The sequence below is a fragment of the Brevibacillus thermoruber 423 genome (assembly GCF_000454065.1).
Lineage (GTDB): Bacteria > Bacillota > Bacilli > Brevibacillales > Brevibacillaceae > Brevibacillus > Brevibacillus thermoruber.
The window spans coordinates 57,672-114,173 of sequence record NZ_KE695655.1; the positions used below are offsets into that span (position 1 = coordinate 57,672).

Sequence of the window (56,502 nt, forward strand, 5' to 3'; positions counted from 1 at the left end):
CACTTGTCGGGTGGCGGGGGGTATTTCGAGAAGCAGCAGCTCCAGCGACATGTCGTCAATATGGCCGATAGCCCCCTTTTCGGGGAAGCGCTCCAGCACCTGCAGTGTCTGCATGGCCTCCTTGAACGACAGTTCCAGATCGTAGACGTCTTCATAGCCGCGCCCCATTGCGATCAGAAGGTGGTCGCGGAGGCCGGCGGGGGCTGCGTTCAGCAGTTTGTGGGCGGCTTCGTGCAAATACGGCTTGATCTGCTCCCTGCTGCGGAGGCCGCTCAAGTCGGTGACGACGATCCAGCAGTTCCGTTTTGTCACGGAGACGCAGACCTGATCGGAATGGCGGAAGCAGGCGGCAACCTTGCGGGGGAAGCGGCGGTCGGCATGCCATTCCTCCCAGTCCTCCGCGCCGGTCGCCTGGATGATCACGACCGAGCGGGGACGGGACAAATCCAGACCGAGCAGGGCACCGCGGGACATCACCACGTCGCGCGAAGGGTCCAGCGTCCCGGAAATCATCTCCTGCACCAGAAAATTGACCGAGCGCTCCGCCAGTTCCATCTGCTCCGTCAGATACGCCTGCTGCAGCATCATTTCCGTCATCATCTTGACTGCTTTGCCGAACGGAACCACTTCCTGCGGAGCGCCGGATATGCCGATCACGCCGACAATCTGCTGCTGAAAGCGGATGGGCATGTTGATGCCGGGCTTCGTTCCCGTCCATTTTTGGCAATCTTCTTCGCCGAGGAGCATTTCCTCCCCGGTGGCAATCACCTGGCGGGCCGCCTGGTGAAAGCTCTGGATGCGTGCAGGATCGCTGGAACTGATAATGACGCCGTCCTTATCCATGACATTGATGTTCAGGTTGGTCACTTCCATTGTGCGTTTGACAATCCGGTCGGCGAGGGATTGAGTCAACTTCATTACCGCAGGCTCCTTCCGCTGGACATAGAGTATGGGTCTATTCATTGTATCGGGTAAACATTCCCACATCTTTGAAATCGTAATGATTACGTTTTATCTTGACGAGCCGTTCGTCCTTGGGGTAGGATAAAAATCAAATCGTATTGATTACGATTTATAAACGTACAAGGGAGCTGCAAGGCATGGCTGATCAAGGAAAGCCGGACAAACGAATACCGGTGACGGTCCTCAGCGGATACCTGGGAGCGGGCAAGACGACGCTGCTCAACCACGTGCTGAACAATCGCGAGGGTATGCGCGTCGCCGTCATCGTCAACGACCTCAGCGAGGTGAACGTGGACGGAACGCTGGTTGCCCAGGGGGGCGGCGTCTCCCGGGTGGAGGAAAAAGTGGTGGAGATGTCCAACGGCTGCATCTGCTGCACGCTGCGGGAGGATTTGCTGACGGAAGTGGAGCGGCTCGCCCGGGAAGGCAGGTACGACTATATCCTGATCGAATCCACCGGCATCGGCGAGCCGGTCCCGATCGCCCAGACGTTTACATATGTGGACGAAGAAAACGGGATCGACCTTTCCGCCGTGTGCCGGCTGGACACGATGGTGACCGTGGTGGACGCCTGCCGGTTCTGGCACGACTTTTCCTCGGGGGAGAGTCTGCTGGAACGGGGCCAGGCAACCGGCGAGGACGACCAGCGCGACGTCGTGGAACTGTTGATCAACCAGATCGAGTTTTGCGACGTGATGATCCTCAACAAGTGCGACCTGGTGGAGGAGGCGGAGCTGGAGAAGCTGGAAGCCGTCCTGCGCAAACTGCAGCCGCACGCCAAGCTGATCCGGAGCAGCCGCGGCCGGGTCAATCCCCGGGAGATCCTGCACACCGGCCTGTTCGACCTGGAAAAAGCGAGCCAATCGGCCGGCTGGCTGCAGGAACTGCAGAAGGGAGAGCATACGCCGGAGACGGACGAATACGGCATCTCCTCCTTTGTCTACCGACGCCGCCGCCCGTTTCACGCGGAGCGCTTTGCGAACTGGCTGGAACAGTGGCCGGAACAGGTGGTGCGGGCCAAGGGCTTTTTCTGGCTGGCGACGCGAAACGATCTGGCGATGTCGGTAAGCCAGGCGGGCCCGTCGATCGAAGTGGGCGCGGTCGGGTATTGGGCAGCCGCCCTGCCGGAAGCGGAACAGCAGATGCTCCGGGCGGAAGACCCTGACTGGGCCGCCACGTGGGACCCGCGGCATGGCGACCGGTTGACCGAACTGGTCTTCATCGGGATCGGCATGGATCAGGCCGCCATCGAGCGCGGGCTGGACGCCTGCCTGCTGACGGACGAGGAGTACGAAGCAGACTGGAGTGCTCTGTCGGACCCGCTGCCGACGGCGGATACGGTTGTCGAGACGATCATGTGAGCAAAAGGAGGAAAAACCAATGCGCGTAACGGTGACGCTGCAGTGCACGGAGACGGGAGATCGCAACTACATCACGACGAAAAACAAGAAAAACACCCCGGAGCGGCTGGAACTGATGAAGTATTCGCCGCGGCTGAAGCGGCGGACGCTGCACCGGGAAACGAAGTAGGACGAACCACGTCATCGACTGTCAAAAAAAAAACGGCCGGGACCGCTGTCCCGGCAGCCGGCGGCGGATTACGCTTCCTGTTTCAACACGGGGCGTTCCGCCTCTTTCTTTTGTTGGGCGAAAAACAGCTTCATCAGCGGCGGCGTCACCAGTGTCGTCACCAGAACGACGACGACGACGGCGGCAAACATGTCCTCGGTCAGCAGCCGGGTATCCAGTCCGATGGAGGCGATGATCAGCGCCACTTCCCCGCGGGACACCATCGCCGCGCCGATGCCCAGGGAGCTGCTCCAGGTGAAACCGGACAGCTTCGCACCGAGCGCGCCGCCGACCAGTTTGGTCAGGATCGCCAGGATGCTGAGGCCCACAATCAGGCCGAGATGTTCGCCAATGCCCGCAAACGACGCCGTGACCCCGATGGAGGTGAAGAACACCGGCACAAACACGGAATAGCTGAGTGTTTCCACCTTTTCACACACCTCGTGCTTGTACGGGGTCAGGCTGATGGCCACTCCGGCTATATAGGAGCCGATGATGGCGGCTACTCCCGCATAGTCGGCCAGGTAGGCGAACGTAAAACAGATGATCAGTCCGGCGGATACGACGGACTCGGTCACCTGCAGCGGAGCAAACCGCTTCAGCACCCAGGGCACCACTTTCCAGGAGAGCAGCAGGGCGACGGCGAAGAACACCGCTTTTTTCACGATCACCATGCCGAGATTGACATCACCGCCGGCAAAGCTCATCACAAAAGCCAGGGCGAGGATGACCAGCACGTCGTCGATGACCGCCGCGCCCAGGATGGTTGCCCCTTCTTTTGACTTCAGCCTGCCCAGCTCTTTGAGCGCCTGCACGGAAATGCTGACGCTGGTGGCGGAAAGCAGCAGGCCGAGAAAGACCGCTTCCATCGGAGACATGCCGATGGCGGTGCCCGCCAGATACCCCAGCGTCAACGGCGCCAGGATGCCGGCCACGCCGACAAACGTGGAGGCTTTTCCCGTCCGCTTGAACTCGTCGAGATCGGTTTCCAGTCCCGCGATGAACATCAGCAGAATGACGCCAATCTCGCTGATTTCCTTGAGGATTTCCGTATCGTTTACCAACCCCAGCACCGTAGGCCCGAGCACGATGCCGATCAGCAGCTTGCCCAGCACGGAGGGCTGCCCCAATCGGACGCTGATGTCCCCCGCAATCTTGGAAGCGAGCAGAATCACCGCCAGTTGAAAGACAATCATGGACCACTCCCCCTTTGATCTGATGTGAAGGATGAGAATGAAAAAGGAGCCTGCCCCTCGGTTTCCCCTGCCTTCTTAAAAAAGGCAATAGGAAACCTATGGTGACAGGCTCCTCCATTCATCCTACATATTCACGTTTACGCATATCCATCATAACCGATTTTTCCTGAAAAGTCAATAAAGAATGACTGCGGCCTGTTCTGACTCGGCAGCCGGACGGGCAGCCTGTCCCGCAGGGGAAGAACATCCCCCGTTGATGCCGCGGCCCTCCTGTCTTTTGTGTGCGGCTTTCCCGAAACGCTTCGTACCGAACAAAAGGAGTGAACCCCCATGAATGGACCAATGCCAATGACGAGAGAAGAGCGGGCGCGCCTGGCGCACGAGATCGCCGAACGGGCGCTGTCCGTCCACGGAGAGAACATCAAGGCGATCGGCATCTACGGCTCAGCGGCACGGGAAACGGATGGCCCGTTTTCCGATCTGGAGATGTTCTGCGTTCTGCGCTCTTCGGGTCAGGACGATGACTGCGAATGGGCCGTCGGGGCGTGGAAAGCGGAGGTGAACTTCCTGAGCGAGGACGTGATGCTGCGGGACGCGGCGTTCGTCGATGGCCTGTGGCCGCTCACGCACGGAAAGTATTTCGTCGTGCGGAGCCTTTATGATCCGGAAGCGTTTTTCGCCGAACTGCGCAGCGTGGCGGAATCGCCTGGCAGGGATGATTTTCGCCGTGCGGTTTGCGGCGTGATCACAGGCGAACTGTACGAATTGGCCGGCAAGTGGAGAAATGTCAGGGTCCAGGGGCCCTGCACGTTTTTGCCGACGCTGGCAATCGAAACGGCCACGTACGGCGCCATGCTTGTCGGCCCGCATCACCGCCGGTGCTTTTCCACCAGGGCGCTCGTCCTGCCCGAAGCGCGGGAGATGTCTGACCGCCCCGCCGGTTTCGACGCGCTGTGCCGGTTGGTGATGGCCGGGGATTTATCGAAGCCCGACGCGATCCTGTGCGCCTGCGAAAGCTTCTGGGACGGGGTCATCGAGTGGGCCGTCCGAAACGGGTATGACTGCATGGAGAACAGGCGGATTCCCTTCTGAATCGCGGGAATGATCGAAACATTTGCTTCCCCCCGGCGTATAACAGGGTAGCGTGATGGACAGGAGGGAAGAGCGTGTTTTTCGATGCGAGTTATCCCGGCATGCTGGGAGAACCCTGGTGGTTTACGCTGGCGCCCGGCTTGATCTTTGGGGTGATCATTGTGGTAATGGGGACGGCTCTGGTCAGAGGCGTGGGCACGTGGATGTCCAACAACACCGCGCCGATCCGCAGCGTTCCGGCCAGGGTGTTGGGGAAGCGGACGAATACGTGGGGAGGCGCCGGGGATTCAAGCGTTCATACTTCGTATTACGTGGCGTTTGAACTGGACAGCGGGGAACGGCTGGAGTTTCGCGTAAACGGGCCGGAGTACGGGCTGATTGCCCAAAACGAAGACGGCATCCTCACGTATCAGGGCACGCGGTTCAAAGGGTTTCAGCCCCAGTCCCGTCCGAAGGCGAACCCCCGTCTCGGGCGGTCGGACGGCATGCCGCTGGGGAAAATCTCCAAGGAGAGCGCGGAGCACTACGTCTGGGGGGAGCGTTGTGACGGCTGGCATCTGGTCAAGGGGAGCGACCTGAGCGTCATCCACGAACGGATGCCGGCGGGAACGGCGGAAGTCCGTCATTACCACGAGCGGTCGCGGCAGTTTTTCTTTGTGCTGTCCGGGACAGCGGTGCTGGAAGTGGACGGCGTCTCGTGGGAGCTGCATCCCCACGAAGGCATGGAAGTGCCGCCGGGCGTGCCGCACCAGATGAAAAATGAAAGCGGGGCGGAGACGGAATTTCTCGTCATCTCCCAGCCGACGTCGCGAGGAGACCGCGTGCAGGCGGATTGACTGCGTGCGGAACATGGGAACCGGCCGGCATCGATCACGCGTGCCGCCAGCGCACGGAAGACCTGCACCCGGTTACCGCGACAGCAAGAAAAACCCTGGCCGATTGCCGTTCGGCCAGGGTTTTGTCATGCACGCTGCGGTTGTCACTTCCACGGCAGGTACTCGGACATCTGCGCAAACGCGTCCGCCAGCGCGTGGAGGCTCTCCGCGGTCTGATAGGCAAACAGCGGCAGACTGAAGCAAACCAACAGAGCTTCTCCGATGTACTTGGCGATCATGCCCCGTCACGCTCCTTTTTCCATTCTGATTCTTCTGATCAGAGCGAAAAGCGGAGTGCGGAAGCATCCGAGTCGCCGTCTTCGCGCCGTACGCGCCGATGCAGCCGGATGCGCTGCGGCTGCCTTGCCGCCATCGGATACGTCTCGACCAAGCAAGGATTAATGGAAGGTTCGTAGCTGTCGTCTTGGCGCCAGCCAATGGTCACGGTCTGCGGGCCCTGCAAACGCCGTATGTACAGGACGGACGGGAAGCATCCCGCAAACAGGGCAAGCAAGGCGAAGAAATCATCCAGCGAAAGCAGCAAAAGCGCGTCTTCCATCGGCGATTTCCCCCCTTTCTTGACGTCTGCAAGAACCTGGGTTCTTGGTATCCCTCATTGTAAACCCGTTGGGCGGAAGAGGGCAATCGGTAATATTTTGCGGAGAGCGTTCCCGGTACCAAGCTGGAGTAAAGGCTCAGGCCGCACGCGATCGATGTCCCCATTGCCATGGGGATGATCGGTCGGTTCAGAAATGATCGGCTGTTGGGATGGACGTGCCTATTTCAGCCGGCCGATCGACAGGCTCAGCCGGTAGTTGCCGTACGCCAGGATGGCGTCCAACAGCGCGTTGAGGGCCGTCTGATCGGGGACGCGGACGAGCAGTGAATAACAGCCTTCCCCGCTGACGCGATGGGCTTCGACGATCTCGGGACGCCTGCTGACGAAGCGTTCGAACCGTCCGTGATCCGTCGTTTTCATCAGGATCGTGACGATTGCGGTGAGGGAGGGGCCCAGTTTGGCGGGATCGACAACGGCCGTATATCCGCGAATGACGCCCATGTCCTCCATTCGCCGAATGCGATTGCCCACGGCCTGGCCGGTCAGATGCACCTGTTCGCCGATTTCTTTCCACGACAAGCGGGCGTTTTCGCGCAGCAGGGCGAGGATGCGCAGGTCGGTTTGATCCAGCATGAGGCAGACTCCTTTCAACCTGAAAGAGCAGAAGGATGAATCCTTTCACAGCGTCAACGATTACCCGATTATAATGGACTCACCTGTATCCATTATAAAGGCAAAGGAGCGAACCTGTATGGAAATCCAGCTTGTCCGACATGCCACGCTGCGCGTGACATACGCCAACCGGACGCTGCTTGTCGATCCGATGCTGAGCCGGGCGGGCGAACTCCCGGCCACTCCCGACACGCCCAACCAGCGGCCCAATCCGCTCGTGGATCTGCCCGTGACGGCGGAGCGCGTGATTGCCGGGATCGATGCCGTCCTGGTGACACACACCCATCGCGATCATTTTGACCAAGCGGCCGCCGAGGCGCTGCCCAAGGAGATCCCGGTTTTTTGCCAGCCGCAGGATCGGGATCGGCTGGCGGCATGCGGATTTTCGAACGTCACCCCGGTGGCGGATGAGAGAGTCTGGAAAGGGATGCGCCTCGTGCGGACGGGCGGCCGGCACGGCACCGGGGACATCGGTGCGAAGATGGGGCCTGTCTCCGGGTTTGTGCTGCGGGCGGAGGGGGAACCGTGCCTCTACCTGGCCGGCGACACGATCTGGTGCGAAGAGGTGGAGCGGGCCGCCGCCGTCCATCGGCCGGAAGTGGCGGTGGTATTTGCCGGAGCCGCCCAATTTGTAACCGGCGATCCCATCACCATGACCGCCGAGGACGTCGTTCGCCTGGCCGCCGCCTGCCCGTCCGCCCGGATCGTCGTCGCCCATATGGAAGCGTGGAACCACTGTCTGCTGAGCCGCGCCGAACTGCGCGCGCATCTGCGGGAACGAAAGCTGGACGACCGGGTGCTGGTGCCGGAAGACGGCGAAGCGATACGGTTTTGACAAAACACTCCCTTGAAGAGGGGAGTGTTTCGTTTTGGCTGACGGTTTTTTGGAGGGGACAGAACTTTTTGGAAGAAAAAGAAAAAATATCTAAAATTACTAATTGATTTAAATTTTAGAATTGTTTATAATTGAGTCAGCAGTAAACCAAATTTATCCATTTAAAGGAGGTATTGGCATGAAGGGGCGCAGGAAGAAGTTGTTGGGAGGCATGGTGCTGTCAGCAGCATTGGTACTGTCCGCGTTTTCTGGAGGTGCAGGGGCTGTTGATGAGAGCAAGAGCACAAGTTCGGACAAGCTTCGGGTGCTGATTCAGCCGGAGAAGAGCGTCAAGTCGCTGAAAGCCAGCCTGAAGCAGCAGCTTGGAGAGCGGCACGACTTTGACGACCTGGGCTTTACCACCGAAGTGACGGAAGAAGAGCTGAAGCAGTTGACGGCGGACAAGTCCTTGAAAGTCACGCTGGTCAACACGCTGTCGATTGCCGAGTTCGAGGAGGAGGAGGGGCGCATCGAGGCATTGGCGACTCCTTCCGATCGAACGCCTTGGGGGATCGAAGCGATTTATCGGAATCCGTCGATCCAATCCACCAGCGGCGGCAAGGGGATTCGCGTAGCCGTCCTGGATACCGGCACCTATACCGCGCATCCTGATCTGTCCGCCAATGTGGAGCAGTGCTACAACTTCACCACGAGTTCGCCTGTCGTGAACGGTTGCGCGGACGGCAACGGACATGGGACCCACGTAGCCGGCACCATCCTCGCCAACGGAGGAGGCGGCAGCGGGATTTGGGGCGTCGCTCCGGAAGCCAAGCTGTGGTCGTATAAAGTGCTGAGCGACGGAGGCAGCGGGTATGCGGATGACATCGCCTACGCGATCCGCTACGCCGCTGATCAGGGCGCCAGCAACGGGGTAAAAGTGGTGATTTCCATGTCGCTCGGCTCCTCCGTCAAGGATTCGTTGATTTCCAATGCCGTGACCTATGCCCAACAGCGAGGAGCGCTCGTGGTAGCGGCTGCCGGCAATTCCGGCCCTTCGGCCAATACGATCGGCTATCCGGGAGCGTTGAAGGACGCAGTAGCGGTCGCCGCTCTGGAAAATGTACAGCAAAACGGAACGTACCGTGTGGCTGACTTCTCCTCCCGGGGGAACCCGGCAACGGCCGGCGATTACGTGATTCAGGAGCGGGACGTGGAAGTATCCGCACCAGGACGGGCGGTCGAATCGACGTGGAACAACGGCGGGTACAATTCCATCAGCGGCACGTCCATGGCGACGCCGCATATCTCCGGGTTGGCAGCCAAAATCTGGGCATCGCATCCGACATGGAGCAATAACGATGTCCGCACCGAGCTGCAAAACCGCGCGAAAGCGAATGACATCCTGGGAGGCATCAGCGCTGCGGGAGGCGATGATATCGCTTCCGGCTTCGGATTCCCGACCGTCCAAGCGGGCGACCAATAAGTGGAGGAAAACATCTGCCTGATCTGATGCGGCGAAAGCCTGCACAGCATGGATCAACAGGCAGGGAGACCCCCGGCACAGCGCCAGTCCGTGCCGGGGGTTTTTTTGTTCAGCGGCCGATGTGTTCCGTGTTCCGAAACGGCTGATGCCGCGCTCTGCAGCGCCCGACAACGGGCGTTTTTTGTTTGGGGGCAATTCCACCATTTGACATTGGGGGCGCTGACGTAATAAAATGTTTTTACGTGAAGGAATCCTTTTCTGAGGTGTTCAATGTGGAACAGGAAGTGTTGGAAACATACGTGGTCGAGACGCCGGAGCAGGCGATGGCCCTGCTCAACCCGCTTCGCGCGGAAATCCTGAGCCGGCTTGCCGAGCCTGCCTCCGCCGCCGAGGTGGCCCGCGGCATCAACGAAATCCCGCAGCGGGTCAACTACCATCTCAAGGCGCTGGAAAAAGTGGGCCTGGTGCGCCGGGTCGGCACCCGCCAGGTCCGCAATCTGGTCGAAGTGCTGTACCAGGCGATCGCGCGGACGTACGTCCTGTCGGAGACGCTGAACTGGCCGAAGGAAACGGTTCAGCGCATCAAGGACCAGGGCTCCTTGTCGCACCTGGTCACCATGGCGGAGCGGATCAAGCGGGACGCGCTGCTCTTGATGGAGCGGTCCGACCGGGATGAAGAGATTCCCAGCGCCACGCTGGACACCAGCATCCGGCTGGCCAGCCCGGAACAGCGGAGCGCCTTTGTCCGCGAATACGTGGAACTGGTCAACCGGCTGGTGGAGAAGTACCAGTCAGCGGACGGGGACGACAGCTACCAGGTGGTGCTGGCCGTCTACCCGCACCTTTCGCAAGGAGGAGAAGAAGCATGAGACCGCAGGAAAAACCGCAATCTGTCGTCGTGTGGGAAACGGGCGCCGGACGGAACGGCAGTGTCGTTTCCCTGCCCGCGTACAAAGCGGGGGAGGCAGGCAGGACCCGGGAGGCCACGGTCACCCGATGGACGGTGGGACCGGAAGAACGGCCGGCCACCGTGACCGTCGTCTCATCCGGCTTCGGCGGGGAAAAAGCAGCCGCGCCGCAAGCCGTCCACATGCGTTTGGCGGCATAGGGGAGGCTTGCCCGGTCCGCCTGGGGAAAACGCATCTGCCGTCTGTCGCCGCAGCCCATTGCGATCCATTCAAGTCCGTAAAGGAGGCATTCTGATGAATCTCGTACCGGTTGTCGTGGAACAGACGAGTTACGGAGAGAGATCGTATGACATTTACTCCCGTCTTTTGAAGGACCGGATCATTTTTCTCGGCAGCGCCATTGACGATCAAGTGGCGAACGCCGTCGTCGCCCAGATGCTGTTTCTCGCCGCGGAGGACCCGGACAAGGACATCCACCTCTACATCAACTCTCCGGGCGGTTCGATCACGGCCGGGATGGCCATCTTCGACACGATGCAGTTCATCAAGCCGGACGTTTCTACCATCTGCATCGGTCTGGCCGCTTCCATGGGCGCTCTGCTGCTGGTGGCCGGAGCCCCGGGCAAACGCTACGCCCTGCCTAACGCGGAGGTGATGATTCACCAGCCGTGGGGCGGCAGCCAGGGGCAGGCGAGCGACATCAAGATCCAGGCGGAGCGCATTTTGCAGCACCGCCGCATGCTGTACCGCATCATCGCCGAACGCACCGGACAGCCGCTGGAAAAAATCGAGCGCGACGCCGACCGCGACTTTTTCCTGTCTGCCGAAGAGGCCAAGGCGTACGGCCTGATCGACAAGGTCATCGAACGGCTGTAACGGAGGGGGAACCGGAATGAACGTGCTGGTGTTGGGCGGAACGCGGTTTATCGGTCCGCATGTGGTGCGGCAGTTGGTCGCGGCGGGACACGAGACGGCACTGTTTAACCGCGGCCAGTCCCGGCCGGACATTTCCCTGCCGCAGGGGGTCCGGATCATCCGGGGCGACAGGAGGTGGCTGGCTGACTACCGCGAATCGTTTCGGTCCTTTGCCCCCGATGTGGTGATCGACCTGTTTCCGTACACGGAAGCGGAAGCGCAGGCGGTCATGACGGTCTTTGACGGCATCGCCGGCCGGCTGGTGGCCGTCAGCAGTTGTGACGTGTACCGGGCGTTTGGACGGGTCAGCCGGCTGGAGGACGGCCCGCGGAAGCGATACGCCGGACCGTCGCCTGGGAATCGGTCCATCCCCCGGCCGACGTGCCGCCGGGCATGTTTGTATACGCGGCAGAAGATGAGCTGCTGGCCAGGATGGGGATGCGGTAGAAACATGGAGAGCCTGCCATCTGCGCGGCACAGGTTATGTCCTGATCCAGGCCTGCCCGCATGGCTGATCGGCGCAGTCATGCGGGGAGCGAAGCCATCCCTCGCAGCCTTCCCCCGTGCGTGACGGTACGGGGGTTTTTGTCCGTCACAGGTTTGCGGGAACGGAATCGCGGGAAATAGACGTGGTGAAATGATTCGACATGATTCAACATGGGGTGACGTTGTGAGAATCAGGACAAAATTTGTGCTGGCTTTTGGATTGCTGCTGGCGATCATGATCGGCTCGGAATCGTACAGCTATGTTCAGGAGGGGCGCATCAAGGCGGCCTACGCCAAAATGCTGGGCGACGCGGAACTGTTGACGCATCTGCGGGAGATCCAGTTCGTCCTGACCGGACGAAACAACGACGAACGCGGCTACCTGTTGAGCCAGGACAATACATTTGCGGAGGAGATGCGGGAAAGGGCGCAGAAGCTGGACGCGCTTTTCGCGCAGGCAAAGGAGATGGCGGGCAGCAGCGAAGAGCTGCGCCGGCTGTTGGACCGCATGGAAGCGCTGTTCCGGACGTACCAGCGGGAAAGCGACAAGGTGATGGAAGCGATCCGCTCCGGACAGCGGGAGGAGGCGGTTCGGCTGCACTTTGGCGAGGAACGGCAGGCGCGCAAGGAACTGGACCGCGTCGTCGAAGAACTGGTGACGCTGGTGCAGCAGGAGAAAGAGCAGGATGAGGTCCTGCTTGCCCGGCAGGCGCGGACGGCGGAGTCGGTACGGCTGTTCGTGGCGATGACGGCCGTGCTGCTTGCCGTGCTGATCGGCGGGTACCTGGTCCGCTCCATCGTGATCCCGCTCAACCGGGTAAACGCTCAGTTGAGGGCCATCGCGGAGGGAGAGGGCGATCTTACCCGCGAGCTGACCGTTGCGTCCAGGGACGAGATCGGCATGCTGGGGCAGTCGTTTAACCGGATGCTGCGCAATCTGCGGGAGATCATCCTCCAGGTGCGCAGCCACGCCGAACAGGTGGCGGCTTCGGCGGAAGAGTTGAACGCCAGCTCCGAACAAACCAGCCAGGCCGCGAAGCAAATCGCCGAGACGGTTCAGGGAGTGGTGCTGGGAACGGACAAGCAGGTGCAGGGCGTGGAAGAAGGCTCACGCGAGGTGCAGGAGATGGCTGCCGGCATCAGACAGATTTCCAGCCGCGCGGAGCGTGTGACGGCAGCGGCCGTCGATACGTCTGAACTGGCCACCAACGGCAACCGCACCATCCAGGAGGCTGTTGCCCGCATGAACGGGATGAGCGAAACCATCGACCATTTGTCCCGCCTGGTGCGAGGGCTGGGAGAGCGCTCCCGGCAGATCGGTCAGATCGTCGACGCGATCACGGACATCGCCGGCCAAACCAACCTGTTGGCCCTGAATGCGGCGATCGAAGCGGCGCGGGCAGGAGAACACGGACGAGGGTTTGCGGTTGTGGCCGATGAGGTGAGGAAACTGGCGGAACAGGCGTCCGCATCGGCCGGACAAATCACGCAGCTCGTCGGGACGATCCAAAGCGAGATCGAAGAGGCGGTTGTCTCCATGCAGCGGGGAACGGAAGAAGTCGCGGCCGGCATGGCCGGCGTGTCGGAAGCGGGAGAAGCGTTCGCCCGCATACGCGCGGCTGTTCTTGACGTGACGGGACAAATCCAGGAGGTTTCGGCGGCTTCCCGTTCGCTGACCGCCAGTACGGAGAAGGTGGCGCAGGCGATGCGGGAAATCGCCGGCGTCACCGAAACGACCGCCGCCCGGACCCTGGACGTGTCGGCGGCGACCGAGGAGCAGTTGGCGTCCATGGAGGAGATTCACGCTTCGGCCGCTTCGCTGGCCGGTCTGGCGGAGGAACTGGAGAAGCTGATGGGCCGGTTCAAGGTATAGCGCTGCGTCAGAAAGCCGCAGGCGTGGCGGCTCTGGGCGCAGCCGAAAAAAACGGGCATCCTGGATGCCGGGAAGCCACAGGAGGGCATGCGATGAAACTGTTTCGATTTGAGCAAGGCGTCGGACGGACGATTGACCGTTACGGGTCGGTCCATGCCGCGATTTCCCGGATCGTGCGTACGCCGGGAGCGGTGTCGATCGGCTGTATCCATCTGGGGCCGGGCGGTGTGCTCGGTTATCATCCGGCCGTCGTCCACCAGCTCTTTCTCGTCGTCCAGGGCGAGGGCTGGGTGCGCGGCGAAGAGGAGAGCCGCACGCCCATCCGCGCCGGCCAGGCAGCCTTTTGGACGGCGGGAGAAGGGCACGAGTCGGGCAGCGACAGCGGCATGGTCGCCATTGTCATCGAAGGAGAAGGGCTGGACCCGGACGCGTTTATGACCGCCATATAGCATTGTTTTCGGCCGCCCTGCGGCCTGAATCAGAGGGGTGTCGCAAGGGGGCGCTCCAGCCGCACTTCCACTTTGCTTCCCTTTACTTCCACGTACCCGTTCGGGAGGAGAATCCGGCGGTTCACTTTTTGCCTGATCAGCTCCTGGATGGACGAGACCGCTTGGGCGGACGGGGCGAACGCATTCACGGCCTCATAGACGGTCTGCACGCTTTGGGGGTAGCCGATTTCGGCCGACAGAAACACGGTCGCGCGCTGCTCCTCGAATTGAACATACCCCGAGACCGCCTTGTCCTTGGAAAAGAGAATGCGGTTATCCCTGTAATCCAGGTCAAAATCGGAAGCGAGCATGAATTGCTGGAAGGGAGACGGAGTGAGACGCAGCAGTGTCTGCACGTCATCTCCGCCCCCGAGCAAGAGCGTCCCGATCAGCAGCGCCTTTCCGCTGATCAGGCCGGCGAAATACCGTTTTCGCAGCGCCTTTTTCGCTTTTTTGAACAAGGCGCGGGCGGAGAAGACGATCAAGCCGACTGCGATCAACAGCAGGACCATGGATGTAGTGTCTTGTGGCAGAAACATGAACGACCTCTCCCTGTTTTTTGATTCAGCAAAACATACGTTCCTATTTTACCGGGTTTGCGATGCCATTGGAATACCGTCATGCGCGGCATGCGAAATGAAAAAAGGGACCGCCCCTTCGTCCCGCGGGAGAAAGGGCTGTCCCTTTTTGCTTGTTGACGTGGAGGGGAGGGATCTTGGCTACTCCTGCCCCTTCAGCGTGACTTTTACCTTCACCGTTTCCTGCTCGTCCGGATTGTCCTTGGAGGTTATCGTGACGTAAAGCGTGACCGTTTCGCTGCCCGTTTCCGGAAGGGCGACGAGAACGCCGTTGTCATCGATCAGCTCCGGCTTGGAGCTTTTGGTGACCGCGTAGGAGACGTCCTCGGATTCGGTCGGCAGCGCCAGGACCGCTTCGCCGATCGTCTCCGTGTTGGCGACGTCCGCTTGGAACGCGTCAGCCGTCTCTTTCAGGCTGCTGCGCGCCTGTTTCTTCGCGGTCTCGTCGGTCGCCGCTTCTTTTACCCGCAGGGCTTTCCACAGCTCGTAGGTGTCCGCCACTTCCCCGGTTTCCGGATCGATGACGTAGGCGACGAGGCGCAGCTTGTACTTGCCCGGCGGCAGCAGCTTCGGTACCAGCGAACCGGTGACGTACGTGCCGTCGATGTTGGAGATCGTAAACGGCCCCGGCGCAAACGGCTCGAAGTCGTTAAAGCGGACAGCCATCGTGCCGATGTACGTGTCGTCCAGGCTCCACGCCTCCAGTTCGATGAGGTTGACCCCGGTCGCCTGGAGTATCGCCTCTACGGTGATGGTGTCATCCTTGCCATCCCCGTCGGGAGAGAGGGTTGCGCTGGAGAGCTTCATGTCGGCCAGACCGAAGTGGGTGTCCTCCGGCTTGTCGCCGACGTGGACGACGAACGGCAGATGCAGGTCCGGGTACTTCTCGTCCCTGCTCTTCAGAAGCACTTCCCCTTCGTACACGCCTTCTTTGGCGTCGCTATCGGGAGCGAGGCTGAGCGTAAACCTCGTCCGTTTCTTCGCTTTGGCGGAAATCGTATCGCTGGACAGCTTCACCTTGATGTCGCGGACGTCGGGCGTCTCTTTCGGATGCCACGGGTCGGTGGTGACGGCCTCGTGCATGATCACTTCCGCATCGTAGGTGACGTCCGTTTTCGACGTGTTTTTCAACTGCAGGGTCTTGCTGACCGGGGCGCTGCCCGCCTTCAACAGGCCAAAGCTGGTGTTGGCGCCGTAATTGGTGATCGTCTCCGGCTCGTAGTCTTCGTTGAGGATGGTCACCTGCTCCACGGTTTGCAGCACGGCCGGGGTCTTCATCGCGGCCAGACCGTTTACGCGTCCGGCGCCTTGGGAGTAGACGTCATACAGGGTGTCTTCCTCGTCGTAGAGGCGTTCCGCCGTGTTGGCGAGCGCCGCTTTGACGTCAAACGGGGTCCACTCCGGATGGGCCTGCTTCAACAGCAGCGCCAGGCCGGCCACGTGCGGCGTCGCCATGCTGGTGCCGTTGAAGCGGGCGTACGCCTTGTTGTACTGCGCGTCCTCAATCAGCTTGCCCCAGGCGGGAACGCTGGAGAGGATGGAGACGCCGGGAGCGGAGACGTCCGGCTTGATGGCGTAGTTGTCGCCCAGGACCGGACCGCGCGAGCTGAATCCGGCCATTTTGTCGCCGGGATCATTGGTGGTCGGGTAGTCGCCGGAGAAGGTGAACGTCAGGGACGAGGCCTTGGCCGGGTCGCTCAGCAGTTCCTTGGCCAGCGCTCGTCCTTCCACCCCCCTCATGTCAAAGGTGGGAATCCCCTCCATTTGATCGCCCAGGATGGTGGCGATGTAATCGCCGCGCTCTTCCGGCGGGAGATCCAGGTCGGCCTGTCCGTCGCCGTCCTTGTCGTTGCCGTTGAAGATGACGATGGCGGCTGCGCCGGCCTTCTTGGCGTTGAGAATCTTGTCCGTAAACGCAAGCGTGCCGCGGGAGACAAGCGCCACCTTGCCCTTTACGTTCACGTTGGCAAAGTCCTGCGCGGAACCCAGGTTGGCGTACACGACCGGCAGCGGATCGGTGCCGATCAGTTCCCGGAAGTTGGCCTGATTGATCTGCCATGCCATCACGTGGAAGTTGTAGGTTTGGCCCAGGGACGAAGTGGCCGAGGCGTCGTACAGCACGCTCGGCGATGTCACCGCGCCTACCGTGATGGGCAGTTTGGCCCCGGCCGGCGAACCGGCCGTATAGTAGTATCGCCCCGGCTCGTCCTGCGCCGCGTTGCCGTTGGCGATAACCGTGATCACGCCTGCCCGCATGGCGTTGTTGACCGCGATCGAGTCGGGGGAGTCGGCGTTCTTTTCGATGTTGGAGCCGAGCGACAGGTTGATGACGTCCATGCCGTCTCTCACCGCTTTTTCGATGCCGTCGATCACCTGCGCGGAACTGCCGCCGTCACGGCCCAATACGCGGTACACGTAGAGGTCGGCGGCGTAGGCAATCCCTTTTACCTGGACGTCGGACCGCTTGTTCTTGGCCCGTCCGACGATGGTGCCGGAGACGTGCGTGCCGTGGGAAGACCCTTCGTATCCCGTTCCCCTGCGGTCGTCATCCGGGGAGATGGGCGCTTCTTCGTACGGGTCCTTGTCGTTGTCGAACGAGTCGTAGCCGCCTTTGTAGGCATCCTTCAGGTCAGGGTGCAGGTAGTCGACGCCGGTGTCGATCACCCCGACCTTCAATCCTCTGCCGTCCAGCCCTGCGTTCCACATGTCGAGGACGCCGATCTGCTTCAGCGGGGCGATGTCGTACTTGTACGAGCCGCTTTGGGCCGGTTCCACATCAGGGACGGAGTAGGTGCTGTTTTCGTAGACAGCCTGGACCTGCGGCAGTTCGGCCAGCTTGGGAATGTCGTTGGCCGGCAGGGTCAGCTCCATGCCGTTGAACACGAGGGAAAACTGGCGCTCCACGTCAAGGTCGATGTTCTTTTTCCGCGCTTCTTTCAGGAAAGAGGACTGCTCCCGGGCGACCCGGCTCTCCTGCGGGCTGGTCGAGCGGGAGCCGCGGCGGTATTCCTGCGATACGGCCGCCGGTTCCGATTTGAACTGGACGATGACGCTCACCTTTTTGTCGGATTCCGTGTTGAGACGGGGAGAGATTTTGGCGGCCCCGGTCCCCTCGGTGACGACCGCGTTGGTGACGCTGTTCAGCTTGGACAGCTCCTGTCTGCTCAGCTTCTCCGAGGCGTAGGCGTTGTACGGCAGGGACGTGAGCAACAGGACAGTTGCGAGAGAGAGCGAGGCAACGGTTTTTCTCGTGTTTTTCACACTTTCTCCTCCTACCAGAAAAATAAACATTCATAAAATCGCTAATGGTTTTCGGTATTGTGGAAGAGATTCCCTTGTTAAAAAAATTATTTTTTTTCGTCATGTTTCGATAAAAATTCCCCTGTTTTTACAGGGGGACAGAGACAAAAAAACATCCCCCTTCCGCGGGGGAAGGAGGATTCGGCGTCCAATCCGTTATTGCATCGGCACGGCCGGCATCAATTCCTGGAACAAATCCTGGTGCTTCATCATGAAGGACTGCGCGGCGTCGGCCACTTCCTGCTGGATGGCCATGATTTCTTCGTCGGTCACCGTCGCGATGTTGACGGCATTGTCCGGGGTCATGGCCGGAATGCTGAGCGGTTTGCCAAACGCTTCCTTCACTTTTACGTTCAGGCTGATGCCCTTCGGCATGTCGGGCGCCGCCTTGTCGAAATTCACCTTGATCGTGCCTTCGGAATCGCGTTCGCTGTCGGTTTTTGTCATCGACGTGGTGATGCGGCCGGAGAGGGCAATGTCGTCTGGCTGATCCGCGCTCTTCAGGTTCAGCTTGAAGTCGTAGCTGCCCGTTTCCTTTTTGTCCTGCTTGCTGGTTTCGAACGTGGTGGACAGATCCAGCTTTACTTCCGGTTCGGCGTTGAACAGGAAGCCGATGGTGCCGGTCGTTTTGTCGCTGTGCGTGGTGCCTTTGTAGCGGAACGTCATCTCGCCTTTTTGGCCGTCGTCGTCGACAAACAGGGAGTAGCGGCGGTACGTGTCGGCTCCGTTGGCAAAGGCGACGCTGTGCCAGAAGTTTTGCTCTTCCTTGCCCTGTTCGCCGGTGATCACCAGCTTGCGGGAGAGGATTTCGTCGTCGCTGTTGATGAGCACCACCATTTTGAGCTGGTCGTTCGTGCTCGCGGTCTTTTTCCATTCGGCCAGCATGTCGTCAAACACCTTGACGTATTCTTTCTTGAACTCCTCTTTGGACAGTTCCTGCACGTCCGGATACCCGCTGTCTTTCAGCAGCACGGCGACGTTGTGGTAGCGGCCGTAGATCAGGTCGAACAGCTTGTCGTCCGCCTTAGCCTTTTCCGCTATTTTCGTCAGGAGCGCTTTTCCTTCCTCATCGGTGAAGGTGACGGTCACCTCGCGGGCGCTCGTCTGGTAGCCTTCCTCGGAGAAGGAGGCGTTCTTGTTGATCGTCACCTGGCTGTCTTTCAGGCTTTCCGCGTACAGGAGCGCATACGGCCTGAGCACGCTGGCCACTTCATCGCGGGAGACTTTCAGCGCCTCGTACAAGTCGCGGGACGTGATCAGGCGCTTGGGCAGCTCTTCGCCATATCGCGCCTTGATCGTGTCGCGGTCTTTCAGGTCCACATAACCGTATTTGGGGTAAAAGTCCGGGAGCCGGAAGCCCATTTTGGTGTCATCGAAGACATATTCCAGCGTAAGGAGCTTGCGGTCTTTCAGATGCACCTCCACACCGCCGGACTGCTGCCGCTTGGATTCGTCCGCGTTGGACTGGATCACCAGTTTGGCGCTCTTCAAGAGGTCCAGGATTTTTTCGGCCTGCGGGTCGGCGGGGGTGCCGTCGACGGCGATTTGACTCAGTTCGGTCGTGGAGTGAACCGGTTTTTCCAGGTACGGTTTGATGTACTCTTCGTATTCGTTAAAAGATTGGGAAAAGTCGTCGGACAACTGGGCAAAGTTGTTGGCCTCCGCCTCCAGATAGACCGTTTTGGCGCTTTTGAACAAATCCAGCTTGGCGTACGCTGCGCCCAGTCCGCCCAGCACCGCGATCCCGGCCGCCCCGATCACGAGCAGCGTCTTGTTGAAGCGTTTGCGCGGCGGGTTCACGTTTGTCGTGGTTTCCATAATGTTCCTCCTCGCATGGTTTCTCTTCTCTATATGGGGGGCGCTGTGGAAAGGATTTTTGCACCCGACTTCGTATTGTACCACAAGGAAGCGGAAATGATGCCCGTGCGTTTGAGAAAAATTTTTAAAACAAGGAAAATCATCCAGGGAAGATGAGGAGGAACAACCATGTTTCGGCTTGAACAGTTGGCGTACCTGGTGGCGACCGCCGAAAAGGGGAGCCTCAACAAAGCGGCCAAGGCGCTGTACCTCTCGCAGCCGGCGCTGTCGAAACAGTTGGCCTTGCTGGAAAAGCAGCTCGGCTGTCGGTTGTTCCACCGGAAGCGGACGGGGATCGAGCTGACCGAGGCGGGCCGCTACCTGTACGAGCGGGCCAGTCTGATTCTGGAGCAGGTGGAGGAGACGGTGGCGGGGATCAAACGCTTCAGCGAGCAGCAGCGGCTGCGCATCGGCGCGCTGCCCAGCGTGGCCAACCACTACCTGCCCGAGCGGGTGGCGGCGTACACCGCCGGGGAAGCCGGGAAGGTTGCGCTGGTCGTCAAGGATACGTCGGAGGAATTGACGGCGCTGCTGGAGGAGGGGACGGTGGACGCCGTCCTTGTGCAAAACAGGGCGGGAGACACGCCGTTTCTTACCCGTCCGCTGCTTCACGAATCGTACCTGGCCGTTCTCCCGGCCGACCATCCGCTTGCGGAAAAGGAGGCGGTGGACTTCGCCGCGTTTTGCCGCGAACCGCTCCTGATCCACCGCGACCCGTGCGACATTCGCGAAGACTTTCGCCGCCAATGCCGCCGCTTGGGCGTGCAGGCAGCGCACCTGCTGGAGCTGGATTTCAACGATTCCCTGCTGGCGTACGCGGCCATGGGCAACGGGCTGACCATCGTGCCCGAGATGGCGGCCGCTTCGCTGGGGGACAAAGGGCTGGTCGTGCGGCCGTTTTGCCAGCCGTTTGGCCGCACGATCTCGCTTATTTGTCATCCAGGGGCGGTACGTGAAGCCGTCCGCCTGTGCGAAGCGGAAACAGGCGAGCCCAGCTCTCCCCGTTCAGCAGAATGACGCCCGCCAGCACCCCGATGCTGCCGGCAAGCGAGGTGGCGGTCAGCTCTTCGCCGAGAAACACGGCGCCGATCGCCAGGGCGATGACTGGGGCCACGTAGGTCCAGGTGGTGGGAAACGCCGCGTTGGTCGCCTGGACCAGCCGGTAGTAGAGCGTGGAGGCGACAATGGACACGACCACCGTCAGATAGGCAAGCGCGGCCAGGGAGAGGTCGGTAAAACGGACGGCGCTCACCGGTTCCGTGACCGCGGACAGGAGCAGGAGGACCAGGCTGGCAGCCAGCATCTGGTAGCCGTTGAAGACGAACGGGGTCAGCCGGGCGACCCAGGCGCGGGAGCGAACCGCCCCCCAGGAAAAGAACAGCTCGGAGACGACAATCGCCCATTTGCCGAGGAGCGCGTGGATGCTGCCGCCTGGCTCCGCCGCCGGCCAGCCGACGAGACAGGCGGTGCCGGCCAGGCTGAGCAGCAGTCCGGCCGGCACGTACCAGCGCCAGCTCATCTGTCTGCACACGACGCTGATCAGCGTGGTGAACACGGGCGCCGTGGCGACCAACAGCGCGGCGGTTCCCGAGGAGATGTGCTGCTCGCTCCAGAACAGGGCGGCGAAGGGGATGGTCGTCATCAGCACGCCCAAAAGCGCCACCTCCGCCCATTCGCGCAGGCGAAGCGGAACAAGCTGCCGGCGCCAGGCGAGTACCGCCAGAACGAGGACGGCGGCGAGGAAAAAGCGGAGACCGGCAAACAGCAGCGGCGGCATGCCTTCCGCCAGTCCCAGTTTGATCGCGAAATACGACGTGCCGTAGATCAGGCACATCAGTCCGTATCCGACGAGCACGACCTTCTCTCCTTTCTTTTTCTTTCATCGTACCTACGGCGGGAAAACAGGACGTACTACCGATTGGGCAGAATGATATAACGCATGGTTATCATGAAGGAGGGAGCGCCGTGGATTTTCGGGTGCTGCAAACCTTTGTCATGGCGGCCGCCACGGAAAATTTTCACCAGACGGCTGAGGCGTTGTTTATCGCCCAACCGACGGTCAGCCAGCACATCCGGATTTTGGAAAAGGAATTGGGAATCAACCTGTTTGAGCGGGTGGGCAAACGCGTCCGGCTGACACCGGCCGGGAAGCGTTTTCTGCCCCATGCCAAAGGGCTCCTGGAACAATGGCACCACGGCCTGGAGGACCTTCAGGCGTGGCGGCAGGGGTACCGGGAGAAGCTGCAGATCGCGGTCTCCCCGATCATCGCCCGCACGCGGTTGTCCCATTTGATTCACCGCTATACCAAGCTGTATCCGGACGTGGACCTCTCCATCAAAATCGCCGAGTCCGTGGAGATCGGCCCGCTGGTGCAGAGCGGGCAGGCCGATCTCGGGCTGACGCGGATGGTCCCGGGCGAACTCAATTTGCATACATACAGGCTGTACGAAGATCCGGTCGTGTTTGCCGTCCCGCACAGCGGCGGGGACATGGAGGCGCCGCTGCCCGACTGGGAGCAGGAGCTGCAAACCAAGCGGCTTCTGACGCACAATCACCCCGGCTACTGGGACGATCTGCTGCTTCTGCTTAGGCAGCGCGGACTGTCGCTGAGGACCATGGCCGTCTCCCAGGTGGACATTACCAAGGCGTTCATCGAGGAGGGATTGGGCGTCTCCTTTTTGCCCCGCTCGGCCATCAGCCGGGAGCTGTTCGAAAACCGCTTTATGGAACTGCCCACCCCCGGCCTGGTCATGCCGAAGGTGGCCTCCTACCTGGTGCTGCCGAAAACGGGGGGAAGCGAACCGGCCCAGCGCTTTGTCGACATCCTGGCCGCCTTGTATCCGCCGCTGCCGGAGGTGCACGGGGCGGGGCGGTCGTGAGGAGACAACCGGCAGGCGGCGTACGGGAGAACTGAATTGATCACGACTTGCAATTAATACGCCTGTTTTCTTCTATTTCCCTTAACGTTTTTTAATCGATATACTGATAAGAAGAGAAATGGAGACGAAGAGACTGGAGAAAAGGGAGTGGCGTGGATGAGTCAACAGCATACGTTAGCCATTGGTTTGGAAGGCATCGCGGTCGCGGAAACGGACCTCAGCCTGGTGGACGGCCTCAACGGCCTGCTTGTCTACCGCGGCCATTGGGCGCGCGACCTGGCGATCAACCATACGTTTGAGGAAGTGGCCCATCTGCTGTGGTACGGCCATCTGCCCAACGAGCAGGAGCTGGCCGAGCTGAAGGGCAAACTGAAAGCAAACCGGGAACTGCCGGCCCACGTCAAGAGCATTCTCGACCTGATCCCGGCCGACGTGGACATGATGAGCGTGCTGCGCACCGGCGTTTCCACACTGGGCAGCGCCGATTACGGCTGGCCGCCGACGCTGGACCAGGTCATTTCCCTGACGGCGAAAATGCCGACGATCGTGGCGTACCGCTACGCCCGCCTCTGTGGCCGCGAGCCGCTGGATCCCAACCCCGCCCTGGATCACACGGCCAACTACCTGTACATGCTGAAGGGGCAGGAGCCCAACCCGGCCCATGTGCGCGCGCTGGACGCCTACCTGATTCTGACGCAGGAGCACGGCATGAACGCCTCCACGTTCTCCGGACGCGTCGTCAGCTCCACCCAGTCCGACCTGATTTCCTCGATCACGGCCGCCATCGGGGCGCTGAAGGGACCGCTGCACGGCGGCGCGCCGTCCGAAGTGACCGAGATGATCGAAGCGATCGGCACCAAGGAAAACGCCGAACCGTGGCTGCGCGCCAAGCTGGAAAAAGGAGAACGCTTGATGGGTTTCGGCCACCGCGTGTACAAGACCGTCGATCCGCGCGCGACCGCGCTGCGCGTCGTGGCGTCGCAGCTCTCCGGCGACGATCCGTGGTTTGACCTGGCCACGCACGTGGAACAGGTGGGGTTGAAGCTGCTGGAGGAATACAAGCCGGGCCGCAAGCTGAACACCAACGTGGAGTTTTTTGCCGCCGCAGTCATGCGGGCGGTAGGGCTGGACGATTCCCTGTTCACGCCGACCTTTGCCGTCAGCCGCGTCGTCGGCTGGAGCGCCCACATCCTGGAGCAGGCCAAAAACAATCGGATCATTCGTCCGCAGTCGATTTACACCGGTCCGATGCCGGAATAATATCCTGCGCGGCTGTCGATACAGTCCGTGCATCTGACGGGAGCAGCCCTGTGGGGACTGCTCCTTTCTTTTTGGGCAGCCGCTCTGGAGGAGCAGGCTGTTTTTTGGCGGAAACCGGCTTCTTCCAACGGGCTTTCCTGGAAGGTTTTCCTGCCTGCTTGACCGTTTTTGATTGGATAATGATTGATATTGCTCGTTTATGGTTGTTTATGATCGAAATTTGGGATATAATCATGGGAGAATTCGAAAAGTTTTGTCTCTCATCCCGGAAAGGAGGGTGCGATGCTAACCCCTGAACGTCATCACGTCATCTTGTCCCTGCTCAAAGAAAAGGACGTTGTCCGCATCCACGAGCTGGTGGAAGCGACAGGGGCATCCGAGTCGACCATCCGGCGCGACCTGAGCGAATTGGAAGAACAGCGGCTGCTCAAGCGCGTTCACGGCGGGGCGTCTTCCTTGCAAAACAAGATTGAAGAACCCACCGTTTTGGAAAAAGCGGTCAAACGCGAGAAGGAGAAAACGGCGATCGCCCAGTATGCCGCCAGTCTGGTGCAGGAACGGGACTCGATCTTCATCGACGCCGGTACGACCACGTACCAGATGCTGCCTTTCCTTCCCTACGACAACATCGTCGTGGTGACCAATGGTCCCGACATGGCCCTGCAGCTGATCAAACGGAACATCAAGACGATTCTGATCGGCGGAGAATTGAAAGCGGCAACATTGTCGCTGGTGGGACGGGATGCCCTCAAAACCATCAGCCAGTACCGCTTCGACAAATGCTTCCTGGGCATGAACGGGGTCGACAAGCACCACGGCTTGACCACGCCGGACCCCGACGAAGCGTATGTGAAGCAGTTGGCGCTGCAGTTCTCCGACGAGCGGTTCGTGCTGTGCGACTCCGACAAGTTCTCCCGCGTGACGTTTGCCAAAGTGGCCGACTTGCGCGAGGTGACGGTGATCACCGACGACGGCTTGTCGCAAGAGGAACAGCAGGCGTACAGCCGATTAACAAATCTAAAAGTGGTGAAAGCATGATTTACACAGTAACCTTGAATCCTTCGATCGACTACCACGTATGGGTTCCCTCTTTGTCCGAAGGGACCATACACGAGGCGCACAAAGAGTGGAAGGATGCGGGGGGAAAAGGCATCAACGTCTCCAAAGTCCTGCGGCTGTTGGGAGTGGACAGCACGGCCCTGGGATTTGTCGGCGGATTTACGGGCGCGTTTATCCGGGAGCAGGTCGAGCGGGCCGGCATTGTGCACCAGTTTCTTTCCATCGAGCAGGATTCGCGAATCAACATCAAGATCAAAGCCCACACCGAGACCGACATCAGCGGCGCATCCCCGGAAATCCCGGTGGAAGCGCTTCAGCGGCTGTTTGCGCAGATTGACCGGTTGGGGCCGGACGATTACCTGGTGCTGGCGGGAAGCGTGCCGAAGAGTTTGCCGCTCGACATCTATCCGACGATCATGAAACGGCTCCGGGGCAGAGGCGTCCGCGTGTTTTTGGACGCGAGGGGAGAGGCGCTGCGGAGCGGATTGTCGGAAAGGCCGTTTCTGATCAAGCCCAACCATCACGAGCTGGGGGAGCTGTTCGGGGTGGCGATTTCCACGCACGACGACGCGATCGCCTATGGGCGGAAAGCGCTGGAACTGGGCGCGGAGAACGTGATCGTCTCCATGGCCGGCCAGGGCGCCGTGTTCGTCAACCGTGAAGAGGCATACGCCGCTCGGATTCCGGAGCGAAAACCGGTCAACTCGATCGGAGCGGGAGACTCCATGGTCGCCGGATTCCTGTATGCGCATACAAAGGGATGGCGTGCGGAAGAGGCGTTTCGCTTTGCCGTTGCGGCGGGGAGCACGACCGCACTGTCGGAAGGATTTTGTACGCATGAAAAGATCCGCGCATTTTTACCCGAGATCAGCGTGATCAAAGTGGAATAAAAAAGGGGGCCTGTACCATGCAGCATCACATTCGCATTGTCGATTTGCTGAAGGCCGATACGATTGTGCTTCATCTGTCAGCGACGACAAAAGAGGAAGTGCTTGACGAACTGATCGCGAAGCTGGACGAAGCCGGTCGTCTGCACAGCCGGGAAGAGATGAAACAGGCGATCCTGGCCCGCGAGGCACTAGGTTCGACCGGGATCGGGGACGGGATCGCCATCCCGCACGCCAAAACGGCAGCGGTCAAAACGCCCAGTATCGCCTTCGGTTTTTCCAAAGAGGGGATCGATTTTGACTCGCTCGACCAGCAAAAAGCGCATCTCTTCTTCATGATCGCGGCGACGGCGGACGCCAACCAGGCGCACCTGGAGACGCTGGCGCTGCTCTCCCAGATGCTGATGGACGAATCGTTCCGGCAGCAGTTGATGCAGGCGGAAACCAAGGAACAGGTATTGGACATCATCAGCCGGAAAGAGCAGGACATTCACGGCGAAACTGAAAGCGTTTCCGACGCGCCGGCCGGTGCCGGGGTGAAAATCGTGGCCGTAACCGCGTGCCCGACCGGGATCGCCCACACCTACATGGCCGCCGATGCGTTGAAAAAGAAAGCCGACGAGATGGGCATTTCCCTCAAGGTGGAGACCAACGGCTCCGGCGGGGTGAAAAACAAGCTGACGGCGGAAGACATCGCCGAAGCGGCAGCCATCATTGTGGCTGCGGACAAACAGGTGGACATGGACCGCTTTGCCGGCAAAGTCGTGATTGAGGTGCCGGTGGCGGAAGGCATCCGCAACGCGGAAGCGCTGTTGAAACGTGCGTTGAACCGGGACGGGACCGTCTACAGCGGCGAAGCGGCGGCCGGCTATCAGGAGAAGATTGAGATGGCAAAAGCCGAGAACAAACAGAAGCAGCCCGCCTTCTACAAGCACCTGATGAACGGGGTATCCAACATGCTGCCGTTTGTCGTGGGCGGCGGTATTATCATCGCCCTCAGCTTCATGTTCGGGATTAAGGCGGCCGATCCGAACGACCCGTCCTTCCACCCGCTGGCCAAGGCGCTGATGGATATCGGCGGCGGAACAGCCTTTGGCCTGATGATCCCCGTGCTGGCCGGGTTTATTGCCAAGAGTATCGCCGACCGCCCGGCCTTTGCGCCCGGCATGGTCGGCGGGATGCTGGCGGCTTCTTCCGGCGCCGGGTTCCTGGGCGGGATCATTGCCGGCTTCCTGGCAGGCTACACGGTAGCCGGATTGAAAAAGCTGTTTGCCGGACTGCCGCAGTCCCTGGAAGGCATCAAGCCGATGCTGCTCTACCCGCTGTTCGGGATTTTGATTACCGGCTTTGTCATGATGTACGTCGTGTCCGAGCCGGTGGCCGCCGCCAATGCGGCGCTGGGTGACTGGCTGAAAAACATGAATCAGGGCAATGCCGTTCTCTTGGGCATGGTGCTGGGGGCCATGATGGCGTTCGATATGGGCGGTCCGGTGAACAAAGCGGCCTTTACGTTCGGGATCGCGATGATTGCCGAAGGAAACTTCGCTCCCCACGCGGCGATCATGGCGGCAGGGATGACCCCGCCGTTGGGCCTGGCGCTGGCGACGCTGCTGTTCAAGAAGAAGTTTACGGATGAGGAACGGCAGGCAGGCAAAACCGCCTGGGTGCTGGGTGCGTCGTTCATTACGGAAGGGGCCATCCCGTTTGCCGCGGCCGACCCGACGCGCGTCATCCCTTCGATCATGGTGGGCTCCGCAGTCGCAGGCGGTCTGTCGATGCTCTTCGGTTGTACGCTGCCTGCCCCCCACGGAGGGTTGTTCGTTCTTCCGGTCGTGGGCAGCGCCGTCCTGTACCTGGTTTCGATTCTGGCCGGTACGGTCGTAACGGCATTGATGATCAACCTGCTCAAGCGAGAAGCAAAAGAAGCAGCAGAATAAACAAGGAGTGGATGCAACATGCTGACCAAAACTTTCGTCATTCAAAATCCGACGGGCCTGCACGCACGTCCCGCCTCGCTGTTCGTGCAAAAGGCGACGTCTTTCAACTGCGAGGTCAGCCTCGTCAAAGGCACGAAAAAAGTGAACGGCAAAAGCATTATGGGCGTGATGACCCTGGGCGCGGCCAAAGGCGACGAAATCACGCTGGAAGTCAGCGGCGAACAGGAACAAGCGGCCATGGAGGAACTGGGCAGGATCCTCGAAATGGTTCACGAATAGAAAACAAATATGAGACTGGGACTCACCCGTATGGGGAGGGTTCCTCAGACCGCAGCCAAACTCCCTCTTCTGCAAGCGCAGAGAGGGAGTTTTTGACGTATATGCGCATATATGCGCAATAAAAGAAGCGGCCCGTAACAGCACGAAGCTCCTTTCTCCTCGTTTTCCACAGACAGTTGGCTAGTTTTGGAGGCTTACGCAGGCATAAACAAGCATCGCTTGCATTGTAACTTCCCCAATCCTTTTAATGAACCCCAGTTTAGCTATATAATTTCCAATATGACATAAAAATGGAAATTTATTTGAGAGGAGAAGGTGATGTCATTGCGTAGAATGTATCGCACGTTTTTTTGTGTGGGGCTTCTTTGTTCAATGGTGTTATTCGGGTGTTCGACAAGTTCTGAAACAGCAGAGAGCGGTCCAATTAATTCTGTAAAATCTGACACTGTAAAGAAGGTGGATTCTGAAACAGTGGCGGGCAGTTCAACGAATCCTGTTACATCTGACATGTTAGAGAAAGCGAAAAATGGACAATTAAATGGTGTGTCAATTGGACTCGGAGCAACGAAAAAGGAAGTAATCGAGAAGTTGGGAAAACCGGCTCGCACTGGAAATGATGAGTATGGGTTTGCCATGTATTACGATGGTTTTAGTCTGGGATTTGAGGATTATGCCAATTCCATTGATGAACTCAACGAGAATAGCAAAGTTATCGTTATATATGCTGACCCAAAAATCGTGAATCTTACCGGCAAACCTTTTGATATTAAGGAAATGCTAGGAACCCCTTCTCGTGAGGTACTGGATGATACGGGAAATGACACTTTCATTCTGGAGTATGCAGGAAATGACTATTTGCTAAAAGTCGTTTTTGATACCAATCCTGTCAAATATATAACGCTTCAGGAAAAATAAACAGACCGTACGCTGTCTTGCTCAGCGTGCAGACAAGGTCTGTGGCGCATGTGTGATGGTGTCCGCTCGCTCTCTTGACGCCCAGCAAACTGGAACTCTCCCCTATTGGGTGAGTTCCTTGCTTTTTTGGGGCCGTTGTTGGGTAAAAGGTCGTTTCACGTCCAGGCGGGGCAAAGTGCAGCAAAGTGCAGCCAGACGTTGCGAATGCGGCGGTCATTTGCGAAGATGAAGAAAAAGGGAAGGAGTGGAAGTCATGGCTCTTTTGTCTGCCCCTTTTCAATGGAAAGGGCTCGCTTTGAAAAACCGGGTGGTGATGCCGCCCATGTGCCAATACTCGGTGGAGGCCAAGGACGGGAAACCGAACGACTGGCACTTTGTCCACTACGTCTCGCGCGCCGTCGGCGGAGCGGGCCTGATCATCATGGAGATGACCGACGTCGAACCGGACGGCCGCATTTCCGACTACGACCTGGGATTGTGGTCGGATGAGCACATCCCGGCGTTTGCCCGGATCGTGTCGGAGGTGCACAAGTACGGGGCGAAAATCGGCGTGCAGATCGCTCATGCCGGTCGCAAGGCGGAGGATGCCGAGGTGCCGGTCGCGCCGTCTCCGATCGCGTTCAGCGACAAATACAAGACGCCCCGCGCCCTCACCACGGAGGAAGTGCAGGCGATGGTCGTCAAGTTCCGGGAAGCGGCCAGACGGGCGGTGGAAGCCGGCATGGACACCATCGAGATCCACGGCGCCCACGGCTATTTGATCCACCAGTTCCACTCGCCGCTCACGAACAAGCGGGATGACCGGTACGGCAGGGACCTCGCGCTGTTTGGCGTGGAGGTGATCGAAGCGGTCAAGAGCGTGATGCCGGAGGACATGCCGCTGATCATGCGGATCTCCGCGGTGGAATACGTGGAAGGCGGCTACGGCCTGGAGTACAGCACGGAATTGTGCCGCCGCTACAAAGAGGCGGGGGTCGACATCTTCCACATCTCCAGCGGGGGCGAAGGGCCGATCGGTTCGGGGGGACGGCCGGGCATCCACCCCGGTTATCAGGTGCCGATGGCCCGGACGATCAAGCAGGCGCTGGATGTGCCGGTGATCGCCGTGGGCAATCTGGACGATCCCCTTTTGGCCGAGGCGACGCTGGGCAACGGCGACGCCGACCTGGTGGCGGTGGGCCGGGGCATGCTGCGCGACCCGTACTGGGCGCTGCACGCGATCCGCACCGTCTCCGGCGAGGTTGTACCGCCCAAGCAGTACGGCCGCGCCTTTTAAACGGGCAGTTCTGCCGTGCGGGAATCGGTAGCGGACACATGACAAGCGCGGGTTCCGCGGCCGTGATAGGCTGGAAGCGGTTGACAAAGGAGAATTCAGCACCGTATAATGTTGAAAAACCGATATGTTTAATCGGGATTTATCGGCCGCGGTAAAACCGACTAGACCACTAGAGGTTTTTCCCCGAGGGGAGAAACCTCTTTTCTTTTTACAGCCGGGCCGAACCGGTTAGCTTCAGAAGAGGGGAGGAAAAACAATGGCTGCGGTGCTGGTCATCGGAGGGGACCGCTTGGGGAATATCACCGAGCTGCTTCACGGCAGGGGATACCGGCAGATTTATCACGTATCGGGGCGAAAACACTCCCAATACAAGGTACATATTCCCGTCGACACCCAAATGATTGTCGTGTTTACCGACTTTGTGAATCACAATCTGTCGTGGCACGTAAAACATCAGGCAAAGGCGAAAAACGTACCCATCCTGTTTTGCAAACGCTCGTGTGCGTCCATCGTGAAGCGGCTGTGAACATAATGTTCATTCAATTCCGACTTGACACATATGATTAATATGAATTATGCTTTCTTCAAACCACTGCCGCTTCCGGCACGTCAACCGTGCCGCACTCACGTCCCTGGGCTGACAGGCAGCGGCCGGACGGGACCGGGAAGGAAAAACGGCTGGACAGGAGTGAATCACATGGTGAACCGGAATCACGAAGAGCTTGCCGATTCCCGCATCGAGATGATCCTGCGCGCACTGGAAGGTCTGGAGTACGGTACCCTGCACATCGTCGTGCACGAGTCGCAAATCACGCAAATCGAACGAACCGAAAAGACGCGCTTTCCCCTGGAGCGCGCCGCCGCCGTCAAATCCAACACGAGGCAGGCGGGGCGGGGCAGATAGCCGTCATGATGACGGCACGGGTGAGCGAACCATCAAAGGGCACGGGACAGAAACCCGTGCCTTTTTTTGTGTGTGAGCATAGCACGGCTTGGGCTGTACCATGCCTTTACGACAGGTATTATTCATTGGAAAGAACCATATGTTCTATCACATTGTTTTTTGTAAGGATCATGAAGGTTGGCAAATACTGATCTCCTTGCTTTTCTTCGCCGGTTATATATAGGCTTTGAGTATCGTCATTGGGTTCATATGCATAAATTTTACGAAAGCTCTATTCTAAGCTGCCCACTTTATCTCTGATACCGAATCCATAGTTCGTTTTGGTTTTATATTTCCTTTATTGAGGGGACCTTGGCCAATCTCGCGTGCTATTTTTGGAAAGAAGCGCGAATGACCTCATGCTTTGGAAGCAACTGGGCACAATAGTGACTGCCGTAGACAATATACGGGTGTACAGCAGAGTATTTGCGTTGTTTTGACATGGGGCTCACACCGATTTATAATGTTTTGGTAAATCATCCATTTTGTTCAAATGAACGCCCTGCCACACAAAAACCGGGATCGTTCAAACAGTGGCACACCACTCATCTTTGCAGGGCAAGGAGTAGCTACGATCGCTGGTAAGCATAGGAAACCGATTGCTCCTGCAAATACGAACGACTTCGTATTACCGAACCTATGGAGCAGATCTCGGTAAAGCGTCCTTACCTCCGTAAGGCAAGCCCGAAATTTTTGGCCGCCAAGGTTGGCCAAATCACTCGAGGTGACAATATTGAAGCACATGGTGCTGCTTTTACTTGGCATGTCCCTATTATCTGCAGGTTGTTCTCCTGTCCAGACGCACGGAGACGATACCCCTGTCGCATCCACAAACGCAGAACAAGAAACGACCATCCCTCTTTCATTTGAAGAAGTAAAGGTGGAACAACAGGTAACGTTACTGGATAGGGGGATAATCAAACAGGTCGTAAAGCAGGAACACCTTGATACCGCCAAACTGTTTGCTTTCTTGAAGGCTAATGAGGATCCAAACCGTTTGTTCGGAGGTATTCAAATTGGAGATGTCTTGTATGAATTTGGAGATGTAGGCGCATTACCTTATGTTGACAAGCTAGAAATTCAGAAATCTTCACTGTTCCAGAAATCAGTTATTGAAGTAAAAGGATTATGCGGAGCAAACTGTCCGTTCCGCTATTATATAACCATCGAGGAAGCGAAACCTTCCATCCTTCTGTTTTTAAATGAACCTGTTGCAGATATAGCAGATCTGGATCAAGATGGAGTGGAGGAAATCGTAACATCCTACGGGAGCCCTGGTGTGTTTGAGACCCGGATTTACACATGGAGGGACAATCGGATTGTCAGTGCAAATCTTAACAAGCTAGCAAAGGCAAGGAGTGTCTGGTATACTCGTCCACTCTTTCAAGTACAATCAGGGATTGATTCCGCGATAAAAACATACAGATACACCTCAAAGGGATTGTCTTTGGTTACAGAAAGGTAGGCACACACGCCCTTTTCCTTATGACCTGCAGGGCTTGTGGATCGAAGGAGCCAGCCTCTCCTGAAAGAGGTGTCCATTCAAAGCCGGTCCGCAGCATCCATTTCCGTACCATATCCCCCAAAAGAGATGAGAGATTATCCTGCGAAGTAGAAAAGGGGGTTATCAGTTCTTTGCTGATAACCCACTTTTTGGTGATTTAGCTCATCAATTCAATTTTTACTGATTTTGAGTTTGGAGCAGGTTGTCCGATTGATTGCCATGCTCGATACGTTAATTCGATCCCTTGATTGGCAGGGGCGGTATCAGTGACTCGTACCACGATCGATTGCCCATTGGACAAGTTCGTGACTTTCACAAACTTGTTCCGGTATGTTGTGTTCCAACTGTTGGTTGAGGTCATTGCAGCGGTTAGATCACAAGGATGGAACACTTCTCCGTTACTTACCGCTGCCCCCCAAATGTTTTGCACGGTCAAAGTACCACAAGTTGATGTAGTACCTGGTTGAGTTCCTTGGCAGGGGTGTCCGTAATATTGCAAGATAGCTGCGGAAGAAATGACACTGGCAACAGAACTGGACGTATTGCTTGGCATCGTAAACCTGGAAATATAGCTTTTCCCTGCGGCTGTATTAAAATTGGGGGTCACTGCATAGCGAATATTGTTCGCAATTTGAAGCGCGTCGACCCAAGGGCGTGAACTGTTGGTAATGGTCAAAATGGCTGTTTGATTGATATCTCTTGAGTCATTCCAGTAGGTATTTTCATACAGTTTTTCATCATAATAATTGTTTGCAGCGTTAGAAGTTGAGTCATAAAAATACGTTTTGTGGCCCTGATTCTTCCGGACCAAGGGGCAGATTACTACATAGGAACCATTTACAAAAGAAGGCGTGATAAAATCGAGATCGCGGTTGGGATCGGAAAAAATGTTGTTTAGACGTTGGGCAATAGTGGATGCTGTAGTCGAACTGCTCGTAGTGTAGACTGTCATACCATTCACAGTGACATTATAGTTGCCGTTGGAATAAGCGTACGAAGCGTTATTAGCCACATGAGTTTCCCCCTTTTTTCATTTGAGAAGGAACAAAAGGGATACAAGCTAGAAGGTCTATCCCTAACCTTTTTCGCTCGTTTTGTGCCTTCACCCATGTAGGAAAAATCACGGGCAAAAAAGCAACCGAATGTTTCAGGAAAAATAGAAAAGCACGGCAAGATGCCGTGCAGAAAGCGAAACGGTATGTCCAAGAAGGTCGTGTTCATGTACGTGATCGCCTACCACCACCACCGCGACTGCGGGAGCAGCGTCACGTTTACGGAAAAGCGCTCTTCCAGCCAGGGTTTCACCTGGGTTTTCATCACCAGGTATTCCGAGGCGGCGTGTGAAACGCCAATCAGCGACATGGACGTTTCGACGGCGTACGCCATGACCGTGGCGTACTTGGTGCGCCCGTATTCGTTGTCGATGTGGCAGTGGATCTCTCCCGTCACGTACGCGTCGGCTCCGCTGGCTTCCGCTTCCCGCATCATCGCCGCCACGTCACCGCAGCCGGGGAGGATGGCGATTCGTTCGATCCGCGCCCGTTCCTTTCCCTCGAAATCGACGTAGGGAATGTCAAACAAGGTGATTAAACGATCGATTAAGGAGCGGGTATCCGTCACGGTTACCCGGCAAATCATGCCGACATGGCCGTTTCCCGCCGGACAAAACGGCTGGATCGGCTCGGCCTGCAGCGCTTCCATGATGGCGCCGCCGGTGCCGAGCGGCCAACTGGTGTCCATCGGGAGGTGACAGGTGAAGATGGAGAGTTCTTTCTTCTTTAGCGCCAGCAGCAAGTCCCGCCCGATCGGCACGAACCCCCTGCCCCAGCGGCCGCGCGGGTCGCCGCATTCCATCAGCAGCGGGTGGTGCATGAACAACAGGTCGCCCGGCACTGACTCGTCCAGGAAGCGCTTCAGTACCTCGTCGGTCGGGAAGACGGCCAAAAAGACGGTGTGTACCTGTTCGCGTCCTCTGAGCATCAGGCCGTTGAAGCGGCGGACGAACTCCGCTTCGAAAAAGCGCCGCCAGTCAAACCCGACCGGCTCGTACACCATGGGAATGAAACGGCTGAAGCCGGGATCGGTTTCCCACTCGTCCATGCGAAACAGTCGGGTGAACGCTTGTTCCAGATGCGTCAGGCTTTCCATGAGAATCCCTCCTTGTACAGGTGTTTAACACCTGATGGTGCCGGACGGCCGCTTGCGGGGCGCTGCCGGTCCCGCCGTTTTTCCGGGAAAACGACCGAACGAACGGCAGATTTCCTCTAATACAGCACCATGCTGCCCGTCCGTTTCATATGCCGTTCCGCCCGTTTCAACAAAAAGACGGAAGCAGTCACCAGCAGAACCAGCACGCCGGCGAGCAGTCCAAGCTCCTGCCACAGATCGCCCAGTTCCGCTCCTTCCATCAGCAGGGCCCGAACCATGTGCAGCGCGTAGGTGAGCGGAAAGCAAAGGGAAATCAGCTTGGCCCAGAACGGGAACGCCAGCGGAGGGAGGCGCACGCCGGAGAAGATCAGCATCGGCTCGTCCAGCACGGTGTAGAGAAAGCCGGCGTCCCGTGAGAAGAGAAACAGCACGCTGAGAAAGCCGCCCCACACCACGGCGGAGACGAGCAGGATCAAAAAGGCGAGCGGAACGGCCCACCAGCCGCTGACGTGAATGCCGCCGACAAACGCCATCGCCAGCAGCGTGAAGCAGAAGAACAGCCAGACGCCTTCCACCAGCGCAGAGAGGGAGCGGCCGTAGACAAACGCGAGCCGGTTGACCGGACTGATGAAGATCATCTCCATCGTGCCCGCCTGCCGCTCAAAGCTCATCTGCCAGGCCGACTGCACCAGGCACCAAAAAAAGATGTAGCCGAGATAGCCGGTCAAAAGAAACAGCGGAAGCTGCCCGGGGGCGACGAAGCGGGCGAGCGGGCTGTCCGCTCCCATGCGAAACGGGGCAAACGAATAGTACGCCGTGACGAACATGACGACCGGCCAGATCAGCAGGCTGAAGTACACCAGACTGCTGTGAAACGAATGGCGGTGTTCCTTTTTGATCTCCGCCCAGAGCAGGCTCATCCACTCGTTCATGCGCTCCTCCTTTCCGCCATCTGCAGGATGACGTCTTCCAGCGACGGCTGTTCCGTGACCAGGCGCAGCACCGGCGATTGGTGGGCGGCCAGCAGGGAGAGGAGGGGAGCGGTCAGGTCTGCCTCGCTGCGCAGCGTGAGCTCCCATGCCTGTTGGTCCGTTTCCGCCACGTCCCACGTACCGCGGTGCCGTTCGGCGAGCTGGCGCAGGTCGCGCTGCAGCGCGTCGGGGAGAACGGGAATCGTGACGCGCAGGGTGGTCTCCCGGCAGAACGAGCGGGTGAGGCGTTCCGGCGTGTCGTGGGCGACCAGCCGGCCTTTGTCGATGATGTAGACCTCGTCACACAGCTCTTCCACCTCGTGGATGTAGTGGCTGGTCAAGAGGATCGCCTTTCCCTGCTCGGCGGCCAACTGCTTCACCTGCCGCCGCAGTTGGCGGGCGATGGGGGCATCCAGCCCCAGCGTCGGTTCGTCCAGGAACAGGTATTTCGGGTCGTTGATCAGCCCGCGGGCGATCTGCAGCCGCTGTTTCATCCCCTTGGAGTAGCGCTCCACGGGGGTGTCGGCCGCTTCCCGCAGCTCCACGAGATCCAGCAGCGTGTCGACGCGTTCCGCCAGACGGGAGCCGGACAAGCCGTACAGGCTGCCGAAGTACTGCAGGTTTTCCCTCCCCGTCAGCCGCCAGTAGAGCATCCGCTCCCCGCCGGCGATCATGTTGACCAGCGCCTTTACCTGCCGGTCGCAGCGGACGGCGTCATAGCCGTCAACCGTGATGGAGCCGCTGGTCGGTTCCAGCAGCGTGCAGCACATTTTGATCGTGGTCGTCTTGCCGGCGCCGTTGACGCCCAACAGCCCGACGATACTGCCTGGCCGCATCGCAAACGAGAGTCCGCTGACGGCCTCCACTTCTTTCCACTGGCGCGAGAACCAGCTTCCCCGCTCCCTGATCCGGTACACTTTGCGTACGTTTTCCACCAGAAACATGTGTCATCCTCCTATCCAAAGATCGATTCCAGCACCCGTTTTTCCATCCGGCGAATCCCGACGGCGCCGACCGCCACGTAGACGGCGGACAGGATGGCCATGTGCATGAGCTGCGGCGCGGATGCCGACAGCGGCTGGCCGAGAATGGCGCTGTGGCGAAACGCCTCCAGCGCGGGCGTCAGCGGCAGGAGCTGGCTCAGCGGCTGCAGCCACTCCGGCAGGTAGGCCGTGGGGTACGTGACCCCGGAGAGAAAGGCCATCAGGACAAACAAGGTGTTCTGCGTAATGTAGGTGTCGCGGAAGCGGAGCATCACACTGCCCAGCACCAGCGCCTGGCAGAAAAATGCTCCCGTGGACAGCAGCCAGACGGCGGCCGCGCTCCAGACGTCGGCGCCCGCGAGATTGAGTCCGAACAGGCGGCCAACGAGCAGGATGACGGAAAATTCAAACAGCGTCCGCATCAACTGCTGGGTGACGTTGCCGAGAAAGTACCCCTTTCGCGATGAAGGGGTGAGCAGCATCGCCTCCAGGGTCCCCTCGCGCAGCTCGGTGATCAGCGAGCGGCTGACGTTCATCAGCGTGGAGACGGCAAACGAGTAGAACGCGCCGCCGAGAATGACGTAGGAGAGGTAGTCGGCGGAGCCGGCGTAGCGGACGAAGCGGTCGTCCAACTGGCCGGCAAACACGTGGGTATACGCAAAATAGGCAAACAGCACCGTGTACACGCCGGCCAGGATGTGGCCGATCACGAACGACCAGGGATAGGCTCTCAGCATGACCAGCGTGTTGCGCAGAAAGGTGGCTTTGGCAACCTGAAACACGTCATTTCCTCCGTTCTGTCGAAGATGGGGCGGCCGGCAGACCGGCGTCAGGCATGTCGATAAACTCGTGCAGGTCGACGGCCAACTGTTCCAGCCGGGAGGGCATCGCGCGGTAAAACACGTAGCGCCCCCGCCGCTCGCTCCAGACGAAGCCGGCGTCGGCGAGCAGCTTGATGTGTTTGACCACGGCCGGTTCGCTGATGCCGTGCAGCGCCGCCAACTGCTGAACGCAGTAGGGGTGGCCGAGCAGCGACTTCAGGATGGCGGCCCGCGTCGGATCGCTGAACACCTTCATTTTGGCGATAAAATCGGCCGGAATTGCAGCCTTCTCCGCCGTCCCCGGAACGTCCACGTGCAGGCCGACGGTAATCCGGTCGGCGTAAACGCCCAGGAGCAGATGAGGCGCGGCAAAGGTGGAGACGATCAGGTAGATGTGCGTCAATTCCTCGTAGGCAAACTGGTAGGTTTTCGCCTTGTGAAACTGCAGAAAGCGCTCGTGGACGTGAAGCCGCGGGTGGACCCGGGAGAGAAACGATACCGGGTCGGCGGCCAGACGCTCCGCCGCTTCATGCACGGCGCGGATCAGCCAGGGCTCGATGCGCCGCTCCTCCGCCTGGAAAAACGGCAGGTACGCGTAGCAAAAATCGAGAAAGTCCCGCTTGGCGGCCAGCGGACGGCGAATCAGCTCGCGGTGCTCCGGTTTGAGCTGTTCAAACGCCTCGTCCGTATGCCCCCGCATCCACGCCTGGAGCTGGCGGCGGTGGCAGATCGGCCCCATCATCGCTTCCGCAAACTCTTCCGGAGACATGGCCTGCACCCGTTCCAGCCCCGCTTCGACCGAATGATGGTACGTCTCTTCCCAGGGCGAGAGAAAGTCCAGCACGTTCAGAAAGTGGTTGGAGAGCGCGTCAAACCGGCGCAGGTCGCGTGCCAGGCCGGCCGGCAGAGCGTTAAGCGTCTCGCGGGCCCAGCCGATGCGGGATGTGTGGTGGTCCGGATTGGCCAGCACGTGCAGGCTGAGAAAAAACTCGCAGCCGGGAATGTACGCGGCCGACACCCGCTTGCGCAGCCACAGCGGCAGATCCTGCATGGTCTCCCTCCTTTCGATTAACTGTTTGGTGAATTCATTGTGGCGGATGGCAAAAGTGAAGACATTATGGGGGAGGGGAATCGCTATGTCAATACACCAAATGAAAAACCACGCCGGAGAAAGGCGTGGTTGTGCCGATCCATCATTCGCGCTTGGACGAGTCCCGCAGCTTCCGCAAGCACTGCTCCAGGTCGTTCCATTCTTCCGGAGAAAGCGGCTGCTGGCGGTAGCGGTACCGCTCGTAGTAGCCGGTGATCTGTCCGGCCAGTTCCACTACGTCCGGGTTGGCCCACTGCGAGCGGATGCGCCGCAAGTATTCGTGGCTGGTCTCATGCCGTTCGATCCGCATCCCCGATTCGGCCATGTGCTGGAGAAACCGGTAGTACGCATACCGCACCGGATCGTCGACGGGGCCGGACGGGCCGCGCATCAGCGTGTCCAGCTCCCAGAGGGGACCTTCGTCTGCCGATGCGTCCGCGGCGACCGGGCGCCAGGCGGTTTGAACCGGAGCAGGGGAGACGGCGGTGCCGCCGACGTTCCGGTAGCGCCGTTTCCAGATGAACCGCGCCAGCGTGGCGAGGACCAGCGCCGAGACGCATGCGATCAGGTAGGGTTCCGCCATCGAAAACAGCGTCTCGCCGCCGGCCGGAGCGATCTCCTCCAACGGCTGTTCGACGACATCCGTTCCGCTGTTGAACAGCCCGTTGACGCGGCTGTTTCCGCTCAGGACCTCCGCCAGTTTGCCAAACAGCGCGGCGGTTCCCAGGAGGAGCGGGCGGGCCAACAGGTACAGACCGTCTCCCAGCGGTTCTTTGACCAGCCCCCAGATCCACGCCAGGAGCCAGAGCAGGCCGCCGCCTGCGAGGGCGTATCCCGCCGCCAGCAGCAGCCGGGTGGTCAGCAGTTGACCGCCCAAAGCGGCGGCAAGGGAGATCGGCGCGGCGCTTCCGCCCGGCGGTTCGCGCGTCAGGTACTCGCCCCAGCCGGTGACGAGGTGGCTGGCGAGCACGAAAGCCAGTATCGCGTAATACGCCCGAACGTCATGCGGCTGCGGGGCGGCCAGCGCTCCGAACAGGCCGGCCAGCACCAGTTGGAACAGGCAGATGATCAGCGCCAGCACAAAGCGGTGGCGCAGATGGACAGGCGTACACGGAATCGAGGGCGCGGCGTGGATTCGCCAGAAAAAGAGGGCGGCCAGCAGCAAAGCGAGCAGCCAGGAGCCGAAAGCGGCGTAACACAGACCGCCGACGGCCGCCACCAGCGGATACAGCAGCAGGTGAAGCAGGAGGTGGTGTCCGCCCCCCTGGTACAGCCAGCTTCCCAGGGCGAGCAGGAGCGCGGCGGCCAGGACAAAGCCGATCATGCTTTCCGGCCGGGCCGGCAGCCACCGGAACAGCATCAGCACGGAGGCCGTCAGCAGCGCTTCCATCCAGAACACCAGCGTCCAGCGTCCCAACATGGACCACGTCATGAAAGGACCACCTTCCTCGCCGGGGTGCGGCCGGACTCGTGCCGGCGCAGGACCGGCTGCTCTTCCGACACGTCCAGCACCGTGACGCTGTGGCCGTGCCGCACCAGCCGTTTGACCGCTTCTTCCGCCGGTCCGTCCAGACGCGGGGTGACGATCAGGATCGCGTCACGGGTGCCGCTGTGCTCCAGACGCCGCAATACGGCCGCCAGCGAAGTCGGCATGTACTGATACAGGCGGGCGAGCTGTGTCATGACATGGACGTGGTGAGCCTTGCCGCTGCCCGCGGGGAGGTGGAACTGCTCCCGTCCGCGCTGTTTCACCGTCAGGAACAGGTCGCAGGACAGCGATTGGCGGCGGCAGAGAACGGAGAGGGCGGCAAGAGCGGAGATGACCCGCTCGTTCACCGTTTCATTTTGCCGCTGCAGCAGCGGTTCGTAGGACGGCAGAATGTGTCCCACCACCTTCCAGGTGGGGCGGGCGGTCGGTTCGAACAGCCGTGTCTGCAGCGCGCCGGTTTTCGCACTGGCTTTCCAGTGGATGTGTTTCAGCCGGTCTCCCGGCGCATAGCCGCGCACGCCGCGCAAAAACGTGACGTCCTCCTCCAGGCGTCTGCGCGAGACGCTGCCGCCGTCAGGCTCGGCTGCCGCCGCCGACAGCGGGGGCAGCGTCAAGGGCAGCGGGTAGACCAGGAGGGAAAACGACAGCGGGAGCGGAATCGGGTCCTGCTCCTCGCCAAACACGGAGAGCGTGTCCGCCTGGGCTTCCGTCAGCCACACCAGGCCGCGCTTGTGCGGGGTGAGCGTAAACGTCCGTTCCGCGCTTGTCCTAAGCGGCAGGTGGAAGCGGAAGCGAACCGTGCAGCGCTGGCTGCTCGCTGTCACGTCGTCCGCCCCTTCGACCGTCACGTGTTCGGGAAAGGACACGCGGATCACCGTGCCGGGCAGCGGCAGCCAGGAGCGGTTGTGCAGCGAAAAACGGACGGTGACGGGCGTTCCCGGCATCACCCGGCTCTGGTCCGCGCTCCACTCCAGCCGAACCCAGCGCGGCAGATTGGCCCGCCACCAGCGGTGAGCCAGCGTCATGAAAAAGAAGAAGCCGCCAAACAGCCAGAGAAAGCGGCTGCCCGAAAAGAGGGCAAACAGGAGGCAGAGAAACCCCAAAGCGTGATAGACCTGTCTCGTGCTCATGTGTGGATCACACGCCTTCTTCGACCGGTGCCGCCACGCTTTTGAGGATGTCGTCGATCACTTCCTGCTCCGTCACGTGCAGTTCCGCTTCCATCGACAGGCGGATGCGGTGGACGGACAAAGCGGGAAACACCGCTTTGACATCGTCAGGCAGGACGTAGGTACGCCCGTCCAGGTAAGCGGCCGCCTGCGCCGAGCGCAGCAGGGCGAGCATGGCGCGAGGACTGAGGCCCGTTTCCACGGAGCGGTGGCGGCGGGTGGCTTCCGTCAGATCGATGATGTACTCCTCCACGGCGGGGCTGACGTGTACCGCTGTCACGTCCCGCTGCATGGCAGCGATCTCGTCGACGCTGATCACCGGCTCCACCTGCTCCAGCGGTGAGCCCGTCCGGAACCGCCGGAGGATCTCCCGGGCGTCTTCCCTGCTGCCGTAGCCAAGCGACAGGCGGAACAAGAAGCGGTCGAGCTGCGCTTCCGGAAGCGGATAGGTTCCCTCCGATTCGATCGGGTTTTGCGTGGCAATCACCAACAGCGTCGGCGGCAGGGGAAGCGTCACCCCTTCGATGGTCACCTGCCGTTCTTCCATGCATTCCAACAGGCCGGATTGTGTCCGCGGCGTGGCCCGGTTGATCTCGTCGGCCAGGAGCACGTCGGCAAACACCGGTCCCCGCCGAAGTTCAAACGCGCCGGTCCGCTGGTTGAACACGTGCAGCCCGACCACGTCCGAAGGCAGCAGGTCGGCGGTAAACTGCACCCGGTTGTAGGTGCCGCCGATCGCCTGGGCGAGCGTTTTGGCCAACACGGTCTTGCCCATGCCGGGCAGGTCCTCCAAGAGCACGTGGCCGCGGGCCAGAAGAGCCGTCACCAGCAGCCGGATCTGCGGCTCCTTGCCGACGATGACGCGGTTGACGCTTTCCAGCAATGTGTCCAAAGGGCGATGGGTCATGAGGACGTCTCCTTTATGGGAAAATAGGGCGCGAGACCCGGTTGTTCCAGTATGGAAGGTATTATACCTCGGAACGCCTGATTTTGCCAAATCTTCATAAAATTATCCCGATCGGAAAAACGGCCCTCTGAAACGAGCGCGCCGCTGATCGGCGGGGGAACGTTTGCGACCTTCATCGGCGGCGCACAGTCAAGCAACTGGGTGCTTGAAAGCCGCGGGAACAGAGGGTGAAGAAAAGGCGTCGGAAACAAGAAAAACAGCGAAGGGGAACTCCCGCTTCGCTGTTTGACGCAAACGAGCGCAGACGCGCGCCATCTCCCGGCCGCTTTGGGCGCGGCGGGGCGCCCCAACGGACCAGACCCGTTCCTTATCCGACCTGCTGGGGAACCGCCTGCTTCAGCGCCTGCTCCAGATCGGCGAGAATGTCGTCGATCGCCTCCGTGCCGACGGAGAGGCGAATCAGGCCCGGGGTGACGCCGGCGGCAAGCTGTTCCGCTTCCGACATCTGCTGGTGGGTCGTGCTGGCCGGATGGATGATGAGCGACTTGGAATCGCCGACGTTGGCCAGATGGGAGAACAGCTTGACCGACTCGATCAGCTTCTTCCCTTCGGCGACGCCGCCGCGAATGCCAAAGGTGAGGATAGCCCCCGCGCCTTTCGGCAGGTACTTTTGCGCCAGGCGGTAGTGCGGATCTCTCTCCAATCCCGGGTAGCTGACCCACTCCACGGCGGGATGTGCCTCCAGATAGCGGGCGACGGCCAGGGCGTTTTCGCTGTGCCGCTCCATGCGTAGATGCAGCGTTTCCAGCCCTTGCAGGAACAGGAAGGCGTTGAACGGCGCGACGGCGGCCCCGATATCCCGCTGCAGTTGAACGCGGGCCTTGACGATGTACGCCAGCGGGCCGAGCGCTTCCGTGTAGACGATGCCGTGGTAGCTCGGGTCGGGCGTGGTCAGGCCGGGAAACTTGCCGCTGCTCCAGTCGAACTTGCCGGAGTCGACGATGATGCCGCCGATGGCCGTGCCGTGTCCGCCGATGAACTTGGTGGTGGAGTGAACGACGATGTCCGCTCCGTGGTCAAACGGACGGCAGAGGATCGGCGTGGCAAAGGTGTTGTCCACGATCAGCGGAATTCCGTGTTCGTGGCCAATCGCGGCAATCGCCTCGATGTCGGCCACGTCCATGCGCGGATTGCCGATCGTCTCGAGGAACAGCGCTTTTGTCTTTTCGTTGATTTTGGAGCGGAAATGGTCCGGGTTGGATTGGTCGACGAAGTGAACGGTGATGCCGAGCCGCGGCAGCGTGTGGTAGAAGAGGTTGTAGGTGCCGCCGTACAGGCTGTTGGAGGCGACAATTTCGTCGCCGGCCTGGGCGATGTTGAGGATGGAAAAGGCGATCGCCGCCTGCCCGGAGGAAGTGGCCAGCGCCCCGACACCGCCTTCCAGCAGGGCGACCCGCTGTTCAAACACGTCCTGGGTCGGGTTCATGATGCGTGTGTAGATGTTGCCCGTCTCTTTCAGCCCGAACAGGTTGGCGGCGTGCTCCGTATCGCGAAACACGTACGAGGTCGTCTGGTAAATCGGCACGGCGCGCGCTCCCGTCACCGGATCGGGCGACTGTCCTCCGTGCAGAGCGATGGTTTCCGGCTTCCACTGGCGTTGGTCCGACATGGGCATCTCTCCCTCTTTCCTGGATAAAGGATGGATAACAAACGAAGCCTTCTTCCGGAGAGAAAGAAGGCTTCGGTCATTCCCGATCAAGCGGCCGTTTCATCTCTCAGAATCCGGGATTCTGCAGGAATTGGCACCATGCAAGCAGGGGTGTTTGCCGGTTGCCGGGCTTCATCGGGCCTGTCCCTCCGCCGCTCTTGATGAAATCGTGGAAATTTTGAAAATTGTGCTTATCTGGTATTATAGGGGGACAGCCGGATTCGGTCAATACAAATTTCCGAGTAAGTAAGGGGGAATTGTCATGATTGCTGTTTTCTTGCGTCCACACGATTTGGCCTATGCGGAGCGCATGTTTGCGCTGGTTTCCGATCCGGCCGTCAGCGGCGCGCTCAGCCTGCAGGACCAGTCGGTCGAGGATACGAAGCGGTTTATCCGGCACATTACGGAAGAGGAGCGGGCAGGAAGAGCCGTCAGCCGGGTCGTCTTCAATGAAAAGGAGGAGTTGATCGGCGTCACCACGCTGATGTTCATCGACAGGGAGCGGCGGCGCTGTCACATCGGCAGTTGGCTGGGCCGGGCGTACTGGGGGAAAGGGTACAACCAGCTCGCCAAGGAAGCGATTTTGTCCATCGCGTTTGGCGAGCTGGACCTGGACATCGTCTTCGCCGGGGCGCGGACGACCAACATCCGCTCGCAAAAAGCGCAGGAGAAGCTGCCCTACGTCACGCTTCACGTGGAAAGCGAGTATCCCGAGGAGCACGCCGCTCTGGAGCAGCGGCAGCAGCACCCCTGTGTGCTGCACGCCTTCAAGCGGGACGATTTTCTCCGGTATCTGGCGGAAAAGGAACGGGCGGCCAGGGGGGAAGCGGTCCGTGACTAATCCGTACACGGCGGGCTGAGGCGGGCCGGTTCCGCTCCCATCGGGGCCGGTTTGAAGCAGGAACCGCAGCGCCCCCCGTCACAATTGCGTAACCGTTTCGCCCTCTCTCGTTCACAACTTTCCGGCCGGGGCAGCCCTATAATAGGGGTGATTGTGAGAAAGATACAGATGCACTGTGTTACTTCCAGCCCCGGCCATGAGCACCGTGCTGGTGATCGCGCAGATCGCCGGCCTGTTCCTGCTGATCCCGTCGCTGATCCTGCGGCTCGGGCTCTTCCCGTTGTGACGCCGCGTCCGTGCAGGGACGGCCTGTTCGAAAATAGCCGCCGGTATGGTATGATGGGAGGCGGTATGGAATCAACGTTCATGAAGATACAGGAGGCTAGTAAACATGGCGGAACAAGGGGTAAAGGAAATCACGCCGCAGGAGCTGATGGAGAAGCTGGCTGCGGGAGAAAAGCTGCAGGTCATCGACGTGCGCGAGGTGGAGGAGTGGAATGGCGGCCACATTAAGGAAGCCAAACTGATTCCGCTCGGCTTTCTGCCGCATCGCGTCGACGAGCTGGACAAGGAGACGCCGGTCGTGCTGGTCTGCCGAAGCGGCGCCCGCAGTCACATGGCCACCCAATATTTGCAGGAATTGGGCTTCGACGCGGCCAACATGGTGGGCGGCATGCTCGCCTGGCCGGGGGAAACGGAAGCGTAACGCATCGGTGCAGACAGAAAGCGCGTGATCGCCGTTTGGCGGGGGGAAGCGCGATCAGGATGAGGAGGCAAGCGAGATGAGCGAAGGCAAGGCGTCGTTCTGGCAGCGCCACTGGTTTTCCGTGGCGGCCGCCGTGCTGGCGCTGCTCGTCGTCGGGGTATTCGGCTACCAGTACTGGCAGAAGAGCCAGATCCCCGTCGTGAAACAGATGAACGACTTTACGCTGGACAACATCGACGGGTCCACATTCACCCTGTCCGAAACCAACGGCAAGGTCCGGCTGGTGGAGTTCATCTTTACCCACTGCCCGGACATCTGCCCGGCCACGACGTTTAACATGGCCAAGATGCAGGAACAGTTGAAGGCCAAAGGGCTGTTTGGAGACAAGGTGGCGTTTGTGACGATCACCTTTGACCCGGAGCGGGACACGCCGGAAGTGCTCAAGGCGTACGCGGACAAGTTTGGCGCCGATCAGAGCGGCTGGTACTTCCTACGCGGCGATCAAGCGGCCGTGGAGAAAGTGACCAAGGACTTCGGCATCGCCGTCCTGAAACAGCCTGACGGTTCGTTTGCTCACACCGCCCGCATGTTCCTCGTCGACAAGGACGGCAACATGCGCCGCATGTACGGGATGGCGTCCGACATGGATATGGACAACATGCTGAAAGACATCGAGCAGTTGGCCGATTAGACAGCCAACCGGGGCCGCCCCGGCCTTTGCATGACGCAGCGGGCCGGCCCTGCCGGAAATCATTTTCCGTAAAAAAACCCGCCTCTGCCGGACCTGATGTTCGCGGTCCCGGGGGCGGGTTCATCTGTTTCATGGGCGGCCCTCTTCGGGAATCACGGGGTTCTCTGCGGCACATTGGCTGTTCAGCGGGTCTCTTCCAAACGGATGGCGATGACTGTCTCCGTCCGCTTGTCAAACTCGATCCGCACCAAAACCGCCCACGTGCGGCCGCCCTCCCGGAGCAGGAGCTTGAACGTCTCTTCCCACGTAGCGGGCGTTTTGCTCGTCCGCCCGACATGCAGGTAGTCGACAATCTCCGCCTGCGGGTACGTTTTCATCGTCTGTTCGATCGCGAGCCGCCCCCATTTGGCGTAGGGAGGCTGCGCGGAGGCCGGCAGGGCTTGGAGGAGCAGCAGCAGCGCCGCCGCGCATGCGGCTGTCCAGCCCCGCCGGTGCAATCGGTCGCGCATCAGAGCACACCTGCCTCTCTGAAGAAAATGTCCGCTTGAGCGGTAGTGTGCCCGATCACCGGCTGCGTACACGCCCCCAGCAGGTCGAGAAACGTTTCTTGATCGACCCACTTTCGCTTTTGTACAATTTCTTCATTCATCATGGCGATGTGGGCGGCAGGCCCGCCAAAGGCGATGCTCCCGGCTTGAGAAACACCTGCGCCGCTTCCGGCAGATGACGGTTCATGAGGGCTCTTTTCGCTTCTTTTCCGGATTCTTTTCCTCATCCGGTAGCAGAATGCGGGAAAATGGCAAGACTGGATGAAACGAAGGCGCCGCGATGTGATACAATAAGAAGTGGCATGCATTGGTCGGGTTTCCAACAAAACATGCACGAAATCTATTAGGAGGAACGAGTATTGAGCGACGTAAAGATTTTCGCGATGGGCGGTCTCGGCGAAATCGGCAAAAACATGTACTGTGTCGAGTACGAAGACGAGATCGTCATCATCGACTGCGGGGTCAAATTCCCCGAAAACGAGATGTTCGGCATTGACCTGGTCATCCCGGACATCACCTATCTGATCGAGAATCAGCACAAGATCAAGGCGCTGCTGCTGACGCACGGACACGAGGACCACATCGGCGCCATCCCGTACGTGCTGAAGCAAATCAAGGTGCCGATCTATGGCGGCCGCCTCACCCTGGGCTTGGTCAAGGCAAAGCTGGAAGAGCACCGGATGCAGAACGAGGTGAAGCTGATCCCCATTTCGGAGGACACGGAGATCCCGTTCAAAAAGCTGAAAGCCACCTTTTTCCGCACCAACCACAGCATTCCCGATTCGTTCGGAATCGTCATCCACACGCCGGAGGGCATGGTCATTCACACGGGCGACTTCAAGTTTGACATGACGCCTGTCGGTCCCACCACGGAATTCGGCAAAATCGCACGGATCGGCAGCAGCGGCGACGTGCTGGCGCTGCTGTCGGACAGCACCAACAGCGAACGGTACGGGTTTACCATGTCGGAGCGCATGGTGGGCGAAGGCATTCTCGACGTGGTGAAAAAGGCGCGCGGGCGGATTATCCTGGCCACGTTCGCATCGAACGTGCACCGCCTGCAGCAGGTGGTGGACGCGGCCATGGAGTGCGACCGGAAAGTGGCGGTCATCGGCCGCAGCATGGAAAAAGTGTTTCAGATCGGACAAGAACTGGGCTACATCCAGATGCCGGAGGGCATGCTGATTGACGTCAAGCACATCGACAACTACGCGGACAACCAGGTGCTGATCATCTGCACGGGCAGCCAGGGCGAGCCGATGGCGGCACTGACCCGCATCGCCTCCGGGTCCCACCGCTCGGTGCAGATTTATCCGGAGGACACGGTCATCATCTCCGCTTCGCCGATCCCGGGCAACACGGTGAACGTCAGCCGGACGATTGACAAGCTGTACCGGGCGGGAGCCAACGTGGTGCTGAGCCACGTGTTCGACATCCACGCGTCCGGCCACGGCAGCAGCGAAGAGCTGAAGCTGATGCTCAACTTTATCCGCCCCCGCTACTTCGTGCCGATCCACGGCGAGTACCGCATGCTGAAAATGCACGCCAGACTGGCGCAGCAGGTGGGCATCGAGGAGAGCAACATCTTCATCATGGACAACGGCGACGTGCTCAACTGCAATCGGGAAAAAGCGTGGCTGAGCAAAGTGCCCGCCGGGATTGTCCTGATCGACGGCAGCGGCGTGGGCGACGTCGGCAACATCGTGCTGCGCGACCGCAAGCATCTGGCGGAAGACGGCCTGATGGTGGTCGTGGTCAGCCTGGACATGAAAAACTTCAAGATCCTGACCGGGCCGGACATCGTCAGCCGCGGCTTCGTCTACGTGCGCGGATCGGAATCGCTGATCCAGGAGGCCACCGTGCTCGTCCGCCAAAAGCTGCAGGAGGCGCTGGACAAGAAGATCAAGGAATGGTCCGAGCTGAAGTCGCAGATCAACGAAGTGATCAAGCCGTTTATCTATGAAAAGACGGGCCGCAATCCGATGATTTTGACCATCCTGATGGAAGTATAGGCGCGGCCGAATCTGTGAAAGTGTCGGGAACCATTCTCCTGTGGGCTTTCACGGGATATAATAAAAAGCAAATGTACCGGAAAAAGGAGAGAATGCCCCATGATGTCCTACGAGGCATACATGAATCAAGTGATTCAACCGATGCGCGACGAGCTGACCCGCGTCGGCTTCACCGAACTGCGCACGGCGGAGGAAGTGGAGAAAACCCTGCCGAACCTGAAAGGCACCGCGCTGATTGTGGTCAACTCCGTCTGCGGCTGCGCGGCGGGTCTGGCCCGTCCGGCCGTGGCCCACTCGCTCAACCATCCGAAAAAGCCGGACCATCTCTACACCGTCTTCGCCGGCCAGGACAAAGAGGCGACCGCCAAGGCGCGCGAGTACTTTGAAGGCTATCCGCCGTCGTCTCCGTCGTTTGCCCTGATGAAGGACGGCAAGCTGGTGACGATGATCGAGCGCCATCAGATCGAAAACAACGACCTGGCGACCATTTCCAAGCTGTTGACCGACGCGTACGACAAATACTGCGACTGATGACGAACGTAAGGCAAGACGCTCCGCTGCGGGCGTCTTGTTCTGCGTGGTTGGGAAAACGAAGCGCCTCTGCCCGGCCCGCCCGCGGCCCCCGGCCAGGCTGCTTGCAAGCGGCTGCGGTCGGGATGCGGTTCGCGCGCGATCGCGGGGCGCATTTGCGAAAGGATGACCAAGCATGATTACCCGTTCGTTTGGACGAGACCCCCATCAGGTTTCCCTGCTGGGCTTTGGCGCCCAGCGCATCGTGGACGAGCACGGCTGCAGCGAGGAGCAGGCGATTGCCATTATTCGCCGCGCCGTGGAGCTGGGCGTCAACTATTTTGATACGGCTCCCAGTTACAGCGACGGCCAGTCGGAGACGCGGCTGGGCAAGGGGCTGAAAGGGCTGCGCGACAAGGTGTGGATCGCCACCAAAACCGGCGGTCGGACGCGCGATTTGGCCTGGCGCGATCTGGAAGCCAGCCTGAAGCGGCTCCAGACCGATTACGTCGACGAGTGGCGGGTGCACAACGTGATGCAGCCGCACGACTTCGAAGCCATTTTTGCCAAGGGCGGTGCCTTGGAAGCGCTGGTCGAGGCGCGGGAGCAGGGGCTGGTGCGCAAACTGAGCATCAGCGGCCATACCGATCCCCGCCTGCTGGCGGAAGCCATTCGCCGCTTCCCGTTTGACAGCGCGCTGGTCGCCCTGTCGGCGCTGGATCACTTCATCTACAGCTTTGCCCATGAATTCGTCCCGCTGGCGGTGGAAAAAGGCGTCGCCGTCATCGGCATGAAGGTGATGGCGCTTGGCCAACTGGCGCCGTGGACGGAACAGGCGCTGCGCTACACCTGGAGTCTGCCCGTGTCCACCGCGATCCTCGGCGTCAGCAAGATGAGCGAGCTGGAGGCGGATGTGGAGGCGGTCAACCGCTTTGTCCCGATGACCGACATCGAGCGGGTCGCCTTTTTCCAGGAGATCATTTCGCTTGTCCGTCCCGATGTGCTGCGCTGGAAGGCGAGCGAATGGATGTCCGGCGAGTGGTATGAGCTGCCGGAGCTGCGGTTTTAACCGGGAGACAAACGCTCTTTTCCGAAGAGGAAGGGAGCGTTTGTTATTTTGAAAATAATGGAATTTCTCCGTGCAATCCTGAATACCCTTTGCAGTGAGACAAAATCCATGTAGCGGGGGAGACAGGATGCAAAACGAAAAGAAGGCACTGCCACAACCGGCGTCTGCCGATCGGGTCATGGAATGGATCACCGGGGGGTGGGTGCAGCAGGCCATCTATGTTGCCGCCAAGCTGGGAATTGCCGATTTGCTGGCGGACGGGCCGAAAAGCGCCGGCGAGCTTGCCGAGGTGACCGAGACCCATGCTCCGTCACTCTATCGGATTTTGCGGGCTCTGTGCGGCATCGGGCTGTTTCAGGAGGAAGGCGAGCAGCGGTTTGCGCTGGGTCCTCTCGGTTCGTATCTGCAGACAGGGGAGAACAGCCTGCGCGGCATGGCGATCATGGTGGGGGAAAAATGGCATCGGGACGCGTGGAGCCACATCATGTACACGGTGAAGACGGGCAAACCGGCGTTTCAGGATGTGCACGGCATGGGCGTTTTTGCATACTTGGCGAATCATCCTGATGCGGGCGAGCGTTTTAACCAGGCCATGTCGGACATGTCCCACCGGGTGGTGTCGGCCCTGGCGTACGATTTTTCCCCGTATGACAGGGTCATCGACGTGGGAGGCGGACACGGACGGCTGATGACCGCCATCCTGAACGCTCATCCGGGCCTGAAAGGGGTCATCTACGACGTTCCCTCCGTGATCGAAGGCACCCGGCGGCACATTGCGGAGGCCGGGCTCGCGGATCGGTGCGCGTGCATTGCCGGCAGCTTTTTCGAATCGGTTCCGGCGGGCGGCGATGTGTACGTGCTGAAGAACATCCTCCACGACTGGAGCGACGACGAAGCTGCTGCCATTCTCCGGAACTGCCGCCGGGCCATCCGGGAGGACGGAAAGCTCCTGGTGATGGAGATGGTCGTTCCGGCCGGAAACCAACCGCATCCGTCCACGTTGATCGATCTGGAAATGATGATCATGGCCACGGGAAGGGAACGGACCGAGGCGGAGTTTCGGACGCTTTTCCGGAAAGCTGACTTTGAACTGGAGCGAATCGTCCCGACGTCTGCATCCGTCTGCATGCTGGAAGGAATTCCTGTGTGACGGGGATGGCCCTGTCGACAGCAGCTTGCAGAGTGATCGTCAGCCCTCCGGCGAAAGAAGGGAGCCGGAGGGCTGACCATTTTATCGCAATGACGTATGAAACAACTGCTTGATAGGCCGGGGTGGCCAACGTGATCCGCGCCTTGGTGCCGGCCATGGTGGAAAGAGGGAGCGGTGTGATTGTCAACATCAGTTCCGGGGGGGGGGCCGATACGGAGAAGCGCTGCTTGCCCCCTACTGCGCCTCCAAATTCGCCGTGGAGGGACTGACTCAGTCGCTGGCGCGAGAACTTCCGGAGGGGATGGCCGCGGTGGCCCTTGATCCCGGGGGGAGCATCGATACAGCGATGCTGCGCGCGTGTGCCCCGGAAGAGGTGGACAGTTCCCCGACGCCGGAGGAGTGGAGCCGTACCGCCGTGCCCTTCATTCTCTCCCTCGGTCCGCGAGACAACGGCAAGTCGCTTACCTGCCCGCGCCCGTAACGCCTGTCCACATGGAAAAACAGTCCTCATTTCCTGCTGGCGTGCAGGAAAAGGACTGTTTTTTATCGTGATGGGACAGTCGGGCCGAACTGTTTTTGCTGCCGTGTCAGGCCGCCGGACGCAGCCCGTTTGTGTGCCCGTTCCGTCAACAAGAGCGGGCCGGCTGATCGGCCGCTGTCCGCTTTTCCCGATGAAACGAAGAGTGGACCAGACAGAGCAGGACGGCCGCTCCGTTTGCCGGCATCATCGCCGCCCGCCAGCTCCTCGTGGGAGACGCGCCTCATGAAAAGGAAAAAGAACAAGGCGAACAGAAAGGTGCTGGCGCTGTTCAGCAAAAACGTGAAGGCAAACGAAAAGCTGGCGATCAAACCGGCGAGAAAGGTGCCGATCGCCATGCCCAGGTTGTTGCCCACATACACGACATTGAACAGCTCCCGCCGCCGCTCCTGCCAGCGAAAGCCGACAAAGGCCTGAATCGCCGGGGAGGACACGTTGAACAAAAAGCCCATGCCCACCATCAATCCGATGTACACGGGCCAACTGTCGGTAATCAGGACGACACCCGCTTCGGCCATCGAACGGTGCAGATGCGTATGGACGTAAAGCGTGGTCAGCGGCCACATAAAAGCGCTGCCGGACGCGTTGATGCATCTGGCGGCGAGAAAGAGCAGCACGTCCCGCGGGTATCGGCGAAACCAGTTTCTGGGGGAGATCATTCGCGGTCACCCTCTATCGGCAGGTTTTTCCATAGTATACCCCCGTTTATAAACTTTGTAAACTAAAAAGTTTAAAAACAAGATTCCAACCAAATAAAGGCTGCCCGGCTTCGACCAGATTCGAGTATACTAGTCAAAGTGGGGAGTATATCATCATCTCAGAAAGAGACAAAGGTGGCGTTTTCCAAATGCGCTTTTTGAAACGATTGCTGCTCCTCCTGATCGTGGCAGTCGCCGCGGCAGGGGGGTACTACGGATATTCGCTGTATCAGTTTGCCGAGGACATTCAGCAGCCCAACGTGATTGACCATCCTTCCGCCGGTGCGACGAAAGCGGCGGAGATTCCCGCGTGGGACGGCAAGGAACGCGTCAACATCCTGCTGATGGGCGTCGACCGGCGCGGCATGCACAGCAGCACGCTGCCCCGCTCCGATTCGATGATGCTGCTCAGCATTGATCCGGTTGCGAAACGATACGATCTGTTTTCGATCTTGCGCGACACCTATGTGGAGATTCCCGGCCACGGCCATGCCCGGATCAATTCGGCGATCGTCGAAGGAGGGCCGGAATTGGCGATGGAGACGGTGAGCCAGTTTACCGGACTGCCGGTGAACCGGTATGTGATCACCGACTTCGAGGGCTTCAAGCATCTGATTGACGCCGTCGGCGGCGTGGAGCTGTACGTGGAGAAAAACATGCGGTACCGCGACCCCACCGACAAAGGCGTGTACGATATCGATCTGAAAAAAGGGCTGCAGCGGCTGGACGGCTCCAAGGCGCTGCAATACGTCCGCTTCCGTCACGACGCGACATCTGACTACACGCGGACGGAGCGGCAGCGCAAGCTGATGGCCGCGCTGGCCGACCAGATGAAGAGCGGCACCACGCTGATCCAGCTCCCGTCCATTTTGAAGGAGATCACCCCGTACGTGCAGACCAACATCAGCTCGATGGACATGTTGAAGCTGGCGTCGCTGGGGTTGACGCTGAATACCCAACAGCCCGGCCAGTATCAGCTTCCGCCGATGGGGATGTTCCGCGAATCCAATCGCGCCGGTGCCGTCCTCATCCCCGATGTGGAGCAGGTTCAGGCCTTTATCCAGGAAAAACTGCAGCTCTCTCAACCGGAGGCGGAGTCTGATCGCGAAACGAGCGGCACGCAGAACTGATGCGTGCCGCAGCATGCGCGTGGGCCAACATCTTTTTCCTTTGTTTGCTATTGACAGAGTTTTTTTAAATGGAATATAATCCGATTTGTATCAACGTGAATACAAACAAACAGCATATACGGAGAAATTCTTCTTATCAAGAGAGGCGGAGGGACAGGCCCTATGAAGCCCGGCAACCGGCTCATCGCACAGATGGGTGTCGCGGTGCCAATTCCTACAAGATCGGCTGAATCTTGAGAGATGAGAAGGGTGGATGTGATCGGATAACGATGCAAACCCCTTTTTCATGTTGAAAAAGGGGTTTGTTCCGTATCAGGGAGGTGAACCGGATGATTCGCTTGCAAAACTTGCGCAAGAACTACACGGTACAAGGTAAGACGGTCCCCGCGCTGCTCGGGATTGACCTGACCATAGAAAAGGGAGAAATCTTCGGCATCATCGGACATTCCGGTGCCGGGAAAAGTACGCTGATTCGCTGCATCAACATGCTGGAGCGTCCGACATCCGGTCACGTAATCGTAGACGGCGTCGACCTGACCACGCTGGATGACCGCAAGCTGCAGGAGCAGCGGCGCCAAATCGGCATGATCTTTCAGCACTTCAATCTGCTCTCTTCGGCCACGGTGGCGGAGAACGTGGCCTTTCCCCTGAAGCTGGCGAAGCGGCCAAAGGCGGAGATTGACAAAAAGGTAAGCGAACTGCTCGCGCTGGTCGGCCTGGAAGCGCACCGCGACAAGTATCCGAGCCAGCTCTCCGGCGGGCAGAAGCAGCGCGTCGGCATCGCCCGCGCGCTGGCCAGCGATCCGAAAGTGCTGCTGTGTGACGAGGCGACATCCGCGCTCGACCCGCAGACGACCAATTCGATTCTCGCCCTGCTGCTGGACATCAACCGCAAGCTGGGATTGACCATCGTGCTGATCACGCACGAGATGCACGTCATCCGCTCCATCTGCGACCGCGTCGGCGTCATCGACGGGGGCGTCATCGTCGAGGAAGGCAGGGTTCTGGACGTGTTCCTCAAGCCGCAGCATCCGACCACGCGGGAGTTCGTGGAGCAGGTGGCTGATTCCGCCGAGCTGCGGGAAGCGGTGGCCCACGAAAAGGCGGCCGGCGACCGGACGATTGTCCGCGTCACGTTCCTGGGCGAAAAGACGTACCAGCCGATCCTGTTCCAGACCATGCAGGAGACCGGCACAATGTTCAGCATCCTGCAGGGCACCATTTCGCGGATGAAAGAGACGCCGTACGGACAGTTGGTCGTCGAATTGAACGGCGACCCGGAGCAGAGCAGCCGCGCCATCGAAACCTTGCGCCAGCGCGGCCTGGAAGTGGAGGTGATGTAAATGGGACTGACGTTTGAAAACGTCGATCTGACGGAAATCGGCCAAGCCACCCTGGATACACTGACGATGCTGGGCTTCTCGACGCTGTTTACCGTCCTGATCGGACTGCCGCTGGGCGTCCTGCTGTTTCTCACCTCCAAGGGACAGCTTCTGGAAAACCGCGCCTTTTACGCGATTGCGTCCTTTGTCGTGAACGTGCTGCGCTCGGTGCCGTTTATCATCCTGATGATCATGCTGATTCCGCTGACGAAGGTTCTGGTCGGCACGTCGCTGGGCGTCAAGGGAGCGATCCCGCCGCTGGTGATCGGGGCGGCTCCGTTTTTCGCCAGACTGGTGGAGACGTCGCTCAGGGAAGTGGACCGCGGCGTAATCGAAGCGGCCCAGTCGATGGGGGCGTCCAACTGGCAGATCATTTGGAACGTGCTGCTGCCCGAATCCCGGCCGGGGTTGATTGCCGGCATTACGATTACCACCGTGGCGCTCGTCTCCTACACGGCGATGTCCGGCGTCATCGGCGGCGGCGGTCTGGGCGACCTGGCCATCCGCTACGGGTACCAGCGGTTCCAGACCGATGTGATGATCGTTACGGTCGTGATTTTGCTGGTGTTGGTTCAGATCTTGCAAACGCTGGGAGACAGACTGGTGATCCGCTTCAGCCGCAAGTAAGATCTTCACCATAAATATGAGGAAAGAGAAAGGGGAAATCATCCGTGAAAAAATGGGCTGTTTCCATTCTGTCCACTGTACTGGCATTGTCCTTGGCCGCATGCGGCAGTAAAACCGAAACCGCTCCGAATCCGGCCAACAGCGGTTCGGGCGGGGGCGAACAAAAAGAAATCACGCTGAAAGTGGGCGCTTCGCCTGTACCGCATGCTGAAATCCTGAAATTCATCCAGCCGAAACTGAAAGAACAGGGCATCAACCTGGAAATCAAGGAATTTACCGACTACGTGCAGCCGAACGTACAGTTGAACGAACAGCAGTTGGATGCCAACTTCTTCCAGCATATTCCGTACCTGGAGCAGTTCAACAAAGACCAGAACATGAACCTGGTGCCGGTCGTGCCGGTACACATCGAGCCGTTCGGCGCCTACTCCAAGAAAATCAAGAAGATTGATGAACTGGCGAACGGCGCAACCATCGCCCTGCCGAACGACCCGACCAACAACGGCCGCGCGCTGGCCCTGCTGGAGAAAAACGGCCTGATCAAGCTGAAAGACGGCGTCGGCATCAAAGGCACCGTAAAAGATATCGTCGAGAACAAGAAAAACCTGCAGTTCAAAGAAGTGGAAGCAGCCATGCTGCCGCGCGTTCTGGAAGAAGTGGATCTGGCGATGATCAACACCAACTACGCGCTGGAAGCCAATCTGGTGCCGACCAAAGACGCACTGATCATCGAAGACAAGGAGTCT

Annotated in this window: 57 protein-coding genes, 2 pseudogenes and 2 riboswitches (2 of these 61 running past the window's edge); of the genes and pseudogenes, 37 read left to right on the forward strand and 22 right to left on the reverse strand. The window is 59.6% G+C overall.

Annotated features, from left to right (window positions below; translation table 11 throughout):
* Positions 1-918, reverse strand: the 5' portion of a protein-coding gene (locus M516_RS0121425; protein WP_029100926.1) for a CdaR family transcriptional regulator. 243 nt of this gene lie to the left of the window's left edge; the window shows 918 of its 1,161 coding nt (coding positions 1-918); it begins with the start codon at positions 916-918; its stop codon lies beyond the left edge, outside the window.
* Positions 919-1,100: 182 nt separating this feature from the next.
* On the opposite strand from M516_RS0121425, the gene M516_RS0121430 reads away from it, so the two are divergent.
* Positions 1,101-2,324 (forward strand): GTP-binding protein, encoded by a 1,224-nt coding sequence (locus M516_RS0121430; RefSeq protein WP_029100927.1) that lies wholly within the window; start codon positions 1,101-1,103, stop codon positions 2,322-2,324.
* Between the two features lie 19 nt (positions 2,325-2,343).
* On the forward strand, positions 2,344-2,493 hold the full coding sequence (gene rpmG / locus M516_RS0121435) for a 50S ribosomal protein L33 (protein ID WP_029100928.1): 150 nt from the start codon (positions 2,344-2,346) through the stop codon (positions 2,491-2,493).
* Positions 2,494-2,561: 68 nt separating this feature from the next.
* Here the strand turns inward: rpmG and M516_RS0121440 are convergent, their stop codons facing one another.
* A complete protein-coding gene (locus M516_RS0121440) occupies positions 2,562-3,728 on the reverse strand; it encodes a cation:proton antiporter (protein WP_029100929.1) in 1,167 nt (388 codons plus the stop codon).
* A 330-nt stretch (positions 3,729-4,058) separates the two neighbouring features.
* On the opposite strand from M516_RS0121440, the gene M516_RS0121445 reads away from it, so the two are divergent.
* The 3 genes and pseudogenes from M516_RS0121445 (at position 4,059) to M516_RS26085 (ending at position 5,656) form a co-directional block, all read left to right on the forward strand.
* Positions 4,059-4,820 carry an ANT(4')-I family aminoglycoside nucleotidyltransferase gene (locus M516_RS0121445; protein ID WP_029100930.1) on the forward strand — a complete coding sequence of 254 codons (762 nt, stop codon included), beginning with the start codon at positions 4,059-4,061 and terminating at the stop codon, positions 4,818-4,820.
* Positions 4,821-4,921: 101 nt separating this feature from the next.
* A pseudogene (locus M516_RS26215) lies at positions 4,922-5,245 on the forward strand (DUF2500 domain-containing protein); the annotation flags it as partial.
* Positions 5,246-5,305: 60 nt separating this feature from the next.
* On the forward strand, positions 5,306-5,656 hold the full coding sequence (locus tag M516_RS26085) for a cupin domain-containing protein (protein WP_176703384.1): 351 nt from the start codon (positions 5,306-5,308) through the stop codon (positions 5,654-5,656).
* A 143-nt stretch (positions 5,657-5,799) separates the two neighbouring features.
* Here the strand turns inward: M516_RS26085 and M516_RS26220 are convergent, their stop codons facing one another.
* The 3 genes from M516_RS26220 to M516_RS0121465 all read right to left on the reverse strand — a co-directional run bounded on the left by M516_RS26220 (position 5,800) and on the right by M516_RS0121465 (position 6,887).
* Positions 5,800-5,934: a hypothetical protein gene (locus M516_RS26220; RefSeq protein WP_255309806.1), complete on the reverse strand. Its 135-nt coding sequence runs from the start codon at positions 5,932-5,934 to the stop codon at positions 5,800-5,802.
* Positions 5,935-5,972: 38 nt separating this feature from the next.
* Positions 5,973-6,254 (reverse strand): hypothetical protein, encoded by a 282-nt coding sequence (locus tag M516_RS0121460; RefSeq protein ID WP_029100932.1) that lies wholly within the window; start codon positions 6,252-6,254, stop codon positions 5,973-5,975.
* Between the two features lie 219 nt (positions 6,255-6,473).
* Entirely contained in the window at positions 6,474-6,887 is a 414-nt protein-coding gene (locus M516_RS0121465) for an Lrp/AsnC family transcriptional regulator (protein WP_029100933.1), read from the reverse strand.
* A 118-nt stretch (positions 6,888-7,005) separates the two neighbouring features.
* On the opposite strand from M516_RS0121465, the gene M516_RS0121470 reads away from it, so the two are divergent.
* The 8 genes from M516_RS0121470 (at position 7,006) to M516_RS0121505 (ending at position 13,854) form a co-directional block, all read left to right on the forward strand.
* A complete protein-coding gene (locus M516_RS0121470; RefSeq protein WP_029100934.1) occupies positions 7,006-7,761 on the forward strand; it encodes an MBL fold metallo-hydrolase in 756 nt (251 codons plus the stop codon).
* Positions 7,762-7,939: 178 nt separating this feature from the next.
* A complete protein-coding gene (locus tag M516_RS0121475) occupies positions 7,940-9,223 on the forward strand; it encodes a S8 family peptidase (RefSeq protein WP_029100935.1) in 1,284 nt (427 codons plus the stop codon).
* 272 nt (positions 9,224-9,495) lie between these two features.
* Entirely contained in the window at positions 9,496-10,092 is a 597-nt protein-coding gene (locus tag M516_RS0121480) for a winged helix-turn-helix domain-containing protein (RefSeq protein ID WP_029100936.1), read from the forward strand.
* Positions 10,089-10,331, forward strand: a complete 243-nt coding sequence (locus M516_RS0121485; RefSeq protein ID WP_029100937.1) for a hypothetical protein — start codon at positions 10,089-10,091, stop codon at positions 10,329-10,331. The genes M516_RS0121480 and M516_RS0121485 overlap by 4 nt, the downstream gene beginning before the upstream one ends.
* A gap of 94 nt (positions 10,332-10,425) precedes the next feature.
* A complete protein-coding gene (gene clpP, locus M516_RS0121490) occupies positions 10,426-11,007 on the forward strand; it encodes an ATP-dependent Clp endopeptidase proteolytic subunit ClpP (protein ID WP_029100938.1) in 582 nt (193 codons plus the stop codon).
* A gap of 16 nt (positions 11,008-11,023) precedes the next feature.
* Positions 11,024-11,617 (forward strand): NAD-dependent epimerase/dehydratase family protein, encoded by a 594-nt coding sequence (locus tag M516_RS24510; protein ID WP_029100939.1) that lies wholly within the window; start codon positions 11,024-11,026, stop codon positions 11,615-11,617.
* Between the two features lie 99 nt (positions 11,618-11,716).
* Entirely contained in the window at positions 11,717-13,405 is a 1,689-nt protein-coding gene (locus M516_RS0121500; protein ID WP_029100940.1) for a methyl-accepting chemotaxis protein, read from the forward strand.
* Positions 13,406-13,497: 92 nt separating this feature from the next.
* A complete protein-coding gene (locus tag M516_RS0121505; protein WP_029100941.1) occupies positions 13,498-13,854 on the forward strand; it encodes a cupin domain-containing protein in 357 nt (118 codons plus the stop codon).
* Between the two features lie 29 nt (positions 13,855-13,883).
* On the opposite strand, the gene M516_RS0121510 is transcribed toward M516_RS0121505, so the two are convergent.
* From M516_RS0121510 to M516_RS0121520, 3 genes are all read right to left on the reverse strand, one after another.
* Positions 13,884-14,432, reverse strand: a complete 549-nt coding sequence (locus tag M516_RS0121510) for a hypothetical protein (RefSeq protein WP_029100942.1) — start codon at positions 14,430-14,432, stop codon at positions 13,884-13,886.
* Positions 14,433-14,612: 180 nt separating this feature from the next.
* Entirely contained in the window at positions 14,613-17,732 is a 3,120-nt protein-coding gene (locus M516_RS0121515) for a S8 family serine peptidase (RefSeq protein ID WP_029100943.1), read from the reverse strand.
* A 195-nt stretch (positions 17,733-17,927) separates the two neighbouring features.
* On the reverse strand, positions 17,928-19,589 hold the full coding sequence (locus M516_RS0121520; protein WP_029100944.1) for a DUF6583 family protein: 1,662 nt from the start codon (positions 19,587-19,589) through the stop codon (positions 17,928-17,930).
* 168 nt (positions 19,590-19,757) lie between these two features.
* Between M516_RS0121520 and M516_RS0121525 the strand changes: the two genes are divergently transcribed.
* Positions 19,758-20,645, forward strand: a complete 888-nt coding sequence (locus M516_RS0121525) for a LysR family transcriptional regulator (RefSeq protein ID WP_029100945.1) — start codon at positions 19,758-19,760, stop codon at positions 20,643-20,645.
* Here the strand turns inward: M516_RS0121525 and M516_RS24170 are convergent.
* A complete protein-coding gene (locus M516_RS24170) occupies positions 20,557-21,483 on the reverse strand; it encodes a DMT family transporter (RefSeq protein WP_051188332.1) in 927 nt (308 codons plus the stop codon). The genes M516_RS0121525 and M516_RS24170 overlap by 89 nt on opposite strands.
* A 110-nt stretch (positions 21,484-21,593) precedes the next feature.
* Here M516_RS24170 and M516_RS0121535 point away from each other — a divergent pair, with 110 nt between their 5' ends.
* From M516_RS0121535 to M516_RS0121585, 11 genes are all read left to right on the forward strand, one after another.
* Positions 21,594-22,508, forward strand: a complete 915-nt coding sequence (locus M516_RS0121535) for a LysR family transcriptional regulator (RefSeq protein ID WP_029100946.1) — start codon at positions 21,594-21,596, stop codon at positions 22,506-22,508.
* A gap of 156 nt (positions 22,509-22,664) precedes the next feature.
* Positions 22,665-23,768: a citrate synthase/methylcitrate synthase gene (locus M516_RS0121540; RefSeq protein WP_029100947.1), complete on the forward strand. Its 1,104-nt coding sequence runs from the start codon at positions 22,665-22,667 to the stop codon at positions 23,766-23,768.
* Positions 23,769-24,050: 282 nt separating this feature from the next.
* Positions 24,051-24,806 carry a DeoR/GlpR family DNA-binding transcription regulator gene (locus M516_RS0121545; protein ID WP_029100948.1) on the forward strand — a complete coding sequence of 252 codons (756 nt, stop codon included), beginning with the start codon at positions 24,051-24,053 and terminating at the stop codon, positions 24,804-24,806.
* Entirely contained in the window at positions 24,803-25,717 is a 915-nt protein-coding gene (gene pfkB / locus M516_RS0121550; RefSeq protein WP_029100949.1) for a 1-phosphofructokinase, read from the forward strand. Before M516_RS0121545 ends, pfkB begins: the two co-directional genes overlap by 4 nt.
* Before the next feature lie 17 nt (positions 25,718-25,734).
* On the forward strand, positions 25,735-27,651 hold the full coding sequence (locus M516_RS0121555) for a PTS fructose transporter subunit IIABC (protein WP_035290530.1): 1,917 nt from the start codon (positions 25,735-25,737) through the stop codon (positions 27,649-27,651).
* Positions 27,652-27,669: 18 nt separating this feature from the next.
* Entirely contained in the window at positions 27,670-27,930 is a 261-nt protein-coding gene (locus M516_RS0121560) for an HPr family phosphocarrier protein (RefSeq protein ID WP_029100951.1), read from the forward strand.
* A gap of 318 nt (positions 27,931-28,248) precedes the next feature.
* Positions 28,249-28,845: a DUF4309 domain-containing protein gene (locus tag M516_RS0121565; protein WP_141669813.1), complete on the forward strand. Its 597-nt coding sequence runs from the start codon at positions 28,249-28,251 to the stop codon at positions 28,843-28,845.
* Positions 28,846-29,098: 253 nt separating this feature from the next.
* On the forward strand, positions 29,099-30,121 hold the full coding sequence (locus M516_RS0121570) for an NADH:flavin oxidoreductase/NADH oxidase (protein WP_029100953.1): 1,023 nt from the start codon (positions 29,099-29,101) through the stop codon (positions 30,119-30,121).
* 256 nt (positions 30,122-30,377) lie between these two features.
* Positions 30,378-30,647 carry a DUF2325 domain-containing protein gene (locus M516_RS0121575; RefSeq protein ID WP_029100954.1) on the forward strand — a complete coding sequence of 90 codons (270 nt, stop codon included), beginning with the start codon at positions 30,378-30,380 and terminating at the stop codon, positions 30,645-30,647.
* A 171-nt stretch (positions 30,648-30,818) separates the two neighbouring features.
* Positions 30,819-31,025 carry a YezD family protein gene (locus M516_RS0121580; protein ID WP_141669812.1) on the forward strand — a complete coding sequence of 69 codons (207 nt, stop codon included), beginning with the start codon at positions 30,819-30,821 and terminating at the stop codon, positions 31,023-31,025.
* 772 nt (positions 31,026-31,797) lie between these two features.
* Positions 31,798-32,529, forward strand: a complete 732-nt coding sequence (locus M516_RS0121585) for a hypothetical protein (RefSeq protein ID WP_065068272.1) — start codon at positions 31,798-31,800, stop codon at positions 32,527-32,529.
* A 196-nt stretch (positions 32,530-32,725) separates the two neighbouring features.
* Here M516_RS0121585 and M516_RS25345 read toward each other — a convergent pair whose 3' ends face one another.
* From M516_RS25345 to M516_RS0121630, 10 genes are all read right to left on the reverse strand, one after another.
* Complete coding sequence (locus tag M516_RS25345; protein WP_152523460.1) at positions 32,726-33,580, reverse strand: septal ring lytic transglycosylase RlpA family protein; 855 nt, start codon at positions 33,578-33,580, stop codon at positions 32,726-32,728.
* 221 nt (positions 33,581-33,801) lie between these two features.
* The gene (locus tag M516_RS0121590; RefSeq protein WP_029100957.1) at positions 33,802-34,716 is read right to left on the reverse strand and encodes a Nif3-like dinuclear metal center hexameric protein; all 915 of its coding nucleotides are present in this window, start codon (positions 34,714-34,716) and stop codon (positions 33,802-33,804) included.
* 116 nt (positions 34,717-34,832) lie between these two features.
* Positions 34,833-35,648, reverse strand: coding sequence for an ABC transporter permease (locus tag M516_RS0121595; RefSeq protein ID WP_029100958.1), 816 nt, complete (start codon positions 35,646-35,648; stop codon positions 34,833-34,835).
* Positions 35,645-36,631 carry an ABC transporter ATP-binding protein gene (locus M516_RS0121600; protein ID WP_029100959.1) on the reverse strand — a complete coding sequence of 329 codons (987 nt, stop codon included), beginning with the start codon at positions 36,629-36,631 and terminating at the stop codon, positions 35,645-35,647. The genes M516_RS0121595 and M516_RS0121600 overlap by 4 nt, the downstream gene beginning before the upstream one ends.
* An 11-nt stretch (positions 36,632-36,642) precedes the next feature.
* Positions 36,643-37,452 carry an ABC transporter permease gene (locus M516_RS0121605; RefSeq protein WP_029100960.1) on the reverse strand — a complete coding sequence of 270 codons (810 nt, stop codon included), beginning with the start codon at positions 37,450-37,452 and terminating at the stop codon, positions 36,643-36,645.
* Between the two features lies 1 nt (position 37,453).
* Positions 37,454-38,542, reverse strand: a complete 1,089-nt coding sequence (locus M516_RS0121610) for an ArsR/SmtB family transcription factor (protein WP_029100961.1) — start codon at positions 38,540-38,542, stop codon at positions 37,454-37,456.
* Positions 38,543-38,684: 142 nt separating this feature from the next.
* Complete coding sequence (locus M516_RS0121615; protein WP_029100962.1) at positions 38,685-40,013, reverse strand: DUF4129 domain-containing protein; 1,329 nt, start codon at positions 40,011-40,013, stop codon at positions 38,685-38,687.
* A complete protein-coding gene (locus M516_RS0121620) occupies positions 40,010-41,200 on the reverse strand; it encodes a DUF58 domain-containing protein (protein WP_029100963.1) in 1,191 nt (396 codons plus the stop codon). Before M516_RS0121620 ends, M516_RS0121615 begins: the two co-directional genes overlap by 4 nt.
* Before the next feature lie 7 nt (positions 41,201-41,207).
* Positions 41,208-42,146, reverse strand: a complete 939-nt coding sequence (locus M516_RS0121625) for an AAA family ATPase (RefSeq protein WP_029100964.1) — start codon at positions 42,144-42,146, stop codon at positions 41,208-41,210.
* Between the two features lie 367 nt (positions 42,147-42,513).
* Entirely contained in the window at positions 42,514-43,815 is a 1,302-nt protein-coding gene (locus tag M516_RS0121630; protein WP_029100965.1) for a homocysteine synthase, read from the reverse strand.
* Positions 43,816-43,911: 96 nt separating this feature from the next.
* Positions 43,912-44,022: riboswitch (SAM riboswitch) on the reverse strand.
* Positions 44,023-44,116: 94 nt separating this feature from the next.
* On the opposite strand from M516_RS0121630, the gene M516_RS0121635 reads away from it, so the two are divergent.
* The 3 genes from M516_RS0121635 (at position 44,117) to M516_RS0121650 (ending at position 46,092) form a co-directional block, all read left to right on the forward strand.
* Positions 44,117-44,695, forward strand: a complete 579-nt coding sequence (locus M516_RS0121635; RefSeq protein ID WP_029100966.1) for a GNAT family N-acetyltransferase — start codon at positions 44,117-44,119, stop codon at positions 44,693-44,695.
* Positions 44,696-45,086: 391 nt separating this feature from the next.
* Entirely contained in the window at positions 45,087-45,401 is a 315-nt protein-coding gene (locus M516_RS0121645; RefSeq protein WP_029100967.1) for a rhodanese-like domain-containing protein, read from the forward strand.
* A gap of 76 nt (positions 45,402-45,477) precedes the next feature.
* Complete coding sequence (locus M516_RS0121650) at positions 45,478-46,092, forward strand: SCO family protein (RefSeq protein WP_029100968.1); 615 nt, start codon at positions 45,478-45,480, stop codon at positions 46,090-46,092.
* A 182-nt stretch (positions 46,093-46,274) separates the two neighbouring features.
* Here M516_RS0121650 and M516_RS0121655 read toward each other — a convergent pair whose 3' ends face one another.
* Positions 46,275-46,601 carry a DUF3889 domain-containing protein gene (locus tag M516_RS0121655; protein WP_035290534.1) on the reverse strand — a complete coding sequence of 109 codons (327 nt, stop codon included), beginning with the start codon at positions 46,599-46,601 and terminating at the stop codon, positions 46,275-46,277.
* Complete coding sequence (locus M516_RS25350; protein WP_035290539.1) at positions 46,601-46,948, reverse strand: chromate transporter; 348 nt, start codon at positions 46,946-46,948, stop codon at positions 46,601-46,603. The genes M516_RS0121655 and M516_RS25350 overlap by 1 nt, the downstream gene beginning before the upstream one ends.
* A 51-nt stretch (positions 46,949-46,999) precedes the next feature.
* Here M516_RS25350 and rnjA point away from each other — a divergent pair, with 51 nt between their 5' ends.
* From rnjA to M516_RS24180, 5 genes and pseudogenes are all read left to right on the forward strand, one after another.
* Positions 47,000-48,652: a ribonuclease J1 gene (gene rnjA / locus M516_RS0121660; RefSeq protein WP_029100970.1), complete on the forward strand. Its 1,653-nt coding sequence runs from the start codon at positions 47,000-47,002 to the stop codon at positions 48,650-48,652.
* Positions 48,653-48,751: 99 nt separating this feature from the next.
* Complete coding sequence (locus M516_RS0121665; protein WP_029100971.1) at positions 48,752-49,183, forward strand: BrxA/BrxB family bacilliredoxin; 432 nt, start codon at positions 48,752-48,754, stop codon at positions 49,181-49,183.
* Positions 49,184-49,358: 175 nt separating this feature from the next.
* Complete coding sequence (locus M516_RS0121670) at positions 49,359-50,231, forward strand: aldo/keto reductase (RefSeq protein WP_029100972.1); 873 nt, start codon at positions 49,359-49,361, stop codon at positions 50,229-50,231.
* A 127-nt stretch (positions 50,232-50,358) separates the two neighbouring features.
* On the forward strand, positions 50,359-51,381 hold the full coding sequence (locus M516_RS0121675) for a methyltransferase (RefSeq protein ID WP_029100973.1): 1,023 nt from the start codon (positions 50,359-50,361) through the stop codon (positions 51,379-51,381).
* A gap of 119 nt (positions 51,382-51,500) precedes the next feature.
* Positions 51,501-51,862 (forward strand): annotated as a pseudogene (locus M516_RS24180) (SDR family oxidoreductase); the annotation flags it as partial.
* A gap of 62 nt (positions 51,863-51,924) precedes the next feature.
* On the opposite strand, the gene M516_RS24185 reads toward M516_RS24180, so the two are convergent.
* Positions 51,925-52,578 carry an MFS transporter gene (locus M516_RS24185; RefSeq protein ID WP_029100975.1) on the reverse strand — a complete coding sequence of 218 codons (654 nt, stop codon included), beginning with the start codon at positions 52,576-52,578 and terminating at the stop codon, positions 51,925-51,927.
* A 188-nt stretch (positions 52,579-52,766) separates the two neighbouring features.
* On the opposite strand from M516_RS24185, the gene M516_RS0121690 reads away from it, so the two are divergent.
* The 4 genes from M516_RS0121690 to M516_RS0121705 form a co-directional block, all read left to right on the forward strand.
* Positions 52,767-53,747, forward strand: coding sequence for an LCP family protein (locus M516_RS0121690; protein ID WP_029100976.1), 981 nt, complete (start codon positions 52,767-52,769; stop codon positions 53,745-53,747).
* Between the two features lie 130 nt (positions 53,748-53,877).
* Positions 53,878-53,994: riboswitch (SAM riboswitch) on the forward strand.
* Between the two features lie 82 nt (positions 53,995-54,076).
* Positions 54,077-55,090: a methionine ABC transporter ATP-binding protein gene (locus M516_RS0121695; RefSeq protein ID WP_029100977.1), complete on the forward strand. Its 1,014-nt coding sequence runs from the start codon at positions 54,077-54,079 to the stop codon at positions 55,088-55,090.
* Positions 55,091-55,756: a methionine ABC transporter permease gene (locus M516_RS0121700; RefSeq protein ID WP_029100978.1), complete on the forward strand. Its 666-nt coding sequence runs from the start codon at positions 55,091-55,093 to the stop codon at positions 55,754-55,756.
* Positions 55,757-55,800: 44 nt separating this feature from the next.
* Positions 55,801-56,502: the 5' portion of a MetQ/NlpA family ABC transporter substrate-binding protein gene (locus tag M516_RS0121705; RefSeq protein ID WP_029100979.1), read on the forward strand. It continues 141 nt past the right edge of the window; 702 of the gene's 843 nt are visible here — the first part of the coding sequence; the start codon lies at positions 55,801-55,803; the stop codon falls past the right edge of the window.

Bases quoted from the DNA above. Each gene is read 5' to 3' on its own strand.
- M516_RS0121430 (WP_029100927.1), top strand. From the start codon at position 1,101: ATGGCTGATCAAGGAAAGCCGGACAAACGAATACCGGTGACGGTCCTC.
- rpmG (WP_029100928.1), top strand. From the start codon at position 2,344: ATGCGCGTAACGGTGACGCTGCAGTGCACGGAGACGGGAGATCGCAAC.
- M516_RS0121440 (WP_029100929.1), bottom strand. From the start codon at position 3,728: ATGATTGTCTTTCAACTGGCGGTGATTCTGCTCGCTTCCAAGATTGCG.
- M516_RS0121445 (WP_029100930.1), top strand. From the start codon at position 4,059: ATGAATGGACCAATGCCAATGACGAGAGAAGAGCGGGCGCGCCTGGCG.
- M516_RS26085 (WP_176703384.1), top strand. From the start codon at position 5,306: ATGCCGCTGGGGAAAATCTCCAAGGAGAGCGCGGAGCACTACGTCTGG.
- M516_RS26220 (WP_255309806.1), bottom strand. From the start codon at position 5,934: ATGATCGCCAAGTACATCGGAGAAGCTCTGTTGGTTTGCTTCAGTCTG.
- M516_RS0121460 (WP_029100932.1), bottom strand. From the start codon at position 6,254: ATGGAAGACGCGCTTTTGCTGCTTTCGCTGGATGATTTCTTCGCCTTG.
- M516_RS0121465 (WP_029100933.1), bottom strand. From the start codon at position 6,887: ATGCTGGATCAAACCGACCTGCGCATCCTCGCCCTGCTGCGCGAAAAC.
- M516_RS0121470 (WP_029100934.1), top strand. From the start codon at position 7,006: ATGGAAATCCAGCTTGTCCGACATGCCACGCTGCGCGTGACATACGCC.
- M516_RS0121475 (WP_029100935.1), top strand. From the start codon at position 7,940: ATGAAGGGGCGCAGGAAGAAGTTGTTGGGAGGCATGGTGCTGTCAGCA.
- M516_RS0121485 (WP_029100937.1), top strand. From the start codon at position 10,089: ATGAGACCGCAGGAAAAACCGCAATCTGTCGTCGTGTGGGAAACGGGC.
- clpP (WP_029100938.1), top strand. From the start codon at position 10,426: ATGAATCTCGTACCGGTTGTCGTGGAACAGACGAGTTACGGAGAGAGA.
- M516_RS24510 (WP_029100939.1), top strand. From the start codon at position 11,024: ATGAACGTGCTGGTGTTGGGCGGAACGCGGTTTATCGGTCCGCATGTG.
- M516_RS0121505 (WP_029100941.1), top strand. From the start codon at position 13,498: ATGAAACTGTTTCGATTTGAGCAAGGCGTCGGACGGACGATTGACCGT.
- M516_RS0121510 (WP_029100942.1), bottom strand. From the start codon at position 14,432: ATGTTTCTGCCACAAGACACTACATCCATGGTCCTGCTGTTGATCGCA.
- M516_RS0121520 (WP_029100944.1), bottom strand. From the start codon at position 19,589: ATGGAAACCACGACAAACGTGAACCCGCCGCGCAAACGCTTCAACAAG.
- M516_RS0121525 (WP_029100945.1), top strand. From the start codon at position 19,758: ATGTTTCGGCTTGAACAGTTGGCGTACCTGGTGGCGACCGCCGAAAAG.
- M516_RS0121540 (WP_029100947.1), top strand. From the start codon at position 22,665: ATGAGTCAACAGCATACGTTAGCCATTGGTTTGGAAGGCATCGCGGTC.
- M516_RS0121545 (WP_029100948.1), top strand. From the start codon at position 24,051: ATGCTAACCCCTGAACGTCATCACGTCATCTTGTCCCTGCTCAAAGAA.
- pfkB (WP_029100949.1), top strand. From the start codon at position 24,803: ATGATTTACACAGTAACCTTGAATCCTTCGATCGACTACCACGTATGG.
- M516_RS0121555 (WP_035290530.1), top strand. From the start codon at position 25,735: ATGCAGCATCACATTCGCATTGTCGATTTGCTGAAGGCCGATACGATT.
- M516_RS0121560 (WP_029100951.1), top strand. From the start codon at position 27,670: ATGCTGACCAAAACTTTCGTCATTCAAAATCCGACGGGCCTGCACGCA.
- M516_RS0121565 (WP_141669813.1), top strand. From the start codon at position 28,249: ATGTCATTGCGTAGAATGTATCGCACGTTTTTTTGTGTGGGGCTTCTT.
- M516_RS0121570 (WP_029100953.1), top strand. From the start codon at position 29,099: ATGGCTCTTTTGTCTGCCCCTTTTCAATGGAAAGGGCTCGCTTTGAAA.
- M516_RS0121575 (WP_029100954.1), top strand. From the start codon at position 30,378: ATGGCTGCGGTGCTGGTCATCGGAGGGGACCGCTTGGGGAATATCACC.
- M516_RS0121580 (WP_141669812.1), top strand. From the start codon at position 30,819: ATGGTGAACCGGAATCACGAAGAGCTTGCCGATTCCCGCATCGAGATG.
- M516_RS0121590 (WP_029100957.1), bottom strand. From the start codon at position 34,716: ATGGAAAGCCTGACGCATCTGGAACAAGCGTTCACCCGACTGTTTCGC.
- M516_RS0121595 (WP_029100958.1), bottom strand. From the start codon at position 35,648: ATGAACGAGTGGATGAGCCTGCTCTGGGCGGAGATCAAAAAGGAACAC.
- M516_RS0121600 (WP_029100959.1), bottom strand. From the start codon at position 36,631: ATGTTTCTGGTGGAAAACGTACGCAAAGTGTACCGGATCAGGGAGCGG.
- M516_RS0121610 (WP_029100961.1), bottom strand. From the start codon at position 38,542: ATGCAGGATCTGCCGCTGTGGCTGCGCAAGCGGGTGTCGGCCGCGTAC.
- M516_RS0121615 (WP_029100962.1), bottom strand. From the start codon at position 40,013: ATGACGTGGTCCATGTTGGGACGCTGGACGCTGGTGTTCTGGATGGAA.
- M516_RS0121620 (WP_029100963.1), bottom strand. From the start codon at position 41,200: ATGAGCACGAGACAGGTCTATCACGCTTTGGGGTTTCTCTGCCTCCTG.
- M516_RS0121625 (WP_029100964.1), bottom strand. From the start codon at position 42,146: ATGACCCATCGCCCTTTGGACACATTGCTGGAAAGCGTCAACCGCGTC.
- M516_RS0121630 (WP_029100965.1), bottom strand. From the start codon at position 43,815: ATGTCGGACCAACGCCAGTGGAAGCCGGAAACCATCGCTCTGCACGGA.
- M516_RS0121635 (WP_029100966.1), top strand. From the start codon at position 44,117: ATGATTGCTGTTTTCTTGCGTCCACACGATTTGGCCTATGCGGAGCGC.
- M516_RS0121645 (WP_029100967.1), top strand. From the start codon at position 45,087: ATGGCGGAACAAGGGGTAAAGGAAATCACGCCGCAGGAGCTGATGGAG.
- M516_RS0121650 (WP_029100968.1), top strand. From the start codon at position 45,478: ATGAGCGAAGGCAAGGCGTCGTTCTGGCAGCGCCACTGGTTTTCCGTG.
- M516_RS0121655 (WP_035290534.1), bottom strand. From the start codon at position 46,601: ATGCGCGACCGATTGCACCGGCGGGGCTGGACAGCCGCATGCGCGGCG.
- M516_RS25350 (WP_035290539.1), bottom strand. From the start codon at position 46,948: ATGCATGCCACTTCTTATTGTATCACATCGCGGCGCCTTCGTTTCATC.
- M516_RS0121665 (WP_029100971.1), top strand. From the start codon at position 48,752: ATGATGTCCTACGAGGCATACATGAATCAAGTGATTCAACCGATGCGC.
- M516_RS0121670 (WP_029100972.1), top strand. From the start codon at position 49,359: ATGATTACCCGTTCGTTTGGACGAGACCCCCATCAGGTTTCCCTGCTG.
- M516_RS0121675 (WP_029100973.1), top strand. From the start codon at position 50,359: ATGCAAAACGAAAAGAAGGCACTGCCACAACCGGCGTCTGCCGATCGG.
- M516_RS24185 (WP_029100975.1), bottom strand. From the start codon at position 52,578: ATGATCTCCCCCAGAAACTGGTTTCGCCGATACCCGCGGGACGTGCTG.
- M516_RS0121690 (WP_029100976.1), top strand. From the start codon at position 52,767: ATGCGCTTTTTGAAACGATTGCTGCTCCTCCTGATCGTGGCAGTCGCC.
- M516_RS0121695 (WP_029100977.1), top strand. From the start codon at position 54,077: ATGATTCGCTTGCAAAACTTGCGCAAGAACTACACGGTACAAGGTAAG.
- M516_RS0121700 (WP_029100978.1), top strand. From the start codon at position 55,091: ATGGGACTGACGTTTGAAAACGTCGATCTGACGGAAATCGGCCAAGCC.